The sequence below is a fragment of the Gardnerella sp. 30-4 genome (genome assembly GCF_001641215.1).
GTDB classification, from domain to species: domain Bacteria; phylum Actinomycetota; class Actinomycetes; order Actinomycetales; family Bifidobacteriaceae; genus Bifidobacterium; species Bifidobacterium leopoldii.
Map to the genome: position 1 here is coordinate 1 of NZ_LXJL01000002.1, position 40778 is coordinate 40778.

Consider the following 40778-nt stretch of genomic DNA (forward strand, 5'->3'; position numbering starts at 1 on the left):
GTAATTTTTCAAAAAATGACGAGAAATAGTAAAAAATAGTAGAAATATAGTAGAAAAATTGAACTAAATTATAATAAATTGAATTTATTTTGAACTTTTGTGAACGTGTTTTGTGGCTTAAGTTTAGGAATAATGCGTGATTTACGCAATTGCGTACGTCTTGTATAAGCTCTGTTAAGCGGTTTGCTACCATAAAAGCTATGTATTTCTTTACTCCGAGGCGTTGCGAATCTACCCAAAAAATCATGTACAAGAATAAAGGGCAGGCTCTTATGGCTGCGGAGCAGAGTCTACGAGAGCGCGGTGCGCAGTTGTGGGTTTATGCTTGTGAATATTGCGGTTGCTGGCATTTGACGCATAAAAACCCGGTAGATCGCATGTATTCCGATATGCGCTCGCCATCCGCAAGCACGAAGCCTAAATCTAGAAAGCGCGGGTACAAGCCAAGACGGCGTTAAGTTAAAACGGCACTAAATTAAAACGGTGCTAAATCTTACGCAACGTTAAAACCTTGCCTTGCAACCTGCTCAACATCTTCTGCTTCGTGTTTTTTGGCAATATCGTCTGCTGCTATAGTAAGAATTTGTGCGCTGAAAGCATCAACTGGTCTGCTAGCATTTCGCAAATCGTAATATTGATGCACGCGATTGTCGAAATCAGCAAGATTTTCTAATAATTCAGCGTCGTCAGCAGGGTAGGTATTCTCAAAAATCTGCATGTCAGCGCTCATTCGCGGCTTTAATTCTGGGCTTTGCGCAGGCTTACCAATTGCCAGGCCGAGCACGGGGTACGTGTATTTAGGCAAATTCAAAATATCAATAAGCTGAGTTCTACTGTTCAAAATTGAACCGAGAATTACGCAACCAAGCCCCAAAGATTCCGCGGCAGTTTCCATGGCATGAAGCGCCAAAATAACGTCATTTTGAGCCTGTGTAAAGCGGTAGCGAGTTTTAAGCATAAACTCGTCGCTACTGGTATCTACGCCATTTTTGTGCGCAATTGCAGCGTTTCTATGTTGATCAATAATAAAAACGTACAGTAGTGGAGCTGTAGCAATATATGTTTGGTTGCCAATTTCGGAAAGCTTTTGCTTAATTGAGCTATCCGTAATTTTAATCGCTGACCAGTCGTTCAAAAACTGGCTACAAGCAGCGCGCTGAGCTACAGCTTCAAGAGTGACAACTGTATCGTTGTCAATTGCTTCGTTGCAAAAAGCGCGAATGGAGCGGCGATTCAGTAAAGTATCGATAGTTTCGTTGTGGCGTAAATTTGGCACGTTATTTCTTATTCCTTTCAGCATTCTCGTTTCAAAATAAGGCCATTTAGTTTATAAAATTTAATAAATTAAAATCGTTTTTGTGAGCGCAATTGTCTTTTTCTTTGCCTTCGCGCAATATAAAACAAGGTTCCGTGGCTTGCTAAGCGACCAACAATCGTAGTAAGAATCGCAGAAAATACTGCAAATCCAAGAGACAGTAGCAGCGGCTCTTCTTGCTTAATACGCTGCTTTTGCGCAATTTTTTCTTTAGAAAGATTGTTAGAACGACTATTAGAGTTTAAATTGATTTTTCTAGTATCAACATGTTTTTCCCATATTAAATGCGCAATCTGCCCTGCAATAAACGTTGCAAAAGAAGGAAGTACAGATTTTAGTAATGAATCTCCTAAAGTATTTTGATTTCTCAATCGGCGCTCGCGAAGGGCCTCAATCTTACGATTTGCTGCATTAAGTCGTTGTACGGTAGCTTGAGCCGCACGATGGCTTCGTTGAGTTTTAGTATTAGCCGATGATAATTGCGTCATATTTTCTATGTTAGTGGTAACGAAATACCAATTTTGGCGGTACCATGGAACAGTGATCTTGATTTGCGGCAAAGTGGCTGCAAGTTAAGAAATGCTTACGTAAAGCAATCGTGCTGCTAGGCGTCCAGTGCGATGTGTGTACATGGCGCTGGTGAGGAATGTGAAGACTATGCAAAATAACGGCACTAAAGAATCCTCTCAGAAAGAATGCTCGAAGCAGGGTTGCTTGGTGTTACTTCGCCACGGCCAAACTGCTTGGAGTGTGTCCGGTCAACATACCGGGCGCACGGATTTGCCTCTTACTGAAGTTGGTGTTGAGCAGGCAAAAGAGGCTGGCGCTAGATTGCAGTGTGTGTTCACAAAAGGTTTTGATAAGGATTGTGTGCTTGTAAGTCCACTTCGTCGCGCGCAGCAAACAGCTCAGTTTGCTGGTTTTGATTCGTATACAATTTGCGATAGTGCGCTGGAGTGGGATTATGGTGCTGCTGAGGGTCGCACGCGCGCTGATATTTCTAAACTAAGTGGCGTTGAGGCTTGGGATGTGTGGAAGCATGGTCCTAAAGTTCTTCCTTCTCACATGGTTAGTGACGCTAAAGAGGTGCTTCCTAGTGGAGAAGCAGTGGATGTGCACAGAACTTCTGGAGAAAGCTTGCAAGAGGTTTCGGATCGTACTCAAAAGATTATTGATATGGCAATGCCTAAATTGAAATTAGGTAAGGACGTGCTTATTGTTGCGCATGCTCATGTGTTGCGTATTCTTACTGCGCGCTGGCTTGGAGTAAGCCCAGATTTTGCACGACTTCTTCGTATGGATACCGCGCATTATTCTGTGTTGGGCGCGTACAAAGGCGATAATGTAATTGTGCATTGGAATTGCTGAAATACGGAAAGGCATGGTCTACTCTTAAATCCGCATTTGTTGACGGCTGGGCTAAGGAATATAAGATTGCTCATGGGCAGAGTTAACTTAATTGAATAATTTGTTTTAAACTATGATCCTTAAGGGATTGCGCAATCGTTTGCCAAATTGTTGCGTAATCCCTTTAATTATTTCCAAAAATACGTGCTAATTTTATTAAAGATATTATTATGTGCCGTTTTTGTGGCGACACGCGTTAATTTAGTTATGCTATCGTTTGCAATATTGCAGCAGTTGAGGCATAATAAATATTGTCGATAAGGACACCTAGAGGTGTGGCAGTCCAATGACGGGATTGTCGGCATAGGAGAAAGGTTCGATGATGAATCGTACAATTAAATCAACAATTGCACTGGTAGCTTGCTCGGCAATGGCTTTTGGCGCGCTTGCAGCTTGCGGATCCTCCTCAAGTGACAGCTCTGCTAAAGGTAAGGTTTACTTCTTGAACTTTAAGCCAGAAGCTGCAGATCAGTGGAAGGAAGTAGCTAAGGCATACACCAAGAAAACAGGTGTTGAAGTTAAGGTTCAAACTGCTGCTTCCGGAACTTATGAGCAGTCTTTGAAGAGTGAAATCAGTAAGGGTGATGAAGCTCCTACACTCTTCCAGATCAATGGCCCAGTTGGCTACGCAAGCTGGAAGGATTACACTGCTGATTTAAAGGATACTGAGCTTTATAACCAGCTTCAGAACAAGGATATTGCTTTGAAGGATGGAGATAAGGTTGTTGGAATTCCATATGCAATGGAAACCTACGGCTTGATTTATAACAAGGCTTTGCTTAAGAAGTACACCGAGCTCAAGGATGCTAAGGTAAAGTCTGCTGAAGAAATCAACTCCTTCGATAAGTTGAAGGCTGTTGCAGACGACATTCAGAAGCATAAGGCTGATCTTGGTGTTGATGGTGCCTTCACTTCTGCAGGTTTTGATTCCAGCTCTGACTGGCGCTTTAAGACCCATCTTGCAAATCTTCCTCTGTACTACGAGTTCAAGGAAGATCATGTTACCAAGCAGCCTGCAAAGGTAAAGGGTAGCTTCCTTGACGGTTATAAGAAGATTTTCGATCTTTACATTACTGATTCCACTACACCAGCAACAAAGATTGGTTCCAAGACTGGTGAAGATGCTAATGCTGAATTCTCACAGGGTAAAGCTGTGTTCTATCAGAATGGTACTTGGGCTTGGGGCGACCTTTCCAAGGCTGGTATGAAGGCTGAAGACCTTGGTATGCTTCCAATTTATATTGGTGCTAAGGGCGAAGAGAAGCAAGGTTTGGCAACTGGTTCTGAGAACTACTGGTGCATAAATGAGAAGACGTCTGACGCTAACAAGAAGGCAACTAAGGACTTCTTGAAGTGGCTGCTTACTTCCGATGCTGGTAAGGAAGCTATTTCTAAGAAGATGGGCTTCACCACTCCATTCAAGAGCTTCGCAGATATCAAGTCCGACAACCCATTGACTCAGGCAGCTGTTGAAGATGCTAAGTCTGGTAAGACTCCAGTAAGCTGGAACTTCACCGTAATGCCATCTGATAACTGGAAGAACGACCTCGGCTCCGCTTTGCTTGAGTATGCTCAGGGCACCGGCAAGTGGGATAAGGTTAAGACAGCATTCGTGGATGGTTGGGCCAAGGAATATTCTCAGGCTCATGAAGATGACGACTGATCCATTAATAAACAAATAGACGTTGCACCTGCTGACGTAAGCAAGCAAAGGTGACGTAAGCAAATCCGCTAGGATACTGGCACATCATAGTGCTAAGTCCTAGCGGATTTTGTTATTTCGATATTTTGTTATTTCGATATTTTCTAGAAAACTACAAAAGGTCTATTCTTTTAATAATGCAGCTGTGCTTGAACGCACAATAAGTTGCGCTGGAACGATGCGATACTGATCTTCAACTTTCTCTGCGTTTATAAGCGCAAGCGTGATATTTGCCGCAGTAGAAGCAATATCAACCGGATCCTGTCTAATAGTAGTTAAGCCAGTTTCATGCGCATAAAAACTATCGTCAAAACCAATAATTGACACATCTTTTGGAGTAGAATACCCGCTGCGGGCAAGCTGAAACATAAGTGGTATTGCAATCCCATCTTCTTGGCATGCAATTGCTGTTGGCATAATTGAACTTCCAAGAAGCATAGAAACTATGGCACTTATGCGATCAGAATTAGCAGGTGCCACAATTTCTGTAGGTGTGATTCCGCTATTTTGGCATTCATCAATAAAAGAATGGTAACGCTGCAATACGCTGAAATGTAGTGAAACGTCACGAGTTGTGCGCACATATGCAATATTGTGATGCCCTAAACCGATTAAGTGGCGTGCCATAAGTCTTGCACCTTGGTCATCGTCAATATTGATAGTCGCGTCAAAATCGCATTTTTGTGGATATAAGCAGTTTATGCCAACAATTGGCACGCCTGTTGATTTAAGTTGTGCGATTTCGTTGGTATTTACGTCAAAGGAACACACAACAACAGCGTCAGCATTACGTCTAGTTGGGAGCATTGTGAAAAATTCGCTACGCTCTTTGCTGCTGGAAATCTGAAAAATTGACAAATCGTATCCAGCTGTGTGGAATACTTGATTCAATCCTTGAATAATAGATGCAGAAAACCATAGGCGAATTTGATCGCTAATCAATAAAGCGATGCGCAAGGTTTTACCAGATTTTAGTGCTGCTGCAGATTTCGAAATAGAAAAATTCAATTGTTCGGCAATGGCCAATACTTTATTGCGAGTGGATGCAGATACTAAGTTTGGTCGTGTAAATGAGCGCGACACAGTAGAAACTGACACATGAGCTTTATTCGCTACATCTTGAATATTTGCCGACATGTGAACTCCTTTATTCGCGTATAACAAACGTGTAGCACAGCCTTGTGTTTAATTGTTTAGTGCGAACTTTTATAGTTCGAAACAAACAAACGTTTGCAGACATTTCTATTCTAGCAAATTTTGCTGGAATGCCAACGATAATAAGCAATTTTTTAAAATTAAATTCTGATATTTGTTTGAAGTGACATATCGAAAATGACAACGTTTGACATAGCTAATTCATGTAGTAGAATGAAGTTATTGGTTCGGGACAGCGATGTCTACGTGGATGTCGCTCTCAAGGAGGAGAAAGTGACGAGTCATGATTAGTATGAGCGGAAAAGCAATACGTAAATGGTGGTGGTTATTTGCGCTGCCAACGTTTGCTGCGTTTGTTGTTGGCTTCTTAGTGCCATTTATTATGGGTGTGTACTTGAGCTTTAGAAAATTCACTACTGTGACTGATGGTAAGTTTGTGGGTTTTCGTAACTACTATAGAGCTTTAAAAGATCCGCATCTTGTTTATTCGTTTTTGTTCACAACGCTTTTTGCAGTTATTACAACAATAATTATTAATGTTATTGCTTTTGCAATTGCGTACATGCTTACTAAGAAGTTCAAGGGCACGACGATATTCAGAGCCGTGTTCTTTATGCCAAATCTTATTGGCGGTATCGTTTTAAGCTATATTTGGCAGCTCTTGTTAAATGGTATACTCGGCTACTTCAATCGTACGATTACGTTCTCTGAAGTATTCGGTTTCTGGGGCCTTGTGATTGTTGTTTGCTGGCAGCAAATTGGCTATATGATGATTATTTATATCGCAGGAATGCAGGCTCTTCCAGGAGATGTTATGGAAGCAGCTGCTGTCGATGGTGCAAGCCCAAGGCAGACTTTATTCAAGATTACTATTCCATTGATGATGCCTTCTATTACTGTTTGCACATTCTTAACAATTACCAACGGCTTCAAGCTTTTCGATCAGAACTTCGCATTAACTAACGGTGGTCCGTCAAGGAAAACAGAGATGTTAGCTCTCAATATTTATAGAACTTTCACTACTCCAAGATGTGAAGGCGTTGGTCAGGCTCAGGCAGTCATGTTCTTCATTGTCGTGGCTGTTATTGCTATGGTTCAGAATATGCTCACTAGGTCAAAGGAGGTAGCGGCATGAACGAGAAAACAAAGCATCCTGCGTTATGGACTGTGCTGTTCACTCTTATAAGCTTGTTATGGATTTTCCCTATAGCTTTAGTGGTACTGAATTCTTTCAAGTCTAAGGTTGATATTGCAAGCAATCCTTTTACTTTTAGTTCAAAATCGTTTGTTGGAATGTCTAACTACGTATTAGGTTCAAATCGTACTGATTTTCCAATGAGTTTCCTCTGGACTATTGTTGTAACTGTTGGTTCTGTAATCCTCATTCTTCTGTGCACGTCAATGTGTGCATGGTGGATTGTTCGTGTGAACAATTGGGCAGCAAAACTTCTATACGTTTTGTTCCTGTTTAACATGATTGTGCCGTTCCAGATGGTTATGTACACCCTTGCTTACATTACGAACACTTTAAAGTTGAATACTCCATGGGGATTGTGGATTATTTACTTAGGCTTTGGTGCAGGACTTGCAGTGTTTATTTTCACTGGTGTGATTAAGGGTATTCCGCAAGAACTCGAAGAGTCTGCAATGATTGATGGTGCTTCTGTACCACGTATATTCTTCCAGATTATTGTGCCGATTATGCGACCTGCTATTATTTCGGTTTCAATCTTGCAGGCAATGTGGATTTGGAATGACTTCCTGCTTCCATTCTTGACGCTCGATCTCAACAAGTATAAGACGATTTCTATAGCTGTTCAGTATTTGAAGGGTGGTTATGGATCTGTTGAGATGGGTGCCATGATGGGTTGCTTGGTTATGGCAATTGTTCCAATCATAATCTTCTATCTCATCTGCCAGAAGTACATTATCAAAGGTGTTATGTCTGGTGCAGTAAAGGGATAAATTAATTCTCCTCCAAAATTCAAGTGGCAGTAAAAGCGGCGGTGTGCACATACTATTACGTTTGTGCACACCGTCATTATTTTTTTTTAATAGTTACGCTAGTTTGTAATTAGGTGGTAGAGTTCGTTGTTAAAGGTATCTATAGATAGTAGAGCATAGGAATTGCGTCATAAAACCAGGAGATAGTATAGAATGATTTTCTCGTTTGGAAGCCCAGATTCAAAGTTTGCGCAAAGCATGGAAACATTTGCTGATGCCGTGTGGCTTACAATATTGATGATTTTAACAAGCATTCCTTTAATTACTATCGGTGCTTCTCTTTGTGCCGGTCATGATGCTGCAAGACGTACAGAGCAAGGTGAAGGACATATTACTGCAGCTTATTTTCGCGCGTTTGCTAGCAATTTTTTGGAATCTACTATTATTTGGGCTGTAATGGGGCCAGTTTTGCTTGCTATTATTTGGCTATGGCTTTGCGTGTGGTCTACTCCACTTTTAATTATTAAATTTATTCTGAGCATATTGTGGGTTATTGTTGCCGAATGGGTGTTTGCACTACAAGCGCGTTTTAAAAATTCAATTGATAAAACAGTGGTTAATTCTCTTATTTTTGGTATTTCGTATTGGAAAGAAACTCTTATAATGACACTGCTAGATATAGTGTTTATTGTGTTAATATTTGCATCAATCGTATATTTGCCGCAGGGTTTGCCTTTGTTGGTATTCATTGGTTGGGGATCGCTTATTATGCTGCATACTCCGATTTTAGAGCGGGTATTTGCAAAGTATATTAAGCAAGAGTAGTTGACAGTTATATGAATAATTAAAAAATTGGGGTAATCGGCAAAAAATTAATGAGGCGAGCACTATTATAGATGCTCGCCTCACATAGGACATCATGTAAGAAATATTTTGATTTGCTACTATGCAAATCATATTCCTTACGAGGGGGAATAGAGTCAGTTCATCAGTAAACCAACTATTAGATTATACATGCTTCCGTGTATTTTCGCCGCGCATAACTGCCGTCATAGATAGCACTCGTGGTGACTTAAATACTTCATCGGTGTGAACTACACGACCATCAGCATCAGCAAGTGGAATACGCCAGTTTGGATACTCTGTACTAGTTCCAGGCTGATTCTGTGAACGCTTCTCGCCGACAGCGTCAACCAAAGCAACTTGCAAAAGCAAAGATGGGGAAGTGAGCATAATCGCATGCATAGCTTCCACAATCTCTTGTACATGGCCTTCAACATCCTCAGCAGCATCTTTGCTAATCCAGCCGTTCTCAAGAAGCATCTTCATCATTGCATCGCGTTCAGCTTGAGCAGCCTCCTGGAACGTTTCTACGGAGTCTGTAAGCAGATGAAGTTGCTCGCGAAGCTTGACATGCTCAAAGGCAAGATAACCAGCTGTAGGTGGCATATCGTGCGTAGTAACGGAAGCAAGAGCATACTCTCGATATGTAGACGGATTAGCGAAAATAATTTGCTTCTTTCCAGCCTTCTTAGTAGCAGCTTCAGCTTCGTCGTCGTGAGTGAACCATTCAACAACAGTGCCAAGCACGCCATGAGATGCAAGAACCTTAGAAACATACTTCGGAACAGTGCCCAAATCTTCGCCAATAACAACGCCGCCTGCGCGAGTTGCTTCAACAGTAAGAACTGCGAGCATTGCATCTACGTTGTAGTACACATATGCGCCGTTTCTAGCACCTTGTCCTTGTGGAATCCACCACAAGCGGAACAATCCAAGAACGTGATCAATACGAGCAGCTCCTGCGTGCAAGAACACGTTATGAACCATGTCTCGGTAAGCAATATAGCCAGTTTCATCCAAATAATTTGGATCGAATGGAGGTTGACCCCAATCCTGACCTTGCTGGTTGTAGAAATCAGGAGGAGCACCAACGCTTACGCCATTAGCAAATCGTTCCGGACTCCACCAAACGTCAGCACCGTAGCCGTGTACGCCAACTGCCATGTCTTGCATAAGACCAATTGCCATACCAGCAGCTTTAGCTTCAGCGTGAGCTGCAGCAACTTGCTCATCAGCAATCCACTGAAGCCAACGATGGAACTCAAACAAATCAGCGTGTTCGCGCTTAAGTCGCTCAATTTGCGGAGTGCCTTTGCCTGTAGTGTCAAACCACAAATTCTCGCCCCAAGGAGCACCCCAAACTTCAAACGCAACACACCAAGTTGCAAAAGCGTCAAGATCTTCACCAGAACGATGCTTAAACTCACTAAACTCGCGCTCGCGTTCGGTAGAACGAGGTTGCTTGAAAATAATACGCAACGCAGGAAGCTTGGCATCCCATGCAGCGTTGATATCTATAGGATTTGGATTATTGTTTTGAGGAGCAATAGACTCATGCAATTGCTCCACTTTGGCAAGATCCTCTCCGCTTAATTCAGCATATTCCGGAATATCTTGCGGACGAATATAAGTGACATTCAAGAACCTACGAGACTCAGGCAAGTACGGTGAAGGCTCAAGAGGTGTTACTGGAGCGCACGCATGGATTGGATTAATCAGCATAAAATCAGCCTTGCCGATTTCTCCAGCATCCTTAAGTAAGCGACGCAAATCGCCGTAATCGCCAATTCCCCAAGAATCTTTTGAACGCACAGAATACATTTGCGTCATGAATCCCCAACGATGCTTTTGCTTAACGCTTTCAGGCAACGGAATACGCGCAGGTGCAGCAATCAATGTAACATCAGCGTGTTGAGCTGTCTCGCCATTCGTGTTGATTACTTTAGCATGCAAAGTGTGGTAGCCCATTGGCAAATCATCCGGAAGCTCAATGAACAAATCTCCATTGTCTTCGGATTGAATATCGCCTAACGAGCCTTCATAATCTGTTCCATCTTCGAGTGTAAGAGAAATATGAATTTGCTCTTTTTTGGCATCTCCTGCGTGAATTGGTACGCAAGTTTTTGCGCCATTAAACGAAACGACAGTTGGTGGCAATAATTCGCTAGAGCGTTTGCGCTGAACCTTCTCGTATGAAATTGCAATATTGTCTTGAGTGTCGGCAGGCATGCCTAATGCATCAAGTACTCCAACTAATGCTTCATCTGTAATTTCGGTGTAGCTTCCTTGCTGATCAATATAAAAAGTGGCAACGCCGCACGCCTTAGCAAGCTTAATAAGTGGACGTGCAAGACGTTCTGCGCTTTCTTCCATAGGCTTATCAGCATCAGCTTTGCCAGTAGCTGTTGTTGTCATGGTGCTCCTTCTACTTTATGATTTGGCACATTCCTAACATCGTCGTAAGTGTGCCAAATGTGCAACTATGGCGATAGTGCGTAAATCAATACATCTCTGGATTGAAATACACCCTGCCTGTCAATTATATAAATACCTGACATCGTTTGCAAATTAGCGTTGCGACATATTTGCTAGTTTTTATAAGTAATTGCAACTAAACACAAGTGTCGTGATTACTCATGTTTAGTTGCGATCGTCTGATAGTTTATTATTTTTTTTTTACTTACTAAAACGCAATTACTTGTTGCTAAGCACAACAAAAGTTCTGATAGGCAAGTGTAGGGTAGCAGCGCTTTTTTCAGTTGTAATATTTACCTTGGTGTCAGGCTGTTTTCCAGTCCACTTAGCAAAATAATCACTTGAATTAAGTACGCAATGCCACTCTTGAGATTTTGCACTATGAATTGCAGGTAGTTGAATAGTTGCATCTTCATGATACATAGGATTTGCGCAAACAATTAGATTATTGCCAATGCGCGTAGCCAAAACAGTATGGTTAGACGTTTCAAGTTGTTTGCGTTTGCCGTCATACAATGAGCTATATTCAGCGCGAAGCTTTATAAGTGCACGATACCATTGAACAAGCGGATTGAAACGTTCAGTGCGCGCCCAGTCAAGCTGGTTCATTAGTACACCGCGATTATAAGAATTATCGCAACCGTGCTTAGTGCGTCCAAACTCTTCTCCGCTTAGCATAAACGGCGTGCCTGCAGAGCACAAAACAATTCCAGCTGCAAACATATTAGCGTTCAAAATATCCGCAACTTGTTGTACATCTTGAGCGTCAAACTCAAAATCGCTAGCATTCTCGCGCATAGAGATACAAAGCTTATCCCACAAAGTCAAATCGTCGTGAGCAGAAGTATATTGAACAATCTGTCCAACTTCTTTACCTGCAGAAGGAGTATCACGCCATGCATTAAGAGTTTGGCGAGCCGCATCTGAGCACCAGAACTCATTGCCATTAACATATCCACGGTCGCGATGGTTCATAACATTGCCTTTGAGGGAATCGCGAGACTCGTCGCTAAACCAGCCTATGCGCTCGTTAAGAGTGCCTCTGCCGTCTTTATCTCCCATCGGAACTTTCTCATCAACAGCAGGATCCGAAGCACCCCACGGTTCTCCATACATAACAATATCTTTACCGCCAGGAAGCTTGTCTAATGCAGTTCGTGCCTGATTTAAGGTTTCAGTATCAGTCAATCCCATAAGATCGAAACGGAAGCCATCAATGTGATAGCAGCGTGCCCAATGCAGCAAAGATTCAATAATAAACCTGCGGAACATAGGATGTTCAGAAGCCATTTCATTTCCACAGCCAGAGCCGTTAGCAAAAGATCCGTCAGAGTCTCGCCTGCAGAAATACCCAGGAGCCATGCATTCGAAAGCGTTTTCTGCGGACTTGTACATGTGATTATAAACAACATCCATAATTACGCGTTGACCATTAGCATGTAATGCCGCAATCATTGCCTTGCATTCGCGAATTCGCGCAGTGCCATCGTAAGGATTGCTAGAATAAGCACCTTCAGGAACGTTGTAAGCGTGAGGATCATAGCCCCAGTTGTATAGAGAATCTAATTCTTCTGCTGAAGCACCATTTTTGCGCGCATTGTCGATTGTGGATTCGTCAACTGTTGCAAAATCGTAAATAGGTTCGAGTTGCACATGAGTAATGCCAAGCTGCTTTAAATAATCCAAGCCAGTAGGGAAGTTGTATTCAGAAGAATTTGGATTTTGCAAAGATGTATGTTCATCAGTAAAAGCGAGATATTGGCCTCTATGCTCTGACTTAAAGCCGCCATTAGGATTGCTGCTGAAATCTGCAACATGCGTTTCCCACACAACCATTGCATGGCGCACAAACTTAGGAGACTTATCTTTATGCCAATTGGCAGGAGACACTCGCTCATCGTCTATGACAAGGCTGCGCTCACCATTTACACCGCTTGCTACACTCCAAGGGTCACTAGTTCGATTTACTGTGCCATCTTGGAAAGTAACAAGATAATCGTAGTATATGCCGTCTAAACGCTTACGGAAATTAATCCGCCAAGCTCCGTCATGCAACGGTTTCAATTCGTGTGTTTGAATTGGCTCACTGTTGTTTCCAGTTTCAAAAAGTCTTAACGTCACATTCTGTGCAGTTGGTGCCCATACGGTAAATGTTGTAGATTTAGCATTTAAAGTAAATCCAAGAGGTCCTTCGTATACAGGCCATGTTGCCGAAGATGGAGTCGTCATATAGGGTATCCTTCTTCTTTCGCTATTTTGCGAATTGTCTAAATTTTCTAAATTATCTAATCGTATTAGTCATTATACAGTTTTTTAAATTTTATTATTTACTTATTGTTCTGTTATCAAGTTTTTTATGTTTTGCGGCACTATTTGGCTAAACACGGTAGGGTTTATGCGATAGCCATTATCGTATTAAGTCAAACGGCGAGTGTGTTAAGTTATTTTTTATTTTTATGTGTTCGTGTTGTCTAGCGAAAGAGAAGGCTGAAACGCTCGAAAGCGTCTCAGCCTTCAGTAAATTTATATCCTGTAAATTATCAGCCTTTAACGGAGCCAGACATGGACTCTTCGTAGAAGCGCTGCATAATAATGAACAGGATTACGATTGGTATGGAAATGCACACAGCACCTGCTGCGAATGCAGCGTACCAATCAGGTAGATACTTTTTGGTAAGCATCTCCATTAATCCGTAAGCAACTGTGTAGTTTTCCTTATTGTCTCTCACTACTGTCTTCACCATAACGAAGTCTAACCATGGTCCCAAGAATCCAGTAATTGCTTGGAACACAATCATAGGCTTGCAGATTGGAACAATAATCTTCCAGAATACTTGCCACTTTGTGCATCCATCCAAGTATGCAGCTTCATCCAAAGACTTTGGAATAGTATCCATGTAGCCCTTCATAATGTAGAAGCCAGCACCGCTACCTGCAGAATAAACGATAATAAGTGCGATTAATACAATCGAACCTTTTGTTAAGCCAAGAGCCTTCAAAATGAAGTAGATAGCAATAACAGCCATGATACCTGGGAACATACCAAGAATCAGAGCAAGATTCATGAATGTCTTACGTCCTTTGAAACCTGTCTCTTATACACATCTNTTAACGGAGCCAGACATGGACTCTTCGTAGAAGCGCTGCATAATAATGAACAGGATTACGATTGGTATGGAAATGCACACAGCACCTGCTGCGAATGCAGCGTACCAATCAGGTAGATACTTTTTGGTAAGCATCTCCATTAATCCGTAAGCAACTGTGTAGTTTTCCTTATTGTCTCTCACTACTGTCTTCACCATAACGAAGTCTAACCATGGTCCCAAGAATCCAGTAATTGCTTGGAACACAATCATAGGCTTGCAGATTGGAACAATAATCTTCCAGAATACTTGCCACTTTGTGCATCCATCCAAGTATGCAGCTTCATCCAAAGACTTTGGAATAGTATCCATGTAGCCCTTCATAATGTAGAAGCCAGCACCGCTACCTGCAGAATAAACGATAATAAGTGCGATTAATACAATCGAACCTTTTGTTAAGCCAAGAGCCTTCAAAATGAAGTAGATAGCAATAACAGCCATGATACCTGGGAACATACCAAGAATCAGAGCAAGATTCATGAATGTCTTACGTCCTTTGAAACGGAGACGAGACATGCAGAAGGACACTGCTAACACAAACACCAAAGAAATAATGCACACGAAAATTGACACGATCAAAGTGTTGAGGAACATTCGTGGGAAATTAATGTCATCGGTATCGGTAAACAACTTTATATAGTTATTTAGTGAGTATTCAGTTGGGAAGAAGGTTTTCTGATAGGAACCAGTGTTCTTGTTGAAGCTTTCTAACAAAACCCACAAGATTGGAATCAACCAAATAACTGACAACACCAGCAAGAACAGATGCGAGAAAGTATCTCCAATTACTCTTCTGACATGTTGATCTTTAAGGAAAGAAACACTACGAGTGCTCTTTACAACAGCTTCTTCGTTCTTAGTTGTAGTTTTATCACTCACCGGAATCCCTCCTCATTCTTGTAAGATCCAGAGTTGCGATACGTAATCAGTGCTACGACGGCAAGTACCATGAATGTCAAAATACCAATTACTGCACCTGCGTTGTAGTTTTGCTGGTCAACAGTCAACTTGTAGAGCCATGTGATAAGCAAGTCGGTGCCGCCTGCACTGTTGACTTTGCTACTTGCTGGACCACCTTTTGTTAAGAGGTAAATAACGTTGAAGTTATTGATGTTGCCAGTAAAGGTAGTAATCAAATATGGAGTCATAACAAAGATGATGTATGGCATTGTGACGTTCATGAAACGTTGCCACCAACCTGCGCCATCGAGCTCTGCAGCTTCGTAAAGTTCTGCAGGAACGTTCTGCAAGATACCTGTAATCTGCATGATGGTGAATGGGATACCAACCCAAAGATTGATAAGAATTACCGTCACTCGAGCCCAAGTTACATCCGTAAGGAAAGGAAGCTCTTGATGTATCCAACCGTTTTGCTTAAAGACAATGTTAATAACACCGTTCTGGCTAAGCATATTGTTCATAATAAGCAATGAAACAAACTGTGGAACTGCAATTGTAAGTGAGAAGCAAGTTCGCCACAATCCCTTAAGACGAGTGGACTTTCTATTGATTATCATTGCAATGAACATGCCGAGGAAGAAGTTCAGGAAGGTTGCAAGGAATGCCCAAACAAGAGTCCAGATTAATACGTCAAAGAATACGTCAGCTTTAATTAAATCACTTTTTCCGGTTAAGAATTGAGAAAAAACGTCTAACCCAATCCAGCTGAATTTTTGTTGATGATTCTCATCATAGCTTGTGAAAGCCATAGAAATCATGAAGAACAATGGCAAAATTGTGAATAACACAATGCCAGCAGTTGGAAGAGTCATAAAACCGACGTGTGCTTTTTCGTCAAGAAGAGTCTTAGCATCATCAATGAAATTAAGTGGCTTCTTGCCGTCTGCCATTACAGATTGCGCTTTGTACGCGCTGCGAAGAGCGAGAGTTGCCAGATATACAAGCAATACAATCGCTAATATCGACATAACTCCATACAGTAAAATTTCTACAGAATTATCGCCCGCACTGTATCGCCAGAATCCGTTGACTTTAACTCTGCCCTGTTCTACTGTGCCAAGAGTGTTAATTTTTGGAAGATAATCCAATCCAATTGTAAATAAGAATCCGAATAAAGCTGCTTCACACGCTAAGAATATAACGCCTTTGATGTATTGCTTGCGGACAAAATTGCCAAAGCCAAATATAACAACAGAAATCCATGAAAGAATGTCCGCATGTTTTGCAGCCTCTTTCAGTGAATAAGGTGAAGGAGCAAAGCGTTCTGCAGTTGACGTCTTCTTCTGGCGTCTTTCTCGCTTTGTGGATGTCGTGCCAGTCATGACATGCCTTTCATGTAAACAAAATTATTTTGTAGAAGATAAACAATGCGCCCCACCCCTTGCCGGAGCGGGGGCTGGGGCGCATTGTTTTACTCAAAGTGCATAAAACACTGCTTATGCATCTATTTAGATTTGTTGGCTAGAGTAAGTTTTGTTTACTTACTTCTCTAGGCCCTTAGCAAATTCTGCGGTCTGCGCGGCAGCATTATCGCCAGTAATCTTACCGGTGGAGATAGAAGTGCCGAATGCTTGAACTGGATCCCAGAACTTACCCATTTCAGGAATTGCTGGCTGCAAGACAGAAGTCTTAGCAATGGTTTCCATCTGAGCAACAGCAGCTGGCTCTGCCTTTACGCTGTCAGCAAGGGACTTGTCAGAAGGAATTGCACCTTCCTTTTCGAAAGCAATCTGCTGGGACTTCTTGGAGCCCAAGAATGCAGCGAACTTAGCAGCCATCTCTGGAGACTTGGTGTTGGTGTTGTAAGCAACAGCCTTAGAACCAGCGAAGGACTTCATCTGGTGCTCGCCAGACTCAGTCTTGAAGGTTGGAAGAGCAGCTGCAGCATAGTTATCCTTCAAGGCGTCCTTAACCTTGGCTGCATCCCAAGAACCGGAGAATATTGCATCAACGGAGCCGTCCTTCAAGCCAGCCAAGCCGCGACCATTTCCATCAAGTACGAAGTGCTTTTCGTTTCCAACGAGCTTTGTTGCAATGTACTTGGTAACTTCAGCAGCCTTATCACTGAGCTTCATGCCAGCCTTAGCATCGTTTCCACTTTCGCCGAAGAGAGTCATATTGCCATCGAGGTAGAAGCCTGGGAGATACCAAGCATTAGCAAGATCGAATGAAACCTTGCCTTTTTCAAGCATCTTGTCGAGGGACTTAACGTCATCAGCGGAGAACTTGGACTTGTTGTAGTACATGAACCAAGTGTTGCCGGTGTAAGGAACGCCGTAAAGCTTACCGTCCTGAGCGGTAACAGACTTGATCAAAGTATCTTCGTTCTGTTCCTTAACTTGCTTTGTGGCGTCATCGCTTAATTCGCCGATTGCTCCAGCCTTTACCAAGTCGCCGAGCTGATCGTTAGGGAAGAGGAACACATCAGCAGCAGCCTTAGCATCCTGCTTAACAGCCTTAGCAGCGTCTGGTGGCTCAACAACAGCGTTCTTGAAAGTAACGTTTGGATTTTCCTTCTTGAATTCTGCTTCAACAGTCTTAATCCAGCCGCCATCTTTCTGATCGTCAGCAGAACCCCAAACGGTGAGCTGAACAGGTGCTGAATCAGCAGCCTTCTTATCGCTATTGTTAGTGCTTGAACCGCAAGCTGCAAATCCAAACAAAGTAGCAACTGCAAGACCTGCACCCAGCATCTTCTTAATATTCGTCATCCTTGACCTCCTATATCATGCCAAAAACCGGCATATCATTTGGTGGCGTAGTAACGGACTCCGTTGTGGCGCAACATCGCGATTGCTGCGTAGAGCAGCGTCACAAGTCTCACAAATCCGTTCGTAAGCACTGTGTAGTATACACGGATATCGTGTCGTTTGCAAATGAGTGGCGGGTTAGTCTGTATATTTTGCCCTATAAATTTTTTCAAGTGGTTGTGTGTAAACTAAGTAGCACAACGCTAGAAGGGTGAAATAATGGCATTATACGATCATGCTCAGTGGCTTAAAGACGCGGTTTTTTACGAAATCTATCCGCAAAGTTTTTGTGATTCCAATGGCGATGGCATAGGCGATATTCAAGGAATTATCGAAAAGTTAGACTATGTAAAATCGCTTGGTTGCAACGCAATTTGGCTTAATCCCTGCTATGACTCGCCTTTTAAAGATGCGGGCTATGACGTGCGCGACTACAAAAAAGTAGCTGCGCGTTACGGAACGAACGAAGATTTAAAGCAGCTTTTTAGTGAAGCTCACAACCGAGGAATCCGCATATTGCTTGACTTAGTGCCGGGTCATACGAGTGAAGAACACGAGTGGTTTAAGGAAAGTTCGAAAGCTGAAGAAAACGAATTTAGCAAGCGATATATTTGGACAGACAGTGCGTTTAGCGGCTATTCTATGCCGTTTATTGGCGGTGAAACTGAACGTGACGCCACTTATATTCTAAACTTCTTCAAATGTCAGCCTGCATTAAACTACGGTTTTGCACATAGGGATCGAGCTTGGCAATCCGCTCCAGATTCCAAAGAAGCGGCAGAAACTCGCGCTGCAATGGTTGATATTATGCGATTTTGGCTTTCGCTTGGTGCGGATGGATTCCGAGTTGATATGGCTGATTCGCTTGTAAAAAACGATGACAATAATGGCGAAGGAAGCCTTGGCAAAGACAATACAATTCGCGCATGGCAGGAAATGCTTGGCACTGTGAAAGAAGAGTATCCGCAGGCTGCTTTTGTGTCCGAATGGGGCAGGCCACGTCAGGCTCTTACTGCAGGATTCGACATGGACTTCTATTTGAATTGGCGCTGGGATGGAAACCCTAACGGTTACGCACGTTTAGCTCGTGATGTTGATAATGCTTTAGACGGCAATCCTGAGCATGATCACAGCTACTTTAATGCGCACGGCGGCGGCAGTATTTGCCCATTTTTAGACGATTATTGCCCACAATATGAGTCAACCTATTCGCAAGGTTACTTTAGTTTCATCACGTGCAATCACGATACGCCGCGTCTTGCTCCGCGTCTTGGCGATCGTGAGCGTCGCGTGGCTTTCGGCATGATACTCACTATGCCAGGCGTGCCATTCGTGTATTATGGCGACGAAATTGGCATGAAATATCGCGATATTCCAACAAAAGAAGGCGGCTACGCTCGTACGGGCACTCGTACGCCAATGCAATGGGACGATGCAAAGAATTTTGGCTTCTCGATGGCTGCAAAATCTAAATTATACTTGCCTGTTGAAGCGCGAGCAGACGGAAGAACTTGCGCAAATTCTCGAAAACAAGCAGTGGAAAGTGGTGAAATTCCAACTGTTTCTGCGCAAATTAATTGCGAAGATTCCTTCCTTTCGTGGGTGCGCTCGCTTATTGCGCTTCGCCATAGTCGCAAATCTTTGCAAGCTGACGCGTCTTGGAGAGTTTTGTATGCTCCGGTTGACGGCCGCGGCTTTGCTTACGAGCGTTGCGCAAAAGGTGACGTAGGAGAATCAGCTGTGGAACGAAGCATTGTGGTTATGAACCCAGGTGTAAATAGCGAAACAGTTTCATTAGAAGCATTAGCGAATCTTACGCAAGAATCTGCTTACAATCCATTACTTAAAATTGGAGAAATATCAGTTAATGGTGATTGCTTAACACTCGGCGCTCAAAGTTTTGCAGTGTTTGGAATGTAAATTACAGGTTAGTTAGATACGTAACTACAGATAAAGTTTATATAAACTAGGTATGCGCAAATAAACAAGGACGTGCAATGGGTATTAATAGTGGTAAAGCAATAATGCGTGATAGCGGTAACGCGAATAAGGAAATGCTTGACGCAAACGGCAAACCAATTCGTGCTGACCGTAACATAAAAACTGGAATCACGCTCAATAAACTTAAAATGCTCGGCGCTTTTATGCTTATGCTAGGTGCATTTAGTAACACAGTAATTGCACGAATGTTCGGCGGAACAGTAACCAATAATATGTTCGCATTGACAGTCATATTAGTTTGCGAATTTATAAGCTGGACTGCAGTGCCATGGTATGCGTGGATATTAGTACGCGGATATCACAATACTCATAATTTGAATCTTTACATGTTAAGATTGTTGATTTTAGCAGTGGTCTGCGAAGTTCCATACGATTTGGTGAATTCAAAATGTTTGTTCGACATGCGTTCGCAAAATCCTGTATTTGCAATGGTTATCGCACTATTTGTACTTTCGAGTATAGATACAATTAGGGAGCGTTTAAGCGGATTTAGTAAAGGTTTTGCTATTACTGTGCTTATCATTGCGGGTCTTCTTTGGAATTTGATAGGAAAAGTTTTTGTGCAGCATGGAATTTTCTTCGGCGGTGTAACTTTGCTTATTTTCGTACTTCTTTTTGAATTATTAAAAAAGCGCGAAATTACTATGGAGATGACTGCAGGAATGTTCGGTGCTATGTCGATGCTTGCACCTGGTATTGGTGTGGCTGTGTTGCATTATCGTAGCGCTTATGGTGATGGTCCTAAAAACTCGACGACATTCCGTTGTGTTATGTATGTGTGGTATCCGCTGATGTTGATCATTGCGTCAGTGTTTGCAGTATTCTTGCGTTGAAAACATTTCGTAGCAGTTTTTGGATTTGTTTGTAAGGCGAGTTTTACCGCAAATCAGGGTTTATAGCAAATCAGGGTTTGCTATAAAGCGAGTTTGGTACTACGCCTTGCATAGCGTTTAAACCTAGTTTTCTAATCTGATTCGCTAATCAGTTTGCAGATGTAATGTCTGGGGCAGGACCAGTTGAGTTTCGGATTAGAAGCTGAAGCGGAGCTGTAATATGGCGTCTTGTAATTGGCTGCTCGTTAATAAGTGCTAAAGCAATATTTGCGGCTTGCTGAGCCATCAGACATGGATTTTGTCGAATAGTAGTTAAGCCTAATGCTTCTGCAAAAGTACTATTGTCAAAACCAATAATAGACAAATCTTCTGGCACTCGTATGCCTAGTTTTTGTAAACGAAACAGGAACGGTATAGCTGTGGAATCTTGGTGAAAGCACAGTGCAGTAGGAGGGTTGCTGCTTGAAAATAGTTCTGAAATAGTGGCATCTAAGGGATTGTCTCCAAAGTCAATTGGTAAGATTTTCCCTTGAACTCCTGGTGTATCGTTGCATATCGTTTCAAAACTGGTAATTCGTCTCGAAGAACTGAAGCGAAGTGGTGAATTAAAATGTTCGTAAACATACAGTAGTTTTTTGTGGCCTAAAGTAGTGAGATGGCGCACTGCAAGTTTAATTCCTGCAGTATCGTCAATGCTGATTGCTGCAGAAAGAATTTTAGACGCTACACAATTAATGCCCACAATAGGTACCTTTATGCGTTGAAGTTGCTCTGCCTCATTGTTGCTGATATCGAAAGAAGATACGATTACGGCATCAGTATTACCGCGTAAAGGTAGTTCTTTGAAGAAAGTTTTACGCTGTTCGATACCATCTACTGAATAAATTACTAGATCATATCCGGCTGCGTGCAACGTAGCGTTTAATCCTTCAATAATAGAAGCACTAAACCATTCTATGCGACTGCTACCAATAAGTAGTGCTATGCGGTATGATTTGCCTGATTTCAGTACTCCTGCGGTTCTTGATACAGTAAAGTCGAGTTGTTCTGCTGCTTGCGTAACTTTTGCTCGTGTTGCTGGCGCTACTTTGTCTGGGTGAGCGAAAGTTCTAGAGACAGTGGCTATGGAAACCCCTGCTAGCGTAGCTACATCGCTAATACTGTTTTTTGACATTTTATTTCTTCTGTTCTTTGTTTTTGCTCAAATATGAAGAGTGTTATATATACCCTTCAAAAAGAACATATAAGTGTTATGTAAATACAATAAATGTAAAGGTTTACATTTTTAGACACGCGGGTAAAAAAGTATTTATTTTCGCAAAAATGGTGCAGTTTAACGGATTCGAAATGAAAACCTTTACATTCACATTTTTTCTGTTTGACCAGTGAAAACTTTTCGCAATATTATAGATTTTACCCATTAATTTCACGAAGAAGTGGAGTAACAATGAACATTAGAAAAATATGTATTTCATGTGTCGCTGTTTTAGGCATGCTTGCTAGTGTTAGCGCGTGTGGCAGCAATTCTGCCGGTGTAACCGACACAAAAAAAGATAAAGGTTTGCCGGTAATGGGTGAAGCATTGAAATATAACCCTAACCATCTTGTTAATCAAGGCAAGCCAATTGCTTTGGAATATTGGAGCTGGGGAGACAGTAGTACCGACCCAATCTACGATATGATCAAGCAGTATACGAAAATCTACCCTAACGTAACGTTCAAAACGAAGAACGTTGCTTGGGACGATTATTGGACAAAACTACCGTTAGCACTCAAAGGCAAAAGCGGCCCAGCTCTGTTCAATATTCACAATTCCAAGGATGAGCTTATACGCCCATACGCTGCCGACTACAACGTTGACAAGGCAGCAATGGAAGCTGACTACAGCTCTTCTGTCGCACACGAAGATTCCAACGGAAAAGTAAAGTATATTGACTCGGTCATCAATACTGGCAATATTTACTACAATAAAAAGCTTTGGAAAGAAGCCGGTTTAACAGAAGCAGATATTCCTACGACTTGGGACGAGTTGCGCGAGGTGGCAAAGAAACTTACCAAGTGGAACGGTTCCAAAATGGTACAAGCCGGTTTCAATGTTAATGGTGATGCATACGCTGCAATCAACCAAGGCTTGAACTATCAACGTGGCGAACTTGCGTTCGATAAAAGTGGCAAAAAGCCTAATTTTGACAACAAAATTACGCGCGAAAACATGCAATTCCTAAAGAATTTGTACGACAAAGACAAAGTTATTGCAACAGACTTCGGTACTGATTACACGCAAAGTTTTGGCAACGGACAATCCGGAATGGTATACGCTTGGGGTTGGCTTGAAGGCCTACTGAAAGAAAAATATCCGAACGTAGAATACGGTATTTTCCCAACTCCAACATTCACGAAAGAAACGCCATTCGCTTATGATCGCTACAATGGCGAATCTACTCCAGGAATCAACGCTCACCAAAGTAAAGAACAGCAGGCCGTGGCACAAGACTTTATCAAGTTCATTCTCGCTAACGACGCTTTTATTCGCTCTGCAGTGAAACATCTGAACTCGTTCCCAGCGAAGAAATCGCTACAGAACGATCCAGAGATTCTTAAGGCCCCGGTAATGGCGGCTATTCAGCCTCGCGTGAATAGGTTGATTTGGCCAGGCATCACTCCTTCTACGGTGGAAACCAGCAGCAAGGCAGCGTTCCAAAACGTTATGCAAAATGGTCAATCTATTGATTCCGCAGTAAAAGAAGCACAGGCGACCATGGTAAAAGACATGAAGAATTCCAACTTTAAGTCTGCAGAAAGCAAGTATGAATTCTTCAAAGAACACAAGTAAAGATTCATAAACTGAAGTGTGTTCTTTCAAGTAAGGCAAGGGAAATCATGGAACAATTAGATCAGAAATCTCATTCAACTCCTCTAGGGAAAAAATTTGGTGGTATAGCAAAAGTAACCGCTGCGTTGTCTCGAACCTTCTCATTTCGCAATGTGGCAGTGACATTTCTGGTTGCTTATTTCGCGATTTTCCTTGCCTATCCTATTTATAAAGCGTTTGCCGGCAGCTTCCACGAGTGGAATCCGTTGGTTGGAACGTACAACTGGGTTGGGCTCGATAATTTCAAACAGATTTTAACCGACGGCCTATTTTGGAAGTCAATCGGTAATACAGCTATTTTCATGACAATATCCGTAATTTTCCGCATTATTCTCGGTTTGGGTTTGGCAATGTTGCTCAGCTCCAAGCTCGTGCATTGCAAAGATTCGCTGCGTGGCCTATTTTATATGCCAACGATTACACCACTTGTCGCAGTAAGCTTCGTGTGGATGTGGATGTTTGATCCGCAGTTTGGCATGATTGATAAAGTTACGGGATTGAATATTAATTGGCTGCACAGTTCTACTTGGGCCATGCCGGCAATTATTATCATGACCATTTGGAAAGATTTTGGCTACGCAACCGTGCTATATTTAGCAGGCTTAATGAACCTTCCCAAAGATGTGTATGAAGCAGCCGATATTGATGGTGCTAACAGTGTGCAAAAATTCTTCCGCATTACTTTGCCTCTACTCAAACCTACAACGTTATTCATTGTGATCACGTCAATGATTGCTTACCTGCAAGCCTACGTGCAGATTTTAGTTATGACTAACGGTGGCCCAGGAACAGCAACTTACACTATTAGCTACTTGATCTTTGATCAAGCCTTCCAAAAGTATAACTTTGGTATTGCGTCAGCCATGAGCGTAGTGCTTTTTATCTTTACTGGCGTACTCACGATAATCATGTTCAAAGCTTCTGAGGACGGTGAGTTGGTGTGAGCAATAAAACGGAAACGACTGGAGCTGTTGTTACGGTGCCGGCTAAGGGGGGTATTGTGAAAAAATTACGTAACTGTGCAAGAAGCAGCACTCGTCATGCTGTGTTGAGTTGGTCGCTTACTATTTTTCTTTTTCTGCTTTCTGCGCTAACAATTATTCCATTTGTGTGGATGTTCATTTCTTCATTTGCGCCAAATAGTGATATTGTGCGTGTCGATGGTGGACTATTTCCTATGCCTAGTACGTTTGATAACTACGTTGGTATTCAGGAAAAATTTGATTTCTTGAGATTATTCTGCAACTCGTTGTTTGTTGCTGTAGCAAAAACGGTAATTGCCATTTATACCAGCGCAGTGTTGGGATATGTATTTGCAAAAATGCGTTTCCGTTGCCGTAATTTGCTTTTTGGTATAGTGATGAGCACCATGATGGTTCCGTGGGCTGTAACTATTATTCCGCAGTACGATATGATGACAAGTTTCGGTTGGCAAGATACGTACCGAGCCTTAATTGTCCCGGGATTAATTAGCGCTTTCGGCATTTTCCTCTTCCGTCAGTCAATAACAGGTATTTCTGACGAACTCATTGAAGCTGCGAAACTGGACGGAGCATCTGATTTTCGTATTTTCCACAGTATTATTCTTCCTATGAGCCATAACACGATTGCGGCGCTCGCCATCTTTACTTTCTTGTGGAACTGGGAGGACTATCTGTGGCCGTTCTTGATGATTTCGGACGAAAAGAAGCAGCTGCTCGCAGTGGGCTTGAAGGTGTTTACTGGGCGATATGGCACTGATTATGGTGGCTTGTTTGCAGCGACTTCTTTGGCGATTGTGCCAGTTATTATAGTGTACGTAATTTTCCAAAAGCAGTTTATTGCAGGTATTTCCACTGGTAGCGGTAAGTAACCCGCATAAGTGAAGAGAAGATACGTAAGTGTTGTGCGCGAAAGCGTGGTGCAACAAGTGTTGTATGACAAATGTTGTGTGACAAATGTTGCAGTGTGGCATTGCGTACTGAGTAAAGGTGCTGCTATGAGTGTGATAAATATAAGCAATCAAGATAAATCACAAATTATCGGTGAAGCTGTGACGTATTCGGATTCGCAATCTCAAATTTTTGCTGACCTTGCAAATTCGCAGTATGCAAAGGCGCAGGATAGTCAGGTAATTAAGGGCGAAAAGTGGCGAATTACAGTTATTACAGATTCGCTGTTGCGTCTTGAGTGGAGTGACGATGGAGAGTTTGTTGACAATCCTACGCAAACTGTGATTTGTCGCAATTTTGCTCAGAAGAGCGCGTATGCTCAGCCACAATTTAGTGCGCATAAAAACGAAAATGGATGGCTGGAAGTAGAAACTGAAAAGCTTCACCTTACTTATAGCTGCGAAGCTTTTAGCAAAGAAGGCTTAAGTATTGTTGTGCGCGGAGTGCCATGTACGCAGTTTAATACGTGGCATTATGGCGACGATTGCCCGGGAAATCTTCTTGGAACTTTTAGAACTTTGGATCAGGCGAACGGCCCAGTAAAGCTCGATAAAGGCATACTTTCGCGCGATGGATGGTCTATTTTAGATGATTCTGCAACTTGCGAAATTGCTCCGGCTGAGGAAATAAATGGCAAATCAAACCCGTATGGGGCTTGGGTTAAGTCGCGTGCGCACAAGGTTAGTGAGCAAGCTGGAAGATATAAAGACTTGTATTTCTTCGGCTACGGACACCACTACATTCAAGCAATTCAAGACTTTTATAAGCTCACAGGTGCTCAGCCGCTGCTTCCACGTTTTGCGCTAAGCAATTGGTGGAGCAGATACTATCGCTACTATCAAGACGAATATTTGCAATTGCATAATCGTTTTAAGCGCGAAGGCATACCTTTCAGTGCAGCTGTTATTGACATGGATTGGCATGTTACGGATGTTGATGCAAAATATGGTTCCGGTTGGACTGGTTACACGTGGAATGAGGAACTTTTCCCGGATCATCGCGCTTTTTTGCGTAAACTTAACGCTGCTGGCTTGGCTCCAACTTTGAACTTGCATCCGCGCGACGGCGTGCGTGCGTTTGAAAAAGATTATCCGCAAGTTGCGCGAGAGATGGGAATTGATCCTGCAAGCGGTGAAGCTGTGGAATTTGATTTAACAAATCCGCAATTTGTTGAAGCTTACTTCAATATGCATCATCGTATGGAAGATGAAGGCGTGCGATTTTGGTGGATTGACTGGCAGCAGGGAGGCGTGACGCGCGAGCCTGGTTTGGATCCTCTTTGGATGCTAAATCACATGCATTATGAGGATGCTGCGCGCGACGGACGCTGGCCGCTTACATTCTCTCGTTATGCTGGGCCTGGTTCGCATCGCTACCCAGTTGGATTCTCGGGAGATACCGTTACTACTTGGGATTCGCTTGCTTTCCAAACTTACTTTACTGCTACAGCTTCCAATATTGGCTACGGATGGTGGAGCCACGATATTGGCGGACACATGCTTGGCGTTAGAAATAACGAGCTGGAAGCGCGATGGTACGCTTTCGGCGCGTTTAGTCCTATTAATCGTTTGCACTCGACTTGTTCGCCGTTTGCTGGAAAAGAGCCGTGGAATTTCCCTCCGGAAACTCGCGAAGCAATGGTGAAAATGCTTCGTTTGCGCGCGGAACTTTTGCCATACGTTTATACGATGAATTATCGCGCAGCTTTTGAGGGCAGACCGATTGTTGAGCCAATGTACTGGCAGTCGCCGGAAGTTGGCATGGCTTACGAAATTCCTAACGAATACCGTTTTGGAAGTGAGCTTATAGTAGCGCCGATTGTTTCGCCTAATGATGCGGCTGCTTTGCGCGGATGTGCTGGAGTTTGGTTGCCGGAAGGTGATTGGTACGATTTATTTGACGGGCGCAGGTATGTGTCTCGCGGCTTGAATGGTCGCAGATTTGAAGCATGGCGCTCGCTTGATCGCGTGCCTGCTTTTGCGTGTGCTGGAGCAATTGTGCCTCTGCAAGTTTTGCCGGAAGTTGCAGATTGCGAGCGTAGTGCTGATGCTGCTGAATCTGTTAATAGTATTGAAAATCCTCGTAGTTTGCGCGTGCTCGCTTTCCCTGGAGCTGACGGCGAGTTCGTAATGCGAGAAGATAACGGTGACTTTGCTGCAGCGTCTGCTGGGAATACTGCCAACACGTGTATGAATTTTGTGTGGCGAGACGGCAATGGTTCTTCGCAATTCATTATTTCAGGCATTGCCGGGGAAGATACTGCCGTAAAATCTGTGCCGCAAAAACGCAACTGGAATGTTGTATTTAGAGGAGTTGCTTGCACAGATTTTGCTCACGTGCGCGTGTTTGTGGGGAGCCAAGAGCTTAACGCAAGCGAGTTTGCGATTTCTTACGAAGGTGAAGAGTCGGCTTTGAGTTTGTCGGTTTCTGTAAAAGACGTGCCGGCTCGTTCGGAAGTTCGCGTAATTGTTGACGGCGGATTGCAAGTTGCTGCCGATCCTAAAGTTGGTGACGCTTACCGATTCCTGCTTCAAGCGCAAGTGCCGTACCGCGGTAAGGAAATGGCTTTTGATGCAGTGAGCGAGGCTGGCGGAAGTGCAGGCGCTATTGCTGCAATCTCAACTCTTGAATACGAAAACGAATCGGAAGCAGAAAAGTATCGCAACAATGTTGATATGCTTAACGCTTACGCAACTGATCAGCCTTCCGTAGTGAAGTGGGCGCAATGGCGTTGCACTCTGCCTGTTTCTGTGAAGCACGCGCTTGAGGAGATTTTGCTGCGCTCGGTTGAGTGATTTAATCTGCGTTAGTAACGAAAAAACGGAGTTATACATTGCCTGCGCAACGCGACGACCTGCCTGAGCGATGCGATTTAGCGCGCGAAGGCAACTCGGAGCGGAAACTCGCTTAAGTTGGGAGTCCAGTGGACTTCCAACGCGAGTTTCGTAAGCGAGCGCGTAATCCGCGCGAGCGCTGACTGCGTCGGTAACAAAAATTGCTTAGTTTCACAGCTTGACATACCGGATAAATTAACAGATTTTCTGTAGAAGTGTTAAAATGCTGCACGGTAGTGTGATGAAATTCACATAATTTTGTTACATCTACCTGCAGCATTTGCATATTGCTAAGTTAGCAATATTGAAACGTTCTGCATTTGTAATTCTTGAAAGTCAAGGTTACACCGCGGGAGCCTGTTCTACACAGGCTGAGAGGGCGAAAGCCGACCGTAAACCTGATGCGGGTAATGCCGCCGTAGGGAAGGAGTATATATGCGAAATATTCGTATTATTGGTGCAGGTATTATTGGTTTAGCAACAGCGTGGAGACTTACGGAAGCTGGCGTAAAAGTTAGCATAATTGATCCAGATCCAGTCTCCGGCGCTTCTCACCATGCCGCCGGCATGCTAGCTCCTACCGCAGAAATGCAATATCAGCAAGAAGCGTTGTATCCTCTTATGTTTGAGTCTGCAACTATGTATAAGGAATTGGTTGATTCGGTTGCAAAGTACACCGATAAGCCAACTGGCTACTTAGAGTGCGGCTCTTACGTAATCGGTGGTGACGCTGCAGATAACGAGCACGTGAACGAGTTGCTAAACTTGCAGCACCGTTATGGACGTAGAGCTGAGCATATTTCTGTGAGTAAGCTTCGTGAAATTGAGCCTGCGCTTTCGCCGACGATTGCAGGCGCTGTAAGCGTGCCGGACGACCATCAAATCAACCCTCGTCTTTTCACTGCAGCAATGATTGATGCACTTGAAAAGCGCGGTGTTGTTATTGAGCGTCGCGCAAGCACTCCAGACGATTTGGGTCCAGACACAGTTTTGGCATCCGGCTTGGGTGCTAAGGATATGCTTCCTCAGCTTAAGCTTCGCGCTGTGTGGGGCGATATGATTCGTATGACTATTCCAGAGCCTTTGCGTCCAATTTTGAGCTCTGTGGTTCGTGGATTTGTGCATGACCGTCCAGTTTATTTGGTGCCTCGCGCTAAAGAAACAGGCGAGCTTGTGCTCGGCGCTACTTCTCGTGAAGACGATCGCGATATTCCAAAGGTCGGTGGCGTGCTTGACTTGCTTCGCGATGCCGCAAGTGTGCTTCCTGGCATTCAGGAATGCTCGATTACTGAGGTTACTGCTGGCGGTCGTCCTGGAACTCCAGATGATTTGCCATTCATTGGCATTGATCCTAAGACGCACACCACGATTTCCACCGGTTACTTCCGTCACGGCATTTTGCTCACAGCTTTGGGCTCTTCTTTGACTACAAAGCTTGTGCTTGAGCAAGAGTTAACTGAGAAGGAAAAGGGCTTCTTGGAGAGCTGCAATCCTGCACGCTTCTAATCGCTAATTTCAGTGAATTCGCTAGATTTCGCCGCGAATTGTGTGAAGTGTTCCAATATAGACGTAAGTGTGATGCAGAAAGTACTTTTAGTAATTCAGCTTTTAGTTAGTAAAGGTTAGATTATGCAAATCGTAGTCAATGGTGAAACTGTTGAAGTGCAAGACGGATTGACTGTTGCTCAGCTTATTGCGCAACGTTATGGTTCGGATGCAGGACCTGGTATAGCGGTCGCAATTGGCGACGATGTGCTTTCTCGCGCGCAATGGGAATCAGCAGTCATATGTGATGGGAATCAAGTCGAAATTCTTAGCGCAGTTCAAGGCGGCTGAAACACCACAAAATTAAGCGTGAAATTAGTGCRMWTAATTATTTAAWWYAATGTCATCCAACTTCTAAACGCGAACCATAAGTTTGGGTTAAAACGAAGCGTGCTGTCTTCACGTCCTGTAACAAACCAACTGAGTACAGCGATAGCAATAGAAGCAAATAGCAATACTGCTACAAGTAAGCGTATTGTGTAAGCAATAGTTTTTTTATGTAAAGAATTTTCTGATTGCAAGGTGGATGCATATTCTAAAAGCAAGCTAATTCCAATTGCGGCAGCTATAGCAAAAGACCACGCAAAATCAGCAATATATCTCCATCCGATACCAGCTTTTAAGCTGTCAAAAACAATAAGAACAAGCCCAACTATTATAGCTATTACGCTTGTTTGCCAAGCAATATGCGTGCGGCAGCGTTTTTTCATAATAAATACGCATATTATGCCAACTAATGCCAATGGTGAAAGTGTAAACATTCCGCCAATCATAGGCTCTGCGTATTGCCAACGGTCAAATGCGATAGGCTGAATACCAATCCAAGGAAAAGTTGGAATAAAACGCAAAGGTAGCGCAATATAGCTGAAAATAGACGGTAAAATATTTTGTGACGGCAAACGCATAGTCGTCATGTCAGTAATAGTTATTTGATACTCATTGCCAAAATTTAACGGTGAGCCAAAGCGCAAAAGATTATAAATGCCAAATGGAATTGCAGTAATTACGCATGGCAGTATCCAAGCTGCAAAATATTTAAAAGGCTTATGCCATGAAGAAACTTGTTTCCAGTTGCGCAAAATATTTGGTAAATCTTTTTCTATATGCGAATAAATTGCAGGAAGTGCAAAAAGAACAGCTATAGAAAAAGTAGGTCTACATCCTAAATTTAATGCAATAAAGAAAGAGCCTAAAACAATATTTAGCAAAGAGTGTGTTTTATTAAAACCTAGGTAGCACCACAATCCAAGAGATGTGAAGAAAAGTGAGGCTGCCATAGGTACGGAATAAAATGACGTTCTAAACCACAAATACACTGTATTTGAAGTAATGAAGAATAAAGCAAGAACGATGGATGTCGTTCCTAAAGATACTTTTTTTGAAGTCTGCTCAATAATTCGAATAACCAATAGGGAACCTGCGATAAGAAAACCAATTAAGAATGTTATCGTAGCTACTGTTGTTGGAAGCATAGAGCCTTCAGGAGTCCATAGTCTTGAAATAATGCGATAAGGCAAAAATAGCAATATTGCTGGAAGAACTCCGAAGTAGGAATACCAGTGACCTTTGTAGTATGCGTAATCCCAATACATATGTTGTACTGAGTGGTTTAACAAATTATTTCTAGCCGTAGGATCGTAAGGATTTTGCAAGTGTTCTAACTCATTAGGAACAGGAAGATTTAAATGCACTTGACCTTTTAACAATGCGTCTGCAGTGTGAGCATATTGATCAAAATCATATGCATAATTACCGTTTGTGTAAAAATGCATAGGAGTTGCGTTTCGTAAATTCCAAAAAATAGTTATTAACCCAACAGCAATAAATGGAAGAAGAGAAGCAGCAAAGCAGCAACGTTGAATAAGACTATGAGTGTTGAGTTTAATTTTCCAAAGCTTGGACCAAGGATTCCAAAGCGTAACAAGAAATGCAAAAATAGCAAGTATTAATACGCGACCCCATGACCACCTAAAAGGCACTCGAACGTTTGCTCTTGAGTCTTCAATATTCAATATTGATCCTATTGGATGTTGCAGCCACACTCTAACAATGCAAGATTTTCCTACTGCTTGTTTTGGAAGTTTAAGCAAAGATGGGTTTAGAGAAGCAGTGTTTGTGCTTTGAGGTTTGCTTAAGTATTTGTTTGCTTCAACTAAAACATTGATGTTTGAAATAAGATTATTATTTTTGCTTTTCTTTTTAATAATCGCAGGCTCTAAGCGAATATAAGGCGAACTTCCATCGGATGTTACTTCTAAATATGCTTCTGAAGGATCCGTTATAAGAATGCCGCCGGAAGCTAAGCGTCTAATTCCAGAACCTATATCGTTGTGTGCAGAAATGCTATCTGTGCTTCCTGTAACACTGCTCCAAAATGGCAGATTTCCAATAGAACATTCAAATAAGGTTATAAGAATTATTACGATGAATGGTATTCGCAAAAAATGTAGCGTACGTTTTATGCAATGTTTGTCAATTTGATTGCTTATACGACTGTTGTCACTATTTGCCGTATTTGGCAAAGTCTTAGACGCGTACGTTGAAATCACTGCTTAACCATTCTATTGCACAATTCAAGTAATTCAGTTCAACATTTTACTCTTCGGCAACTAAATCGAGATATTCGTCATTCCACAAGTCTTCGTCGCCATCAGGCATGAGTAGCACTCGCTCAGGTTGTAAGGCTTGAACTGCACCCTCATCGTGTGTAACAAGAACAATTGCTCCCTCATACTTTGCAATAGCTTTAAGTATTTCATCTCGAGATGCTGGGTCTAAGTTGTTAGTAGGTTCGTCTAGTAGTAGCACATTGGCCTTGGAAGTGACTAGTGTTGCAAGTGCTAGACGCGTTTTTTCGCCACCTGAAAGCACTCTTGCAGGCTTCATTGCGTCGTCGCCGGAAAACAGGAAGCTGCCAAGCATAGAACGTGCTTGCGTGTCATCCAGGTTTGGTGCAACATGCTGAAGGTTTTCCAAAACTGTAGAATCCAAGTCTAATGTATCGTGTTCCTGTGCAAAATAACCGATTTTGCATCCGTGTCCGTATTGAACTTCACCAGTATCTGCTGTTTCTTCTCCTGCCAAAATGCGTAATGTTGTTGTTTTTCCAGCACCGTTATAGCCTAGAATGACAACGCGTGAACCTTTGTCTATAGCAAGATTAATTCCAGCGAAAACAATATTAGAACCATACGCTTTGGAAATATCTTTTGCCATAATTGGAGTTTTTCCGCATGCAGCTGGTTCTGGAAAACGAATATCTGCAACTTTTTCTTGTTTTTGAGCTTCACTTGTTTCGCTTAATAGGCGTTCAGCTCTTCGCATCATGTTTTGAGCAGCAACTGCTTTTGTAGCTTTAGCATGCAAGCGAATGCCTTGTTTCATAAGGCGTTCAGCTTTCTTTTCTGCAACTTCTCGTTCGCGACGACGTCTTTCTTCGTCTACTACGCGCTGATGCAAGTATGCTTTCCAACCCATTGAGTACATGTCTATTTTTGCAAGTTGCGCATCTAAATGCCATACTTTGTTGACTACTTCGTCTAGTAATTCTGTGGAGTGAGAAATTACTAGGAATCCGCCTTCAAATCGTTTAAGATAATTGCGCAACCATATTATTGAGTCTGCGTCTAAGTGGTTTGTAGGCTCATCGAGAATTAATGTATCTGCGTCAGAAAACAGAATTCTAGCAAGTTCTATGCGGCGACGTTGACCACCTGAAAGTGTTCCTAAAGCTTGTTGCATAACTTCTTGTGGAAGTCCCAAGCTTGTTGCCATCGATATTGCTTCAGATTGCACTGAATAACCGCCTGCTTTTTCAAAATCTTGCATTGCTTTGTCGTAGCGGTTCATAGCTTTAGTCATTATGTCTGGATCTGGATCTGTCATTTCTTTTTCCGCTTTGCGAATACGCGAAACGATAGAAGCAATATCTCGAGCACTCATAATGCGATCTATAACACTTTGCTCTGGGTCTGCTGCGTGCGTGTCTTGAGGTAAGTAGCCTAAACCTCCACTAACTCTAACCGAGCCTCCTGCTGGCAGCATGTCTCCTGTAATAACGCGAGTAAGCGTAGTTTTGCCTGCGCCGTTTCTGCCGACTAAACCGATCTTATCTCCCTTTGTGACGTGAAAATCGGTAGGATTTAACAGCGTTCGCGCACCAATCTGAATGGTTAAAGCTTGTGCGTCAATAGGCATAATGTCTGTTCCGTTCCCCAAAATTTAGGCTGTTAGTATTTATTACTTATAAAAGTCATAACCAAACTCACCATTATACTGCTTACTGGTAACGAATACAGCATGTGGTTGATAGTCAAATACTTTACTTTTTCGAACACTTGTTCTATAATTTTCTTGTTAGTAATAAAATTGGGTATTGGTTGGGAATATTCAAGTGATTATGGGGAAGTGTGGAGGTAATTGTGTCAAAACAGGCGAATGAACAAAATGACTCGTTGCAAGAATTGCTTGATAATGCTCCTATGAGCGCTAACAACGGTACTTTTATAGCTGATTTATCTAGTATTCCTTCTGAATGGAAAATAACTATCCAGGGTGCTAGAGAGCATAATCTAAAAAATGTAAGTTTATCGATTCCTAGGAATCGTATGGTTGTTTTTACTGGTCTTTCTGGATCTGGTAAGTCCTCGCTTGCGTTTGATACGCTTTTTGCAGAAGGTCAGCGACGCTATGTTGAGTCGCTTAGTGCTTATGCTCGCCAATTTTTAGGACGTATGGATAAGCCTGATGTTGATTTTATTGAGGGCCTAAGTCCTGCTGTTTCTATTGATCAAAAAACTACGAATCGTAATCCTCGTTCTACTGTTGGAACTATTACAGAAATATATGATTATTTGCGATTATTGTTTGCTAGGATTGGTGTGCCTCACTGTCCTGAATGTGGTCAAATAGTAAGCTCTCAAACTCCTCAGCAAATGACTGATTCGTTGCTTGCTATGCCAGAACGTACGAGGTTACAAATTCTTGCTCCAGTAGTTCGTGGTCGTAAAGGAGAATTTAAAGACACGCTTGAGCTTTTGCGCTCAGATGGTTATGCTCGTGCGATTATTGACGGACAAATGCATGAGCTTTCTGAAGATATTACTCTTACTAAACAGAAGAAACATACAATTGAAGTAGTAGTAGATCGTTTAGTTATTAAAGATGGCATTCGTGTTCGATTAACTGATTCGATTGAAACAGCATTAAAACTATCTAAGGGAGTAGTAATTGCTGATTTTGTTGACGAACCAGAAGACTCACAAACGCGTCGTAAATCATTTTCGGAGCATCGCGCATGCCCAAATAATCATCAATTAGAGCTTGATGAGATTGAGCCTAGAACATTTTCATTCAATGCTCCTTATGGTGCTTGCTCTGAATGTTCTGGCATTGGATACAATCTCGAAATTGATCCTGAACTTGTTATCCCAGACCCAGACAAATCTCTTGCGCAGGGAGCTATTGAGCCGTGGGCAATGAATAAGTCAGCTGGAATGTATTATCAGCACATACTTTCAGGACTTGCTAAAGATTTGCATTTTGATATGAATACTCCGTGGAAGGATCTAGCGGAAGACGTTAAACATGACATCATGTATGGTCATGATTTCACAGTTCAAGTTTCCTACACAAATAGGTGGGGGCGTCAGCGTGAATATTCTACTGGCTTTGAAGGTGTAGTTCGTACGCTTATGCGCAAACATGACGAAACTGATTCTGATCAAATGCGTCAATATTATGAGTCGTATATGCGTGAAGTTCCATGCCAAAAATGTAATGGAAAGCGTTTACGTCCAGAAGTTCTTGCAGTTACAGTATCTAATACTTCCATAGCTGAAGTTTGCGATATGCCAGTAGAGCGAAGTCTAGCATGGGTAAATGCTTTGCATTTGGATGGTTCTCAAGCAGTAATTGCAACAGAAATATTAAAAGAGATTCGTGCTCGACTTGGTTTTTTGAACGATGTGGGTTTAAGCTATCTCACTCTTTCAAGAGCTGCAAAAACTTTGTCTGGTGGAGAGGCTCAACGTATTCGTTTAGCTACTCAAATTGGATCAGGTTTAGTTGGTGTTATGTACGTGCTTGATGAGCCGTCTATTGGATTGCATCAAAGAGATAATGAGCGTTTGATTGCAACATTGCATCATCTGCGAAATCTTGGTAATACGCTTATTGTTGTCGAGCATGATGAAGATACTATTCGTCAGTCCGATTGGCTTGTTGATATTGGTCCAGAAGCTGGCGAGCATGGAGGAGAAGTAGTATATTCAGGTCCGTCTGATGGAATTATTAAAGCTCAGCGTTCAATTACTGGAGATTATATTGCTCACAGACGCTCAATAGATGTGCCAAAACAACGTCGTAGTGTAGACGAAAATCGTATGCTCCATATAATTAATGCCCATGAGCATAATTTAAAAAATATTGATGTAAGCATACCTTTGGGAGTATTCACATGCATAACGGGTGTATCTGGATCTGGTAAATCAACACTTATAAACTCAATTTTATATCCTGTTCTTGCAGACAAACTAAATGGTGCTCGAATTGTTCCAGGAAAGCACAAACGTATTGATGGTATTGAGCTTTGTGACAAAGTAGTGCATGTCGATCAGAATCCTATAGGAAGAACTCCTCGTTCTAATCCAGCAACTTACACTGGTGTTTGGGATAAAATACGTTCATTGTTTGCTCAGACTCCAGAAGCAAAAGTTCGTGGCTATGGTCCTGGTCGCTTCTCGTTTAATGTTAAAGGAGGCAGATGTGAAGCATGCCATGGCGACGGTACTTTAAAAATAGAAATGAACTTTTTGCCTGACGTATACGTAGAGTGTGAAGTTTGTCATGGTAAACGTTATAACCGTGAAACTTTGGAAGTTACATATAACGGAAAGTCTATTGCAGATGTTCTTAATATGCCTATTTGTGAAGCTGCAATATTTTTCAAAGCATATCCTTCTATTTCTCGATATTTAGATACTTTAGTAAAAGTTGGCTTGGGCTATATTCGTCTTGGTCAAAGCGCAACAACGCTTTCTGGCGGTGAGTCTCAACGAGTAAAGCTTGCTACAGAGCTGCAGAGAAGATCTACTGGTAAAACAGTTTATATTCTTGATGAACCTACTACTGGACTGCATTTTGAAGATGTTAGGAAACTTCTAGCGGTTTTGCAATCTCTTGTAGATAAAGGCAACAGTGTTATTGTAATTGAACATAATCTTGATGTTGTGAAATCTGCAGATTGGATTATTGATTTAGGTCCAGAAGGAGGAGATAAAGGCGGAACCTTAGTTGCAGAAGGTAGTCCTGAGAGCGTAGCGCGTAATGGCGAGAGTTGGACAGGTAAATTCCTTAAGCAAATGTTACATTAAGCGTTCAAAAAAGTTACCGATCTGTAATTTGCTGAACTGAGAAATTTACTCGACAAATCTTATGAATAGTTGCATAAATCTTGTTTAGGAAAGGAGGTGAAAATGAAAGATAATGATCTTAATAAAAATTCTTATAAAGCATATGATTTGCAAGAAGAAAATAGGATGAGAGATAGTGAAAAATGGCGTAAAACGCAAGCAATAATAGATGAACAGTTTTCGAAAGATTCATCATTTGATGATGAAAGAGTAAATGCATTAGGAGCTCCATTGCTTGGTGATACCCGTGATTTATTCCGTCCAGCTTCTCGTGATATTCCAGCGCAACCTGGAGTATACAAGTGGCGTGATGGCGAGGGGCGAGTTATTTACGTTGGAAAAGCAAAAAATTTACGCAATCGTTTAGCGAATTATTTTCAACCTCTTTACCAACTTCATCCTAGAACTCAATCTATGGTTCTTACAGCTCGCAGTTTGGAATGGACTGTTGTAAGCACTGAATTTGAGGCTCTTACACTTGAATATACTTGGATTAAAGCTTTTAATCCTAGGTTTAATGTAGTTTTTCGTGACGATAAAACATATCCTTATGTTGCAGTTTCGCTAGAGGAAACTTTTCCAAGAGTATGGATTACTAGAAATCGTAGTGCGCGGCATGCTAGATATTTTGGTCCGTATGCAAAAGTGTGGCCTCTTCGTCATAGTTTAGATTCTTTACTTAAAACTTTTCCTATTCGCACATGCTCATCCTCTGTTTTTAGCAAAGCTCATAGGACTGGTAGACCTTGCTTATTTGCTTCGATTGGTAAATGTTCAGCTCCTTGTATAGGAAACATAGATCCTAGCGAACATCGCAAGATGGTAGAACATGTAGTTGGCATACTTACAGGCAGTGTTGGAGAGTCTTATATTTCACAAATTAAGAATGAGATGAAAGAAGCAAGTGAAGAGCTAGAATTTGAGCGTGCAGCTAAATTGCGTGACGAAATTGCTGTTTTGAACACTATTTTGCAACAAAATGCAGTTGTGTTTGACAATGATGTAGAAGCAGATGTTTTTGGATTCTGCGGAGATGAGCTTGAAGCGTCAATTCATGTATTTTTTGTCAGAGCTGGAATGATTCGTGGAGAGAAAAATTGGTCGGTAGAACGAAATGAGCATATCAGTGACAGTGATCTTATAGCTGATTTATTAACTCGCGTATACGCAGAATATGAGCAAAATTACACACAAAACCATGAAGATACTATTAGCATTAAGAAAGTTCGCGACGCTGTTAGCTCTACGCAGCAAGCTACTGCAACTGATGTAATATTGCGAGCGCAAGCTACTAAAACTCGTCGTGAACGTCAAGAGAGAACAGGTCGTGAGGATTTACTTGCTCCTATTTCGCCTGTTCCTCGTGAGATTATAGTTCCAATTAAAATTTCTGATGAACGTAAGCAAGAGCTTGAATTGTGGCTTAGCAATATTCGTGGTTCTCAAGTAAGTATTAGAGTTGCAGAGCGCGGAGAAAAACGTGCTCTTATGGATCGTGCAAACGATAATGCTAGTCAGGAATTGAAACGAATAAAATCTAGCCGTATTAACAGCATAGATATGAGAACAGAAGCTATGAACGAAATAGCAAAAGCGCTTGGAATGAGTAAATCTCCTTTGCGAATTGAATGTTATGATATTTCAAATACAGTTGATGGCAGTTATCAAGTTGCTTCTATGGTTGTTTTTGAAGATGGTGTTGCTCGTCCTAGTGAGTACCGTCATTTTGCGGTTCGAGGTGAACATGGTGATGGTAAAATAGATGATTTAAGTGCTGTTTATGAAACATTATTGCGAAGGTTTAAGCATAAAGATGTTTATGCAGAAAATAGGCTTGATGCATCAGATTCATCAGATACATCAGATACATCAGATACATCTGACTCATCTGATATTAATATTTGCGATGCTAACAGTATTTCTAATAAGCATTTTTCAGGTAATTCATTGACTAGTGCGCGGCATTTTGCTTATAAACCTCAATTAATTATTGTCGATGGAGGAAAAGAACAAGCAAAAGCTGCTAAAAGAGCTATGAGAGATGCTGGCGTAAGTGATATTACTGTTTGTGGTTTAGCTAAGAAGCTTGAAGAAGTGTGGCTTCCTGACGAAGATTATCCAATCATTTTTAAGAGAAGCTCAGAAGGATTGTATTTATTGCAGCGTGCTAGAGACGAGTCTCATCGTTTTGCTATTTCGTATCATCGTAAATTGCGAAGAAAAGGTTCATTGCATTCTACTTTTGATGCAATTCCTGGAATTGGAGCAGTGTATCGCAAGCGTTTGCTTGCATCTTTTGGTTCAATAAAATCTTTGAAAAATGCTTCATTAGAAGATTTGCAAAAAGTACCTGGAATTGGCGAGAATAAAGCAAAAGCTATATACAGTGCTTTGCGTAAAAATAATGATAAATAGCTTTTGAATTACTATGAGTCTTACTATGAGTCGTAACTCGTCAGCATAAGGCACTAGCCTAAGAAGTATGTCTCAGGAAATTGAAATTGGTTTGGGCAAAAAAGCCCGAGTTGCATATTCGCTTGACGATATTGCTATTGTTCCTTCGCGCCGCTCGCGTGATCCTCAAGCTGTATCTACTTCATGGCAAGTAGATGCTTACACGTTTGATATCCCAATTATTGCTGCTCCGATGGATTCTGTTACTAGCCCGGATACTGCGATTGCAATTGGTCAAATGGGTGGTCTTGGAGTTCTTGATCTAGAAGGTTTATGGACTCGATATGAGAATCCAGAACCTTTGTTAAAAGAAATAGCTGAGATGCCGTCAAATATTGCAACCCGCCGCATTCAGGAGATTTATACTGAGCCAATCAAACCAGAATTGATTGCAAAGCGTTTGCATACAATCAGAGATGCTGGAGTGACAGTAGCAGGAGCTCTTTCTCCACAACGCACGCAAGAATTATATAACACTGTGCTAGAAGCTGGTGTTGATTTATTTGTGATTCGCGGAACAGCAGTATCTGCGGAACATGTTTCTAAAGATCATGAACCTCTTGATTTAAAGAAGTTTATTTACGATCTCGATGTCCCTGTTATTGTTGGAGGTTGCGCGGATTATACTTCTGCTCTTCATTTGATGAGAACTGGAGCTGCAGGTATTTTAGTCGGATTTGGCGGCGGAGCAGTATCCGCAACAATGAATACTTTAGGTGTGCAAGCACCTATGGCTACTGCCATTGCGGATGTTGCTGAAGCTCGTAGGGATTATATGGATGAATCCGGCGGTCGTTACGTGCAAATTATTGCTGATGGAGGAATGGGTAATTCCGGCAGCTTTATTAAGGCTCTTGCAGTTGGAGCTGATGCAGTTATGCTTGGTACTCCATTAGCTCGCGCAACTGAGGCTCCTGGTCATGGCACTCATTGGGGTGCTGAGGCTCGCCATTCATCACTTCCTCGTGGCATGCGCTCAAATGTTGGCACTGTGGCTCCGTTAGAAAATATTCTTTTCGGTCCAAGTCATGAAGCAGATGGTACTACAAACTTTGTTGGTGCATTGCGCAGAACAATGGCTTCTACAGGTTATGTTGATGTTAAGAGCTTCCAGCGTTGCAACGTAGTATTTAACCCATTCCATCAGGATATTCGTTAGTGTTATAAGTATGATGCTTATTGCATAAAATATGGCGGTT

Annotated in this window: 28 protein-coding genes, 1 pseudogene and 1 riboswitch; of the genes and pseudogenes, 17 read left to right on the top strand and 12 right to left on the bottom strand. The window is 42.2% G+C overall.

Annotation, left to right across the window (positions count from 1 at the left end; all coding sequences use genetic code 11):
• Positions 1-200 precede the first annotated feature (200 nt).
• A complete protein-coding gene (locus A5294_RS00155) occupies positions 201-458 on the top strand; it encodes a hypothetical protein (RefSeq protein ID WP_064340161.1) in 258 nt (85 codons plus the stop codon).
• 35 nt (positions 459-493) lie between these two features.
• On the opposite strand, the gene A5294_RS00160 is transcribed toward A5294_RS00155, so the two are convergent.
• Both A5294_RS00160 and A5294_RS00165 read right to left on the bottom strand, forming a co-directional pair.
• On the bottom strand, positions 494-1300 hold the full coding sequence (locus A5294_RS00160; RefSeq protein WP_064340162.1) for a nitroreductase family protein: 807 nt from the start codon (positions 1298-1300) through the stop codon (positions 494-496).
• A 44-nt stretch (positions 1301-1344) separates the two neighbouring features.
• Entirely contained in the window at positions 1345-1803 is a 459-nt protein-coding gene (locus tag A5294_RS00165; RefSeq protein WP_064340163.1) for a hypothetical protein, read from the bottom strand.
• 169 nt (positions 1804-1972) lie between these two features.
• Here A5294_RS00165 and A5294_RS00170 point away from each other — a divergent pair, with 169 nt between their 5' ends.
• Complete coding sequence (locus A5294_RS00170) at positions 1973-2683, top strand: histidine phosphatase family protein (protein ID WP_064340164.1); 711 nt, start codon at positions 1973-1975, stop codon at positions 2681-2683.
• A gap of 358 nt (positions 2684-3041) precedes the next feature.
• A complete protein-coding gene (locus tag A5294_RS00175; protein ID WP_064340165.1) occupies positions 3042-4385 on the top strand; it encodes an ABC transporter substrate-binding protein in 1344 nt (447 codons plus the stop codon).
• Positions 4386-4547: 162 nt separating this feature from the next.
• On the opposite strand, the gene A5294_RS00180 is transcribed toward A5294_RS00175, so the two are convergent.
• Positions 4548-5561 (bottom strand): LacI family DNA-binding transcriptional regulator, encoded by a 1014-nt coding sequence (locus tag A5294_RS00180; protein ID WP_004118390.1) that lies wholly within the window; start codon positions 5559-5561, stop codon positions 4548-4550.
• Between the two features lie 301 nt (positions 5562-5862).
• Between A5294_RS00180 and A5294_RS00185 the strand changes: the two genes are divergently transcribed.
• The 3 genes from A5294_RS00185 (at position 5863) to A5294_RS00195 (ending at position 8348) form a co-directional block, all read left to right on the top strand.
• Positions 5863-6714, top strand: a complete 852-nt coding sequence (locus tag A5294_RS00185) for a carbohydrate ABC transporter permease (RefSeq protein WP_004118392.1) — start codon at positions 5863-5865, stop codon at positions 6712-6714.
• On the top strand, positions 6711-7544 hold the full coding sequence (locus A5294_RS00190) for a carbohydrate ABC transporter permease (protein ID WP_004104804.1): 834 nt from the start codon (positions 6711-6713) through the stop codon (positions 7542-7544). Before A5294_RS00185 ends, A5294_RS00190 begins: the two co-directional genes overlap by 4 nt.
• Before the next feature lie 192 nt (positions 7545-7736).
• Positions 7737-8348 (top strand): DUF624 domain-containing protein, encoded by a 612-nt coding sequence (locus tag A5294_RS00195; RefSeq protein ID WP_004104802.1) that lies wholly within the window; start codon positions 7737-7739, stop codon positions 8346-8348.
• A gap of 183 nt (positions 8349-8531) precedes the next feature.
• Here A5294_RS00195 and malQ read toward each other — a convergent pair whose 3' ends face one another.
• The 6 genes and pseudogenes from malQ to A5294_RS00225 all read right to left on the bottom strand — a co-directional run bounded on the left by malQ (position 8532) and on the right by A5294_RS00225 (position 17658).
• A complete protein-coding gene (malQ, locus tag A5294_RS00200; RefSeq protein ID WP_064340166.1) occupies positions 8532-10781 on the bottom strand; it encodes a 4-alpha-glucanotransferase in 2250 nt (749 codons plus the stop codon).
• Between the two features lie 279 nt (positions 10782-11060).
• Positions 11061-13070, bottom strand: a complete 2010-nt coding sequence (gene pulA / locus A5294_RS00205) for a type I pullulanase (RefSeq protein ID WP_064340167.1) — start codon at positions 13068-13070, stop codon at positions 11061-11063.
• A gap of 311 nt (positions 13071-13381) precedes the next feature.
• A pseudogene (locus A5294_RS00210) lies at positions 13382-13927 on the bottom strand (ABC transporter permease subunit); the annotation flags it as partial.
• A 9-nt stretch (positions 13928-13936) separates the two neighbouring features.
• Positions 13937-14866 (bottom strand): sugar ABC transporter permease, encoded by a 930-nt coding sequence (locus A5294_RS00215; RefSeq protein ID WP_064340168.1) that lies wholly within the window; start codon positions 14864-14866, stop codon positions 13937-13939.
• Complete coding sequence (locus tag A5294_RS00220) at positions 14863-16269, bottom strand: carbohydrate ABC transporter permease (protein WP_004104794.1); 1407 nt, start codon at positions 16267-16269, stop codon at positions 14863-14865. Before A5294_RS00220 ends, A5294_RS00215 begins: the two co-directional genes overlap by 4 nt.
• A gap of 159 nt (positions 16270-16428) precedes the next feature.
• On the bottom strand, positions 16429-17658 hold the full coding sequence (locus A5294_RS00225) for an extracellular solute-binding protein (protein WP_064340169.1): 1230 nt from the start codon (positions 17656-17658) through the stop codon (positions 16429-16431).
• Positions 17659-17916: 258 nt separating this feature from the next.
• Between A5294_RS00225 and A5294_RS00230 the strand changes: the two genes are divergently transcribed.
• Complete coding sequence (locus A5294_RS00230) at positions 17917-19617, top strand: alpha-amylase family glycosyl hydrolase (RefSeq protein WP_064340170.1); 1701 nt, start codon at positions 17917-17919, stop codon at positions 19615-19617.
• 134 nt (positions 19618-19751) lie between these two features.
• Positions 19752-20531, top strand: a complete 780-nt coding sequence (locus tag A5294_RS00235; protein ID WP_032835183.1) for a TraX family protein — start codon at positions 19752-19754, stop codon at positions 20529-20531.
• A gap of 148 nt (positions 20532-20679) precedes the next feature.
• Here A5294_RS00235 and A5294_RS00240 read toward each other — a convergent pair whose 3' ends face one another.
• Positions 20680-21705 carry a LacI family DNA-binding transcriptional regulator gene (locus A5294_RS00240; protein WP_004118431.1) on the bottom strand — a complete coding sequence of 342 codons (1026 nt, stop codon included), beginning with the start codon at positions 21703-21705 and terminating at the stop codon, positions 20680-20682.
• A gap of 273 nt (positions 21706-21978) precedes the next feature.
• On the opposite strand from A5294_RS00240, the gene A5294_RS00245 reads away from it, so the two are divergent.
• The 6 genes from A5294_RS00245 (at position 21979) to thiS (ending at position 30004) form a co-directional block, all read left to right on the top strand.
• Positions 21979-23364, top strand: a complete 1386-nt coding sequence (locus A5294_RS00245) for an extracellular solute-binding protein (RefSeq protein WP_004118447.1) — start codon at positions 21979-21981, stop codon at positions 23362-23364.
• Positions 23365-23411: 47 nt separating this feature from the next.
• On the top strand, positions 23412-24347 hold the full coding sequence (locus A5294_RS00250; RefSeq protein WP_004118448.1) for a carbohydrate ABC transporter permease: 936 nt from the start codon (positions 23412-23414) through the stop codon (positions 24345-24347).
• 56 nt (positions 24348-24403) lie between these two features.
• Positions 24404-25255 (top strand): carbohydrate ABC transporter permease, encoded by an 852-nt coding sequence (locus tag A5294_RS00255; RefSeq protein ID WP_100209120.1) that lies wholly within the window; start codon positions 24404-24406, stop codon positions 25253-25255.
• Positions 25256-25381: 126 nt separating this feature from the next.
• The gene (locus A5294_RS00260; RefSeq protein WP_231880159.1) at positions 25382-28129 is read left to right on the top strand and encodes a TIM-barrel domain-containing protein; all 2748 of its coding nucleotides are present in this window, start codon (positions 25382-25384) and stop codon (positions 28127-28129) included.
• A 378-nt stretch (positions 28130-28507) separates the two neighbouring features.
• Positions 28508-28611: riboswitch (TPP riboswitch) on the top strand.
• Positions 28604-29674, top strand: a complete 1071-nt coding sequence (thiO, locus tag A5294_RS00265; protein WP_004104781.1) for a glycine oxidase ThiO — start codon at positions 28604-28606, stop codon at positions 29672-29674. (Overlaps the previous riboswitch by 8 nt.)
• Positions 29675-29797: 123 nt before the next feature.
• Positions 29798-30004, top strand: coding sequence for a sulfur carrier protein ThiS (gene thiS, locus A5294_RS00270; RefSeq protein WP_004104778.1), 207 nt, complete (start codon positions 29798-29800; stop codon positions 30002-30004).
• Positions 30005-30045: 41 nt separating this feature from the next.
• On the opposite strand, the gene A5294_RS00275 is transcribed toward thiS, so the two are convergent.
• Together A5294_RS00275 and A5294_RS00280 are read right to left on the bottom strand one after the other, a co-directional pair.
• Positions 30046-32202, bottom strand: a complete 2157-nt coding sequence (locus tag A5294_RS00275; RefSeq protein WP_064340173.1) for a hypothetical protein — start codon at positions 32200-32202, stop codon at positions 30046-30048.
• Positions 32203-32308: 106 nt separating this feature from the next.
• The gene (locus A5294_RS00280; RefSeq protein ID WP_012914200.1) at positions 32309-33910 is read right to left on the bottom strand and encodes an ABC-F family ATP-binding cassette domain-containing protein; all 1602 of its coding nucleotides are present in this window, start codon (positions 33908-33910) and stop codon (positions 32309-32311) included.
• A 284-nt stretch (positions 33911-34194) separates the two neighbouring features.
• On the opposite strand from A5294_RS00280, the gene uvrA reads away from it, so the two are divergent.
• The 3 genes from uvrA to A5294_RS00295 all read left to right on the top strand — a co-directional run bounded on the left by uvrA (position 34195) and on the right by A5294_RS00295 (position 40738).
• A complete protein-coding gene (gene uvrA, locus A5294_RS00285; protein WP_231880160.1) occupies positions 34195-37086 on the top strand; it encodes an excinuclease ABC subunit UvrA in 2892 nt (963 codons plus the stop codon).
• Between the two features lie 102 nt (positions 37087-37188).
• Positions 37189-39540 carry an excinuclease ABC subunit UvrC gene (gene uvrC / locus A5294_RS00290; RefSeq protein WP_082851854.1) on the top strand — a complete coding sequence of 784 codons (2352 nt, stop codon included), beginning with the start codon at positions 37189-37191 and terminating at the stop codon, positions 39538-39540.
• Between the two features lie 67 nt (positions 39541-39607).
• The gene (locus A5294_RS00295; RefSeq protein ID WP_004106592.1) at positions 39608-40738 is read left to right on the top strand and encodes a GuaB3 family IMP dehydrogenase-related protein; all 1131 of its coding nucleotides are present in this window, start codon (positions 39608-39610) and stop codon (positions 40736-40738) included.
• The last annotated feature ends 40 nt before the right edge of the window (positions 40739-40778 follow it).

What these genes read in the sequence shown, in the direction of transcription:
- uvrA (WP_231880160.1), top strand. Translation starts at nt 34,195, where the DNA reads ATGAGCGCTAACAACGGTACTTTTATAGCTGATTTATCTAGTATTCCT.
- A5294_RS00295 (WP_004106592.1), top strand. Translation starts at nt 39,608, where the DNA reads ATGTCTCAGGAAATTGAAATTGGTTTGGGCAAAAAAGCCCGAGTTGCA.
- A5294_RS00175 (WP_064340165.1), top strand. Translation starts at nt 3,042, where the DNA reads ATGATGAATCGTACAATTAAATCAACAATTGCACTGGTAGCTTGCTCG.
- A5294_RS00160 (WP_064340162.1), bottom strand. Translation starts at nt 1,300, where the DNA reads ATGCTGAAAGGAATAAGAAATAACGTGCCAAATTTACGCCACAACGAA.
- A5294_RS00165 (WP_064340163.1), bottom strand. Translation starts at nt 1,803, where the DNA reads ATGACGCAATTATCATCGGCTAATACTAAAACTCAACGAAGCCATCGT.
- A5294_RS00190 (WP_004104804.1), top strand. Translation starts at nt 6,711, where the DNA reads ATGAACGAGAAAACAAAGCATCCTGCGTTATGGACTGTGCTGTTCACT.
- A5294_RS00155 (WP_064340161.1), top strand. Translation starts at nt 201, where the DNA reads ATGTATTTCTTTACTCCGAGGCGTTGCGAATCTACCCAAAAAATCATG.
- A5294_RS00225 (WP_064340169.1), bottom strand. Translation starts at nt 17,658, where the DNA reads ATGACGAATATTAAGAAGATGCTGGGTGCAGGTCTTGCAGTTGCTACT.
- thiO (WP_004104781.1), top strand. Translation starts at nt 28,604, where the DNA reads ATGCGAAATATTCGTATTATTGGTGCAGGTATTATTGGTTTAGCAACA.
- A5294_RS00235 (WP_032835183.1), top strand. Translation starts at nt 19,752, where the DNA reads ATGCTTGACGCAAACGGCAAACCAATTCGTGCTGACCGTAACATAAAA.
- A5294_RS00245 (WP_004118447.1), top strand. Translation starts at nt 21,979, where the DNA reads ATGAACATTAGAAAAATATGTATTTCATGTGTCGCTGTTTTAGGCATG.
- A5294_RS00280 (WP_012914200.1), bottom strand. Translation starts at nt 33,910, where the DNA reads ATGCCTATTGACGCACAAGCTTTAACCATTCAGATTGGTGCGCGAACG.
- A5294_RS00180 (WP_004118390.1), bottom strand. Translation starts at nt 5,561, where the DNA reads ATGTCGGCAAATATTCAAGATGTAGCGAATAAAGCTCATGTGTCAGTT.
- A5294_RS00240 (WP_004118431.1), bottom strand. Translation starts at nt 21,705, where the DNA reads ATGTCAAAAAACAGTATTAGCGATGTAGCTACGCTAGCAGGGGTTTCC.
- A5294_RS00220 (WP_004104794.1), bottom strand. Translation starts at nt 16,269, where the DNA reads ATGACTGGCACGACATCCACAAAGCGAGAAAGACGCCAGAAGAAGACG.
- A5294_RS00260 (WP_231880159.1), top strand. Translation starts at nt 25,382, where the DNA reads ATGAGTGTGATAAATATAAGCAATCAAGATAAATCACAAATTATCGGT.
- pulA (WP_064340167.1), bottom strand. Translation starts at nt 13,070, where the DNA reads ATGACGACTCCATCTTCGGCAACATGGCCTGTATACGAAGGACCTCTT.
- uvrC (WP_082851854.1), top strand. Translation starts at nt 37,189, where the DNA reads ATGAAAGATAATGATCTTAATAAAAATTCTTATAAAGCATATGATTTG.
- malQ (WP_064340166.1), bottom strand. Translation starts at nt 10,781, where the DNA reads ATGACAACAACAGCTACTGGCAAAGCTGATGCTGATAAGCCTATGGAA.
- A5294_RS00195 (WP_004104802.1), top strand. Translation starts at nt 7,737, where the DNA reads ATGATTTTCTCGTTTGGAAGCCCAGATTCAAAGTTTGCGCAAAGCATG.
- thiS (WP_004104778.1), top strand. Translation starts at nt 29,798, where the DNA reads ATGCAAATCGTAGTCAATGGTGAAACTGTTGAAGTGCAAGACGGATTG.
- A5294_RS00250 (WP_004118448.1), top strand. Translation starts at nt 23,412, where the DNA reads ATGGAACAATTAGATCAGAAATCTCATTCAACTCCTCTAGGGAAAAAA.
- A5294_RS00185 (WP_004118392.1), top strand. Translation starts at nt 5,863, where the DNA reads ATGATTAGTATGAGCGGAAAAGCAATACGTAAATGGTGGTGGTTATTT.
- A5294_RS00170 (WP_064340164.1), top strand. Translation starts at nt 1,973, where the DNA reads ATGCAAAATAACGGCACTAAAGAATCCTCTCAGAAAGAATGCTCGAAG.
- A5294_RS00230 (WP_064340170.1), top strand. Translation starts at nt 17,917, where the DNA reads ATGGCATTATACGATCATGCTCAGTGGCTTAAAGACGCGGTTTTTTAC.